The organism is Pseudoalteromonas sp. T1lg24 (assembly GCF_002964745.1).
GTDB classification, from domain to species: Bacteria; Pseudomonadota; Gammaproteobacteria; order Enterobacterales; family Alteromonadaceae; genus Pseudoalteromonas; species Pseudoalteromonas spongiae.
Genome location: NZ_PQCB01000010.1, coordinates 1 through 43,698, shown reverse-complemented (window position 1 = coordinate 43,698; position 43,698 = coordinate 1). Strand labels below are relative to the sequence as shown.

General features: G+C 40.9%; 44 protein-coding genes, 4 tRNA genes and 1 pseudogene. 10 read left to right on the top strand and 39 right to left on the bottom strand.

Annotated features, from left to right (window positions below; genetic code table 11):
- Positions 1–585: 585 nt before the first annotated feature.
- Entirely contained in the window at positions 586–1,074 is a 489-nt protein-coding gene (locus C2M30_RS07310) for a GNAT family N-acetyltransferase (RefSeq protein ID WP_105171182.1), read from the bottom strand.
- Between the two features lie 220 nt (positions 1,075–1,294).
- On the opposite strand from C2M30_RS07310, the gene C2M30_RS07305 reads away from it, so the two are divergent.
- Complete coding sequence (locus C2M30_RS07305) at positions 1,295–1,705, top strand: VOC family protein (protein ID WP_105171181.1); 411 nt, start codon at positions 1,295–1,297, stop codon at positions 1,703–1,705.
- 23 nt (positions 1,706–1,728) lie between these two features.
- Here the strand turns inward: C2M30_RS07305 and C2M30_RS07300 are convergent, their stop codons facing one another.
- The 9 genes from C2M30_RS07300 to murB all read right to left on the bottom strand — a co-directional run bounded on the left by C2M30_RS07300 (position 1,729) and on the right by murB (position 9,450).
- Positions 1,729–4,440, bottom strand: coding sequence for an ATP-binding protein (locus C2M30_RS07300; protein WP_105171180.1), 2,712 nt, complete (start codon positions 4,438–4,440; stop codon positions 1,729–1,731).
- A gap of 468 nt (positions 4,441–4,908) precedes the next feature.
- Positions 4,909–6,093, bottom strand: a complete 1,185-nt coding sequence (gene tuf, locus C2M30_RS07295; protein WP_010562291.1) for an elongation factor Tu — start codon at positions 6,091–6,093, stop codon at positions 4,909–4,911.
- A gap of 138 nt (positions 6,094–6,231) precedes the next feature.
- Positions 6,232–6,307: transfer RNA gene (locus C2M30_RS07290), tRNA-Thr, on the bottom strand.
- A gap of 11 nt (positions 6,308–6,318) precedes the next feature.
- Positions 6,319–6,393 (bottom strand) — tRNA-Gly (locus C2M30_RS07285).
- A 43-nt stretch (positions 6,394–6,436) separates the two neighbouring features.
- Positions 6,437–6,521: transfer RNA gene (locus C2M30_RS07280), tRNA-Tyr, on the bottom strand.
- A 43-nt stretch (positions 6,522–6,564) separates the two neighbouring features.
- A tRNA-Thr gene (locus tag C2M30_RS07275) sits at positions 6,565–6,640 on the bottom strand.
- Between the two features lie 139 nt (positions 6,641–6,779).
- Positions 6,780–7,460 (bottom strand): type III pantothenate kinase, encoded by a 681-nt coding sequence (locus tag C2M30_RS07270; protein ID WP_105171179.1) that lies wholly within the window; start codon positions 7,458–7,460, stop codon positions 6,780–6,782.
- Between the two features lie 2 nt (positions 7,461–7,462).
- Entirely contained in the window at positions 7,463–8,452 is a 990-nt protein-coding gene (birA, locus tag C2M30_RS07265; protein WP_105171178.1) for a bifunctional biotin--[acetyl-CoA-carboxylase] ligase/biotin operon repressor BirA, read from the bottom strand.
- The gene (murB, locus tag C2M30_RS07260) at positions 8,440–9,450 is read right to left on the bottom strand and encodes a UDP-N-acetylmuramate dehydrogenase (protein WP_105171177.1); all 1,011 of its coding nucleotides are present in this window, start codon (positions 9,448–9,450) and stop codon (positions 8,440–8,442) included. Before murB ends, birA begins: the two co-directional genes overlap by 13 nt.
- A 152-nt stretch (positions 9,451–9,602) precedes the next feature.
- Between murB and C2M30_RS07255 the strand changes: the two are divergent.
- Positions 9,603–11,401 (top strand): annotated as a pseudogene (locus C2M30_RS07255) (M1 family metallopeptidase).
- A gap of 25 nt (positions 11,402–11,426) precedes the next feature.
- Here C2M30_RS07255 and C2M30_RS07250 read toward each other — a convergent pair.
- Positions 11,427–12,062 (bottom strand): DUF2057 domain-containing protein, encoded by a 636-nt coding sequence (locus C2M30_RS07250; protein WP_105171176.1) that lies wholly within the window; start codon positions 12,060–12,062, stop codon positions 11,427–11,429.
- An 83-nt stretch (positions 12,063–12,145) separates the two neighbouring features.
- On the opposite strand from C2M30_RS07250, the gene C2M30_RS07245 reads away from it, so the two are divergent.
- Positions 12,146–12,511: a histidine triad nucleotide-binding protein gene (locus C2M30_RS07245; RefSeq protein WP_105171175.1), complete on the top strand. Its 366-nt coding sequence runs from the start codon at positions 12,146–12,148 to the stop codon at positions 12,509–12,511.
- A 102-nt stretch (positions 12,512–12,613) separates the two neighbouring features.
- On the top strand, positions 12,614–13,270 hold the full coding sequence (locus C2M30_RS07240; RefSeq protein ID WP_010562284.1) for a helix-turn-helix transcriptional regulator: 657 nt from the start codon (positions 12,614–12,616) through the stop codon (positions 13,268–13,270).
- Positions 13,271–13,330: 60 nt separating this feature from the next.
- On the opposite strand, the gene C2M30_RS07235 is transcribed toward C2M30_RS07240, so the two are convergent.
- The 20 genes from C2M30_RS07235 to C2M30_RS07140 form a co-directional block, all read right to left on the bottom strand.
- Entirely contained in the window at positions 13,331–13,936 is a 606-nt protein-coding gene (locus C2M30_RS07235) for a hypothetical protein (RefSeq protein WP_105171174.1), read from the bottom strand.
- A gap of 238 nt (positions 13,937–14,174) precedes the next feature.
- A complete protein-coding gene (gene rplQ, locus C2M30_RS07230) occupies positions 14,175–14,573 on the bottom strand; it encodes a 50S ribosomal protein L17 (protein WP_010562282.1) in 399 nt (132 codons plus the stop codon).
- 32 nt (positions 14,574–14,605) lie between these two features.
- The gene (locus tag C2M30_RS07225) at positions 14,606–15,592 is read right to left on the bottom strand and encodes a DNA-directed RNA polymerase subunit alpha (protein ID WP_010562281.1); all 987 of its coding nucleotides are present in this window, start codon (positions 15,590–15,592) and stop codon (positions 14,606–14,608) included.
- 25 nt (positions 15,593–15,617) lie between these two features.
- Positions 15,618–16,238, bottom strand: a complete 621-nt coding sequence (gene rpsD, locus C2M30_RS07220; RefSeq protein ID WP_010562280.1) for a 30S ribosomal protein S4 — start codon at positions 16,236–16,238, stop codon at positions 15,618–15,620.
- 21 nt (positions 16,239–16,259) lie between these two features.
- Positions 16,260–16,646: a 30S ribosomal protein S11 gene (gene rpsK, locus C2M30_RS07215; RefSeq protein ID WP_010562279.1), complete on the bottom strand. Its 387-nt coding sequence runs from the start codon at positions 16,644–16,646 to the stop codon at positions 16,260–16,262.
- A 13-nt stretch (positions 16,647–16,659) separates the two neighbouring features.
- Positions 16,660–17,016, bottom strand: coding sequence for a 30S ribosomal protein S13 (gene rpsM, locus C2M30_RS07210; RefSeq protein WP_054981001.1), 357 nt, complete (start codon positions 17,014–17,016; stop codon positions 16,660–16,662).
- 124 nt (positions 17,017–17,140) lie between these two features.
- Complete coding sequence (gene rpmJ / locus C2M30_RS07205; protein ID WP_010562277.1) at positions 17,141–17,254, bottom strand: 50S ribosomal protein L36; 114 nt, start codon at positions 17,252–17,254, stop codon at positions 17,141–17,143.
- A gap of 23 nt (positions 17,255–17,277) precedes the next feature.
- Positions 17,278–18,606: a preprotein translocase subunit SecY gene (secY, locus tag C2M30_RS07200; RefSeq protein WP_010562276.1), complete on the bottom strand. Its 1,329-nt coding sequence runs from the start codon at positions 18,604–18,606 to the stop codon at positions 17,278–17,280.
- A 12-nt stretch (positions 18,607–18,618) separates the two neighbouring features.
- Positions 18,619–19,053 (bottom strand): 50S ribosomal protein L15, encoded by a 435-nt coding sequence (gene rplO, locus C2M30_RS07195; protein ID WP_010562275.1) that lies wholly within the window; start codon positions 19,051–19,053, stop codon positions 18,619–18,621.
- A 4-nt stretch (positions 19,054–19,057) separates the two neighbouring features.
- Complete coding sequence (gene rpmD / locus C2M30_RS07190; RefSeq protein WP_010562274.1) at positions 19,058–19,237, bottom strand: 50S ribosomal protein L30; 180 nt, start codon at positions 19,235–19,237, stop codon at positions 19,058–19,060.
- Positions 19,238–19,243: 6 nt separating this feature from the next.
- Positions 19,244–19,744 carry a 30S ribosomal protein S5 gene (gene rpsE / locus C2M30_RS07185; protein WP_010562273.1) on the bottom strand — a complete coding sequence of 167 codons (501 nt, stop codon included), beginning with the start codon at positions 19,742–19,744 and terminating at the stop codon, positions 19,244–19,246.
- A gap of 9 nt (positions 19,745–19,753) precedes the next feature.
- On the bottom strand, positions 19,754–20,104 hold the full coding sequence (gene rplR, locus C2M30_RS07180; RefSeq protein ID WP_010562272.1) for a 50S ribosomal protein L18: 351 nt from the start codon (positions 20,102–20,104) through the stop codon (positions 19,754–19,756).
- 9 nt (positions 20,105–20,113) lie between these two features.
- On the bottom strand, positions 20,114–20,647 hold the full coding sequence (gene rplF, locus C2M30_RS07175; protein WP_100912393.1) for a 50S ribosomal protein L6: 534 nt from the start codon (positions 20,645–20,647) through the stop codon (positions 20,114–20,116).
- Positions 20,648–20,660: 13 nt separating this feature from the next.
- Entirely contained in the window at positions 20,661–21,053 is a 393-nt protein-coding gene (gene rpsH, locus C2M30_RS07170) for a 30S ribosomal protein S8 (protein ID WP_100912392.1), read from the bottom strand.
- Positions 21,054–21,074: 21 nt separating this feature from the next.
- On the bottom strand, positions 21,075–21,380 hold the full coding sequence (rpsN, locus tag C2M30_RS07165; RefSeq protein ID WP_010562269.1) for a 30S ribosomal protein S14: 306 nt from the start codon (positions 21,378–21,380) through the stop codon (positions 21,075–21,077).
- 10 nt (positions 21,381–21,390) lie between these two features.
- Positions 21,391–21,930 carry a 50S ribosomal protein L5 gene (gene rplE, locus C2M30_RS07160; protein ID WP_010562268.1) on the bottom strand — a complete coding sequence of 180 codons (540 nt, stop codon included), beginning with the start codon at positions 21,928–21,930 and terminating at the stop codon, positions 21,391–21,393.
- A 15-nt stretch (positions 21,931–21,945) separates the two neighbouring features.
- The gene (gene rplX, locus C2M30_RS07155) at positions 21,946–22,260 is read right to left on the bottom strand and encodes a 50S ribosomal protein L24 (RefSeq protein ID WP_010562267.1); all 315 of its coding nucleotides are present in this window, start codon (positions 22,258–22,260) and stop codon (positions 21,946–21,948) included.
- 10 nt (positions 22,261–22,270) lie between these two features.
- Positions 22,271–22,639, bottom strand: coding sequence for a 50S ribosomal protein L14 (gene rplN, locus C2M30_RS07150; protein WP_010562266.1), 369 nt, complete (start codon positions 22,637–22,639; stop codon positions 22,271–22,273).
- A 385-nt stretch (positions 22,640–23,024) separates the two neighbouring features.
- Positions 23,025–24,968, bottom strand: coding sequence for an AsmA family protein (locus tag C2M30_RS07145; protein ID WP_105171173.1), 1,944 nt, complete (start codon positions 24,966–24,968; stop codon positions 23,025–23,027).
- A gap of 59 nt (positions 24,969–25,027) precedes the next feature.
- Complete coding sequence (locus tag C2M30_RS07140) at positions 25,028–26,449, bottom strand: aminotransferase-like domain-containing protein (RefSeq protein WP_158683343.1); 1,422 nt, start codon at positions 26,447–26,449, stop codon at positions 25,028–25,030.
- Between the two features lie 87 nt (positions 26,450–26,536).
- On the opposite strand from C2M30_RS07140, the gene C2M30_RS07135 reads away from it, so the two are divergent.
- The 3 genes from C2M30_RS07135 to C2M30_RS07125 all read left to right on the top strand — a co-directional run bounded on the left by C2M30_RS07135 (position 26,537) and on the right by C2M30_RS07125 (position 29,712).
- Positions 26,537–27,574 (top strand): GNAT family N-acetyltransferase, encoded by a 1,038-nt coding sequence (locus C2M30_RS07135; RefSeq protein WP_105171171.1) that lies wholly within the window; start codon positions 26,537–26,539, stop codon positions 27,572–27,574.
- Between the two features lie 105 nt (positions 27,575–27,679).
- A complete protein-coding gene (locus tag C2M30_RS07130; protein ID WP_105171170.1) occupies positions 27,680–28,846 on the top strand; it encodes a hypothetical protein in 1,167 nt (388 codons plus the stop codon).
- Positions 28,847–29,037: 191 nt separating this feature from the next.
- Complete coding sequence (locus tag C2M30_RS07125) at positions 29,038–29,712, top strand: TorF family putative porin (protein WP_038638906.1); 675 nt, start codon at positions 29,038–29,040, stop codon at positions 29,710–29,712.
- 102 nt (positions 29,713–29,814) lie between these two features.
- Here the strand turns inward: C2M30_RS07125 and C2M30_RS07120 are convergent, their stop codons facing one another.
- The 3 genes from C2M30_RS07120 to C2M30_RS07110 all read right to left on the bottom strand — a co-directional run bounded on the left by C2M30_RS07120 (position 29,815) and on the right by C2M30_RS07110 (position 32,614).
- Positions 29,815–30,693, bottom strand: coding sequence for an aldo/keto reductase (locus C2M30_RS07120; protein ID WP_105171169.1), 879 nt, complete (start codon positions 30,691–30,693; stop codon positions 29,815–29,817).
- 113 nt (positions 30,694–30,806) lie between these two features.
- Positions 30,807–31,460, bottom strand: a complete 654-nt coding sequence (locus C2M30_RS07115) for a fumarylacetoacetate hydrolase family protein (RefSeq protein ID WP_105171168.1) — start codon at positions 31,458–31,460, stop codon at positions 30,807–30,809.
- Between the two features lie 14 nt (positions 31,461–31,474).
- Complete coding sequence (locus C2M30_RS07110) at positions 31,475–32,614, bottom strand: tetratricopeptide repeat protein (RefSeq protein WP_158683342.1); 1,140 nt, start codon at positions 32,612–32,614, stop codon at positions 31,475–31,477.
- A gap of 255 nt (positions 32,615–32,869) precedes the next feature.
- Between C2M30_RS07110 and C2M30_RS07105 the strand changes: the two genes are divergently transcribed.
- Positions 32,870–35,011: an Ig-like domain-containing protein gene (locus tag C2M30_RS07105; RefSeq protein ID WP_105171166.1), complete on the top strand. Its 2,142-nt coding sequence runs from the start codon at positions 32,870–32,872 to the stop codon at positions 35,009–35,011.
- Between the two features lie 55 nt (positions 35,012–35,066).
- Here C2M30_RS07105 and C2M30_RS07100 read toward each other — a convergent pair whose 3' ends face one another.
- The 5 genes from C2M30_RS07100 to C2M30_RS07080 form a co-directional block, all read right to left on the bottom strand.
- Positions 35,067–38,651, bottom strand: a complete 3,585-nt coding sequence (locus C2M30_RS07100) for an ABC transporter permease/M1 family aminopeptidase (protein WP_105171165.1) — start codon at positions 38,649–38,651, stop codon at positions 35,067–35,069.
- Between the two features lie 9 nt (positions 38,652–38,660).
- On the bottom strand, positions 38,661–39,536 hold the full coding sequence (locus tag C2M30_RS07095; protein WP_038638892.1) for an ABC transporter ATP-binding protein: 876 nt from the start codon (positions 39,534–39,536) through the stop codon (positions 38,661–38,663).
- A 289-nt stretch (positions 39,537–39,825) separates the two neighbouring features.
- Entirely contained in the window at positions 39,826–41,391 is a 1,566-nt protein-coding gene (ahpF, locus tag C2M30_RS07090) for an alkyl hydroperoxide reductase subunit F (protein WP_105171183.1), read from the bottom strand.
- A gap of 85 nt (positions 41,392–41,476) precedes the next feature.
- Complete coding sequence (ahpC, locus tag C2M30_RS07085) at positions 41,477–42,046, bottom strand: alkyl hydroperoxide reductase subunit C (protein WP_038638889.1); 570 nt, start codon at positions 42,044–42,046, stop codon at positions 41,477–41,479.
- 169 nt (positions 42,047–42,215) lie between these two features.
- Complete coding sequence (locus C2M30_RS07080) at positions 42,216–42,524, bottom strand: hypothetical protein (RefSeq protein ID WP_105171164.1); 309 nt, start codon at positions 42,522–42,524, stop codon at positions 42,216–42,218.
- A gap of 178 nt (positions 42,525–42,702) precedes the next feature.
- Here C2M30_RS07080 and C2M30_RS07075 point away from each other — a divergent pair, with 178 nt between their 5' ends.
- Both C2M30_RS07075 and C2M30_RS07070 read left to right on the top strand, forming a co-directional pair.
- Entirely contained in the window at positions 42,703–43,380 is a 678-nt protein-coding gene (locus C2M30_RS07075) for a nitroreductase family protein (RefSeq protein ID WP_105171163.1), read from the top strand.
- Positions 43,380–43,589: a DUF1653 domain-containing protein gene (locus tag C2M30_RS07070; protein WP_010562249.1), complete on the top strand. Its 210-nt coding sequence runs from the start codon at positions 43,380–43,382 to the stop codon at positions 43,587–43,589. The genes C2M30_RS07075 and C2M30_RS07070 overlap by 1 nt, the downstream gene beginning before the upstream one ends.
- The last annotated feature ends 109 nt before the right edge of the window (positions 43,590–43,698 follow it).

The window sequence follows — 43,698 nt, the reverse complement described above, 5'->3', positions numbered from 1 at the left end:
CCGCCAGCGTTCAATCTGAGCCATGATCAAACTCTTCAATTAAAAAGTGTTTGGAACATAAGTTCCGACTCAATGAATTCTGATTTTGATATCCCATCTACAAGAGATGAGAAATCGAATTGACTGTGCTGAAATAAACTATGTTTATTTCCTTTGGTCACTCAGTTCAATTAAGTCTAAATTTTGTTACGCTTTAAAAGCGTATGTTAGAACTTAACCTGTACGAGTGCCCACACAGATGATTGCTTAAATTTTTAAAGAACAGTGCAAACAACTTTGTGTTTGCCGCGACGCTTCGTCGCTGTTAGGGCTGCGTATGTTACGCTTTCCTAATTTTTTGTCAACACTTAATTTTGATTATTTTCTTTTTATTTTGAAAACGTTCAAAACTCAGTTTTACTTGACTCAACCAACTCGTGATTCGCTGCTATGCTGCGTCGTTCCCCGTGTTGGTGGAGGCGCATTATAGAGAGATCCGAATTTGGATCAACCCCTATTTCAAACTTTTTTTAGTTTTTTGGATCGTTTGGGTGAAATACGTACAAAACTGCTCGTTTTTGTACGTTTTCTTCTAAAAAATGCTTTTTAAAACGAGTTTACTTGTGAATTTTGGGCCTCAGTATTAAATGATTGCTGCGTCACCTCACCCCAATATTCATCATTAATCTTTGTTTCAGTGTAGTTTGCATTGAAGCTTGTGATTGCGTTTCGCCAAAATTGCGTTGCCTTACTTGCACCCGCAATCTGTTTAATCTGCCATGCACCACCATAATGCTGCCAAATCCAACTCGCGAATTTACGTCCTAACCCTTGCTCTCTTAAACTTGGAACTATGTAAAACTCACACACCTCAAATTGTTTACTAGCAACTTGTTTGATTGCTGCAAAGCCAATTGGCTTACCTTCTAAATAACAGAGCAAACCAAAAACATTATCAACCAGCTCTGTGTCGAGATCGAACAGCCCCATGTGGTTAGGTAATTTACCTGTGATTTTTGAAAACTCAGCTTCATACCCTTGTAACAAGTTTAAATACACACGCATGTTGGTTTGTTCTACTACAACTACTTCCACTGCTATAACTCATTTGACCAATAATTTGTCAATCATCACACAAAACCGCTTTTAAAAAAAATATAAATAGCGCTTTACCTCAATCTAACTTGAGCTTTTATAGTCATCCTGCTTTCTCAATTTAAGGAATGATTTTATGCACTCATTTACACGCTACCTTTGTACTTTAAACAAATATTCAGTCTTGATATCAACTTCAGCATTAAAATAAGGAACCACAATGTTTTTGGAACACGTTAATTTAGTTGTTACTGATCTAAATAAGTCACTGACTTTTTATCAAGCTGCTTTTCCACACTGGCAAATTCGCTCAAAAGGAAGTGGTGATTGGTACGGTAAGCCGCGGCAATGGCTGCACTTTGGCGACGATTTTAATTATATTGCATTAAGTGACCATGGTGAGGGAGAGATAAGAAAACTCTCTGGCCATCAAACAGGACTCGCGCACTTTGCCTATGTAGTAAGTAATTTAGATGCACTCATAATGCGTATGTGTGACGCAGGCTTTTTTGTCGATAAAAGCAGTGAGCACCCTTTTCGTAAAAATGCCTATTTTATTGACCCTGACGGATTTGAAGTGGAGTTTGTCGAGTATTTAAGTGATCTGCCTTCTGAGCGAAATAGCGACTAGCTTACACTTGCCCTTCTAATATGCTACTCGCTAGCTACAGTTAACTGGACTAAGGTCTCAATTAATTTATTAATATCAATGGGTTTTGCAAGATGAGCGTTAAACCCTTCACTTAAATACCTTGTTACATCACTTTCAAGTACGTTCGCAGTTAACGCAACTATTGGAATGGTGTTATTTAGTTGCCGAATATATTTGCAAGCTTGCTCACCATCCATCTCTGGCATTTGAATATCCATAAAAATGATGGCTGGGTTTTCTTGTTGAAACAAGTCGATTGCTTGTTTTCCATTTTCAGCGATTAATAGTGTTGCTTTCGCTGGCGCCATAATTGCCTTAAACACAGTTTGATTTACTTTATTATCTTCAGCCAACAAAATGGTTGTGCCATTGAGTGACGGCATCGTTAACTGTGCATCATCTCGTGGTTCTAATACTTCACGACTTTCATGTATCAATGGAATTGTGAGTTTAAATTGAGAACCTTTGTTTAGCTCACTCGTCACTTCAATTTTACCTTTCATTAGGTGAACGAGTTGTGCAACGATTGCAAGCCCTAAACCTGTGCCCCCAAATCGACGTGTTGTCGATGTATCGGCCTGTTCAAACCGTTCGAACAAACGTGTTACTTGGGTATCGCTCATACCAATGCCTGAATCTGCTACTTCGACTTTAATACCTCGCTTATACTTTACAACCCTGACGTCAATTTGACCTGAGTCTGTAAACTTAATTGCGTTACTAACTAGGTTGAGTAAGATCTGCTTAATACGCGTCGGGTCACCTTTCCACACACCTGTTACTGAAGACGTTGAATGCAGTTTCACAACTAATTGTTTTTCATCTGCAATACTCTTTTGCTCGGTTACCGTGTCTTTAACCAATTTTTCTAAATCAAATTCAGTAGATTCAATTTCGAGTTTTCCTGCTTCTAACTTAGATATATCAAGAATATCATTAATTATAGTTAGCAGTGTTTTGCCCGAAGAAAGAGCACTGTCAGTTAGCTCTTGCTCTTTTGCCGCTTGTTTGGATTTTCTTAGCAATTGCAATGTGGATAAAACAACATTTAACGGGGTACGAATTTCATGACTCATATTTGCAATAAATTCGTTCTTTACTTGGTCGGCTTTTTTTAGTTGCTCAATTACTGTGGCTAATTGTGCTGTTTTGTCTTTTACCTTACGCTTTAGCTGATCGTTAAAACCCGCAATAATTAAAGTAAACATCACACCAATTGCGGCAATAATAAAACCCACAATGAGTGTAAGCCAACTTAACCAATCCTTTTTGGTATTTTCAAAACTATCGGTACTCTCAAAATGAACTAGCCAATCGCGGCCAAACCACGCTAACTGATAAGATTTAGCGAAGTGTAAGCTATGACTCGTATTGTGTTGCTGTTCTAAACCTGCAACATACGGCGAACTAGGCGATTGTTTATCTGAAATTGAAAAGTGATAATAATCTGAAGATGCATCTTCAAGCATTAGCTTTTCAAGCGACTTATCAACTTCAATCACCACTTCGGCGATACCTAATAGCTTGTCGTCACTATTTCTAAATACCGGAAAGTAAATTACATTGCCTGTTAATTTATCTGATTGTTGCTGTAATCGAACCGGCGGTGTTGCTTTAATTGCCCGTGCATTTATCGCTTCAAATACGGTATCACCTGCAATTGGGTGACTCGCTAAATCGAGACCAATAGCCAAACTATTAGTCGAGTATGGCGCTGTTAGACCGATCGGAAAAATTTGTGAAAACTGCCTGCTTTCATCGATGATTCTAAGTTTTGACCCTTCCAGCCCTCGTTCAGACTGTTTTTCATACCAAGCTTGCGACTCTTCACGCTCTAAACAGTCTAACCAAGCAATTGCACGGTAAGGAATACCGCCATTATTAAGAGACGATGCAATTAACTGGAATTCATCAATATTAGGATCAATACCATTACGAAACAAGGTTGCCAAAGCAAACAGATTAGTTTCGATTTGTCGTTTGAGTATTTGTAATTCGTAAACTTTCTTTTCAGTAATGTCTGCGAAAGTTAGGTTTAAATTTTTACGATACACTTCTTTTGAATAAGAAAATGTAAAGCACACAGATATCAGCAATAAGGTACCTGTAACCAATACAACTTTAACGTTACTCACTGGGCTAAAAAGCTTAGATGGAAGTAACATGCCAAATAATGGGAAGAAAAACAGCACGCCAACACTGTCACCAACCCACCAAGTGAACCAAACAAAATCGACGATGCTAAATGGAATAATGCCCTGTAAGTATAAAGAGCTAGTACCAATTGTTGCAGACACCATACAAGCAAACGGACTGACTAAAACTAGCGCTTTTAATAAAGGTTTTGCTGCATTTAGGCTAAGTGGAAAATCGCACAATTTTTTTAAGAGCAAACAGCTAATGGCAGCCTGCAACAAAGCGCCCGCAGCACGAACACTGTTCCATATTAAATCGGAAGCAGAAACGGAAAAAATATCGTTTCCAGAACTATAAATATTGGCCAGTAAAGCGCCTACAAAAAGTGGTATATATGCCTTACTGCCATAGCGCAGTGCGACAATTGCGGCGTACCCTGCAGCTGGCCATACTGCGCTCGCAAAACCAGGCTCTATACGAAAGAAAGTACCGAATACACCAAAAGAATAATAACCAAGCACGATGAGTACGAAAACAACTACATCGTTGCGAAGTAATCTTGTAAGAGTAAGCGGCATTCAGTAAGCCTTATTTTGTATAATGAACTGTTTAAACATAGCACAAAAGTTAGTTCATAATACGATTAATCAAATGCTTAAATGTGTCACGTGCTTGCTAAGGCATCTATATAAAATTATAGCGGGTAACAGATCGCATTAGGCTTTTGAAGCACTAGAGCAATACATAACTCTTGGGATAGCGAAGCGTTAATTTTGCAACAAACGCGATATGGGGTAATAAGTAACGCTGAATATTAATGAATAGCGAATGACGAAGTTCCATTCATTCAACAGCTCTACAAAGTAACATACTTAAAAGCTAAGTACGCTGTTTCTGAACGACTGTTCAAGGCAAGTTATCGCAAGCGGTCGGTAATATAAAATGATGTGAAACGAGAACGTTAAATAAAATATAGGTATTTTTGACATAAAAAAACCCGAGCCTAAACTCGGGTTTTTCAATGCTTATGCATTAACTATCAAGAATTAGTCTTCGATAGTTGCTACAACACCAGCACCTACTGTACGGCCACCTTCACGGATCGCGAAACGTAGACCTTCGTCCATCGCGATTGGAACGATTAGCTCAACAGTCATCTTGATGTTGTCGCCTGGCATTACCATTTCTACGCCATCTGGTAATTGGATATCACCAGTTACGTCAGTTGTACGGAAGTAGAACTGTGGACGGTAGCCTTTGAAGAATGGCGTGTGACGACCACCTTCATCTTTAGATAGTACGTATACTTCTGAAGTGAACTTAGTGTGAGGCTTGATTGAACCAGGCTTACATAGAACCTGACCACGCTCAACTTCATCACGCTTAGTACCACGTAGAAGTGCACCAATGTTCTCACCAGCACGACCTTCGTCTAGAAGCTTACGGAACATTTCAACACCCGTACAAGTAGTAGTCGTAGTTTCTTTAATACCTACGATTTCTACTTCGTCGTTCACGTTGATGATACCAGCTTCAACACGGCCTGTTACTACTGTACCACGACCCTGGATTGAGAATACGTCTTCGATAGGCATGATGAATGGCTTATCGATGTCACGCTCTGGCTCTGGGATGTAAGTGTCTAGTGCTTCTGCAAGCTCAACAATCTTGTCTTCCCACTCTTTCTCGCCTTCTAGTGCTTTAAGCGCTGAACCTTGGATTAGTGGTAGGTCGTCACCTGGGAAATCGTACTCAGAAAGAAGTTCACGAACTTCCATCTCTACTAGCTCTAGTAGTTCTTCGTCGTCAACCATGTCACATTTGTTCATGAATACGATGATGTAAGGTACACCAACCTGACGTGAAAGAAGGATGTGCTCACGTGTCTGTGGCATTGGGCCATCAGTCGCAGCTACTACTAGGATTGCGCCGTCCATCTGTGCAGCACCTGTGATCATGTTTTTAACATAATCCGCGTGTCCTGGACAGTCTACGTGTGCGTAGTGACGAGTTGGTGTATCGTACTCAACGTGTGAAGTTGAGATTGTGATACCACGCTCACGCTCTTCTGGAGCGTTATCGATTGCTGCGAAGTCTTTCGCTTCACCACCGTATACTTTTGCAAGTACGTTAGTGATTGCTGCTGTTAGAGTTGTTTTACCGTGGTCAACGTGGCCGATTGTACCTACGTTTACGTGCGGTTTCGAACGTTCAAACTTTTCTTTTGCCATGACGGAACCTATAAAGTTATATAACTAAAATTACATGTAAAAGTGTCTACAACAAGCGCAGACGTATTCAAATAATTGAATAAGTTTATGACAAATTAAAGGAAGTGGAAAATATTTAAGAAAGGTTGAACTCGATACTGGTGCTGATAGGCAGATTTGAACTGCCGACCTCACCCTTACCAAGGGTGCGCTCTACCGACTGAGCTATATCAGCACACCAGAAACTGGAGCGGGCAGCGGGAATCGAACCCGCATCATCAGCTTGGAAGGCTGAGGTAATAGCCATTATACGATGCCCGCTTTCGGAACCTGTTCTTAACTACCTCTAACCGTCAAGAGTAAGTGGTGGAGGGGGACGGATTCGAACCATCGAAGGCAATGCCGTCAGATTTACAGTCTGATCCCTTTGGCCGCTCGGGAACCCCTCCACAAATTCTTTTAAAGCTAGACTTTCATATAGTGAAAGTAAAATGGTGCCGACTATCCGAGTCGAACGGATGACCTACTGATTACAAGTCAGTTGCTCTACCAGCTGAGCTAAGTCGGCACGTATACTGCTTAAGTACGGGGCGAGATTCTAAGGCAAGGTTTTACGATATGCAACCATTTATTTTAAAAAAAGTTAAAGATACCGTTTAAACGTTGAAGATTTAGTCAAATCGCTGCAGTTTTATGCGGTTATCCTGCTATTTCGCATAAGCAACCAACCCGCGCAACACCAAATCTTCAATGAATTCGCTATTTTCAAGATGATCTGACAGTAGCTTGCCATAACCACCCGTACACAATACGCGAATATTATCACCAAATAAGTGCCTTGCTTGCGCAACCAAACCTAAACTGGCTGCTAAACAACCATAACTTAATGCTTCTGGCGTATTAATACCGACGGCGTTTTCAAACGACACCTGTTCGCTGGCAAATACTTTTTCCGCGCGCGATGTGATTGACTCCATCATCAAATCTATTCCCGGAATAATCCAGCCGCCTTGATGTGTTTTACCTTCAATTAATACGTCAACTGTCGTTGCTGTACCTGCATCTACAATAATTGCTGATTGACCCGCATAGAGTTGCGCTGCCGCAAGCACCACAAGCCAGCGGTCAATGCCGAGATTATGAAACTGTTGATAAGCACAACTAACTCCATTGTGCTCGGCTGATACTTTTGCAATAATCACTTCAACCCCGAGCTCATTCGCATCGCTAATTAGACTATCAAGTTGCTGATTACTGCGAACACTGGCGATAAGCACTTGGTTAATATCCTGCCAATTAACTTCGTGCTGGCTAATAAACGTAATTTCATCATTTTTGTATAGCGCTAATTTAAGTGCGGTATTACCTACATCAACTAACAGCTTCATTGTTACATAACCTTACGCACAGAAATTTCACCGCCATAGTAGGTTTTTTCATTGCCGTCTTGACGTAAAATTAAACCACCTTGTGGATCAATGCCAACACATATTCCTTGCCAAGTTTTTTGACCCGTGTTTAACGTGACAAGTTGCTCTGCAAACGCATTAACATTATTCCACTCTTGATACATATCACTTAACCCTGATACTTGATACTGGGCTAACCGTTGCTCTAAACAATAAGTAAGCTGAGCGATTAACACATTTTTATTCACTTGCATGCCAAGTCGTTTCAGGTCAATCCAAGCTTGGTCAATATGTTCACTGGCGTTTTCTGGCATCGCGATATTCAATCCAATACCAATAACTAAATGACATGGCCCTTCTGGTTGACCATCTAACTCAACTAATACCCCTGCTAACTTTTGGTTATTCACTAAAATATCATTTGGCCACTTTAAACTAACTTGCAAACCATAAAGGGTATGTAAGCAATCAAATACAGCTAAACCAACCGCAACACTGACACCCATTGCTGCTTGTAAACCATCATCCAGTAGCCAGTAGTAGCTATAATATAGGTTAGCACCAAATGGTGATTGCCAAACACGGCCACGTCTGCCGCGCCCTGCATTTTGCATTTCAGCTACAACCACAGTTCCTGATGTAACCACTTGCTTACTTGCAAGACGTTGCATTAATTCGGTATTCGTAGAGTCGACACTTGCAAATGTTTCGAAGTTACCAACCTGCCCTGATAATTTTTGATATTCGTTTTCAACCACTGCTTTCGCAATTAAACCGATATCTTGTTTAAGACAATACCCTTTGTTATTCACTTTATAGATATCAAGGCCGAGCTCACATAGTGACTTAATATGTTTTGCTACCGCCGCACGGCTTATGCCCAGTTGCTCACCAAGATGTTGACCAGAGATAAACTCGCCACCTTGCAGCGCTTGCAATACCGCAAGCTTAGTGCCTTTTATTTGCGACATGTTGCAACCTCAACTTTGGTTTCACCAGTTTTAGCAACAAGGCGAACTTCATGTTCAAGTACAACACCGAATTGTGAGAACACCTTGTTTTGAATGTGCGCTACCATCGCCAACAGATCATCACTCGTTGCAGTGCCAGTATTAATCAACACTAAAGCCTGCTTATTACTCACCTGCACACCGCCCATCTTAAACCCTTTTAGCCCTGCTTTTTCTATTAACCAACCGGCGGCTAATTTTGTCGTATTTGTGCAAACAGGGTAAGTAGGCATATTTTCATATTGCGTATGTAAGCTTTCGATTAATGTATTTGGCACGATAGGGTTTTTAAAAAAGCTACCACTGTTTGCCTCAACCGCAGGATCAGGTAGTTTGCTTGAACGAATTGCAATAACTGCTTTCATTACTTGTAGCGCATTTGGCGTATTCAGTTCTTGCAACGGTCCATAAGTTAATTGAGGTTGCCACGCTTTTGTCAGCGTAAATTCAACCGATGTAATAACAAACTTGCCTAGCAAGGCATGCTTGAAAATTGAATCACGATACGCAAATTGGCATTCTGCAGCGGTTAATGTTTGATATTCACCCAGCTCAATGTTGTAGCCTGATACACTTGTGATTAAGTCTTTTACTTCTACACCGTACGCACCAATGTTTTGTACGGGTGCAGCACCAACTGTGCCCGGAATAAGCGCCAAATTTTCAAAACCATAAACACCCTGCTCAGTGCAGTCGGTGACTAATTGATGCCAGTTTTCACCAGCGGCAACGTTTAAGATATACGCGTCAGTGCTTTCTGAAATCTCTATTCCTTTATTTGCGATTTGAATTATCACCCCTTGGTAATCATCAACAAATACCGTATTGCTCCCCTCACCGAGTACAATAAATGGCGCTTGCCAGTCTATTGTTTGTAGCTCAGTTGGGTCTTCAATGCGTATTAAGCGCTTTGCATATGCCGGTAACGCGAAAGTATGGAGTTGAGATAATGAAATCAAAAGTAATTCTCAAGGTAATAACAATGAAAGTATGCACATATTAACGCATTCTTTTACTCGACGTATAGAAATGCGTATTATTGACGCCAATTGTATACAACCCGTTTTAGGAAAAGCACATGAAGCTAACCACTATTGCTAGCTTAGTAGCAATGACATTATCTGGCACCTCTCACGCCGCATATGACGAGCATACATTTGGTAATTTAAACGATGTTCTTTCTACGCACATTCATTTAGACCTTGAAATCGACTTTGAAAATAAACAACTACAAGGCTTTGCTGAGCATACGTTAGATTGGCAACAAAAGAATGCAAACCAGTTAGTGTTAGATACGCGCGATTTAGAAATTGATAAAGTGCTATACAAAGACAACGCAGGAAAATGGCGTCAAGCAAGTTGGCAGCTTGCCAAAGATGACGGCGTTAGAGGCTCAAAGCTGACTATTAACTTTGCTAATCAAGCCGAGAAAGTGCGCGTTTACTACAACAGCTTGCCACAAGCGTCTGGCCTACAGTGGTTAACTCCTGAGCAAACCGCAACTAAAACGCAACCATTTATGTATAGCCAATCGCAAGCAATTCACGCACGTAGCTGGATCCCGGTACAAGATACTCCAGCGATGCGTGTAACATATACTGCCCGTATTCAAACACCAAAAGATGTACGTGCGGTAATGAGTGCTGATAACACTGATGCATTTATTAAAGACGGTGATTACCAGTTCACCATGCCACAAGCTATTCCTCCTTACTTAATTGCGATTGGCGCAGGTAATTTAGAATATAAAGAAATGTCGCACCAAACCGCGATTTTTGCAGAGCCAACAATTCTGGATGCATCGGTTGCTGAGTTTAATGATACGCAAACCATGATTGAAAAAACCAATGCGATTTACGGTGAATATGCATGGGGTCGTTACGATTTATTAATGCTGCCACCAAGCTTCCCATTTGGTGGTATGGAAAATCCTCGTCTTTCATTTATTACCCCAACTGTTGTTGCTGGTGATAAGAGCCTTGTAAATCTGATTGCGCATGAGCTTGCTCACTCATGGTCGGGCAACCTTGTTACAAACGCTACTTGGGAAGATCTATGGCTAAATGAAGGTTTCACTTCATACGTAGAAAACCGCATTATGGAAGAAGTGTTTGGTCGTGACCGCGCAGTAATGGAACAGGCACTCGATACCGCAGCGCTAAAAGGCCAAATGCCGAACTTAGACCAAGGCGATACGCGATTAAACCTAAAGTTAAATGGCCGCGATCCGGATGATGCGTTTAGCAAAGTACCTTACATTAAAGGTATGCTATTTTTGATTTACCTAGAAGAAAAATTTGGCCGCGATCGTTTTGATAAGTTTGTACGTTCATACTTTAACGAATATTCTTTTAAATCGCTTACCACAGCTGAATTTGAGAAGTATCTCGCTGAAAATCTACTAAACAAATACCCTGGTATTGTATCGGTAGAGAAAGCAAAAGAATGATCCACCAACCAGGTTTACCTGCTGATGCACCAAATCCAACATCAAATGCCTTTATCAACGTAGATACTGCTGCAAAAGTATGGCTAGAGAATGGTGATGTACAAGCATTGCCGACAAACAACTGGACCGTGCATGAATGGCTTCACTTTATCAATAATCTACCGCGCGATTTATCAATTGATAAAATGACCCAATTAGATAAAGCCTATAACTTAACACATTCAACTAACGACGAATTAAGCTTTGCTTGGTATATGCTTGCTGTTGGTAATGGTTACCAGCCAATCTATGGCCCACTGGAAGAGCACCTTGTTGGTATTGGGCGTCGTAAGTTAATTGTCCCGCTATATAAAGCGCTTATTGCCAATGGCAAAAAAGAGTGGGCACTTGCGGTTTACCAAAAAGCAAAGCCCGGTTATCACCCGCTTGCTCAGGGTACTGTAGAAAACTTATTTAAATAAGTTTTCTGGTTTTAAAAGGCAGCGCTTAGCTGCCTTTTTTATTTGCTAAAAATGCTGCTTTTTCTTGCTCACTGGCTTGTGACCACCAAAACTCAAGCATACTTAGCGCACTAGGTTGTTGACTAACTGGTGCGTTAGGTGATTTTTCAGCAACCACTTGAATTTTAGATGACGACTTTGGCGCAACGCTATTAGATGGCGCGCTTGCAGTTGTAGCAGGCAAATGTGTCTTATTTTTCTGTTCCGTAGAGAGTACTACTTGCGCTTTTACAGGTTCTAAACGCAATGCTTGGCTGTTAGCTCCTAGCTCTTTGAAGGTTACAAACGGGTTTTTAATATACTGCTTTGCACCATCAATATCATCAGCACGTGGCATTGAAAGCTGATAAGTTGCCTCGCTATTTTCAATATTGATCACAAGCCAAAATGGCTCTGACTCAATGACTTCATGTTCATCATAATCAATTTCGTAAAGGTCTTTATACTTGACTTTGATTTTATGCTGGCCTTGTGACACTGTCACTTCATCAACACTTGAAAAGAGTGAATGCTCTACTTTACTCTCATTCACTTGTAGCGGGATTAACTCTTCTGAAAACTTTACCGTTGCGGCATACGCTAAACTTGGTAATAACAAACTGAGTGCTAATAGATTTTTCATACTCGTTTCAATAAACCCTTGCAGATATATTCCATCAATCTAAACTGGCATAATTCGAACAGAATTACTACTAGGATGTTGGTATGAGTCAAGAAACCCTTTTCACCAAAATTATTAATCGCGAAATTCCAGCCGATATTGTCTATGAAGATGAGCTAAGTCTTGCATTTAAGGACATAAACCCACAAGCACCTTTCCATGTACTTATTATTCCGAAAAAGCCAATCGCTACAATTAACGACATTGCATTAGACGATCGAGAGCTTATAGGCCACTTGTATTACGTTGCTAAACAGCTAGCAACAGAGCATGGCTTTAGTGATGAAGGCTACCGTGTGGTTATGAACTGTAACGAAAATGCAGGGCAAACAGTTTTTCATATTCACCTGCACATGCTAGCAGGCAAAATGCTAGGTTGGCCACCGTATACAGATAATGCAAAGACCTAGATAAAAGTATTAATTAGTTTAAAAAAACAATACAAAAGTCTAAATATTATGTTAAGCTTCTGCTATTAATTTAAGTAGAAGCTTTATTTTTTGAGTTAAACAATGAATAACACAGCGTTTATCATTTTGAACACTAATCCTACTAATAATTCAGGATTAGAAGTTTTAAAACCATTACTAACCACCCAAGGTCTAAACGTTTTACACGGGTTTGATGGTAAAGATGTACCAAGCAACACGCGCTTATTATTTATCGAATCTAACGGTGATAATGTTTGGCAACGTTTACAAACACATATTTCTGAACTAAACACTGACTGTGACATTATTTTGTTTAACATCAGCGATAATACTGAACTCGCTAATCGCGCTCTTTTATCAGGTATTCGTGGTGTATTCTATGAAACAGATAATGCTGATGTATTAATGAAAGGCATTCGCTTACTGCTTGATAATCAATTATGGTTCCGCCGTGATGTAATGTGTAGCGCATTGAACCGCTTATTACAGTTCAATAAAGAAGCCATTAATCAGATCACAGACGCTGAATTAGAGCCAGTGAAATTAACAAAGCGCGAGCGCGCAATTATTAGCCTAATGAGTAAAGGCGCAAAGAATAAAGAAATAGCCGACGAGCTTAATATCAGCCCGCACACGGTAAAAACACACTTATATAGTGCGTTTAGAAAAACTAACTGTCGTAACCGCATCGAGCTACTTTCATGGGCGCAATATAATATGCCTAATGAGTTGCGATAATACTCTTTGAAGATTACATAAAAACGCCAAGCAAATGCTTGGCGTTTTTTTATGTTTTCACTAAAACATGTAGTGATAGTAAACACCTAGGTGTTTAGCATCTACTGTGTAATCTTGCATAACGTTAAAGCTGCCTACTTTTTCAAGCGTGTATTCTTGCGATACAAAGCGGAACTCGAATTCACTGTTTGTATTTGCTAATGCATACTTACCCGATAACACCACACCCGTTGCAGACTCAAAAGTCGCATCTTCAGTAAAGTCACTATCAAACTCAACATTTGAATGTAACGTAAGGCCCAAACCAAGCGATACCGATTCATTTAAACGGTAGTAAGGAATTGCTTCAAATACAACGCGTGAGAATGTCATATCGCCGTTAGAAGCGCTTGCTGAATCAGCATGATAGCCAAGGTTTACCTGCACATCGACTTGCTGCCAAACATTAGCTGATAATGAAGCACCAACAGTGTACAAACCACCTGCTTTAACACGTTCTGTCGAATCATCTTCGTAGTAAAGCTTACCTACTTCATCACCACCATAGGTAAGACCTGCGTACAAGCCAAACTTAATTGGACTTGGTGATGGCTGCTCAGCTTCTTCCGCTGCATAAGTAAACTGAGATAATCCGGCTAAGGTAAGGAATAGAATAGTTTTTTTCATCATAATCCATTGAAACATTGAGAAGAGGCGCGGATTATACGGATGCGGAATTAATTTCTCAACCTCTAAACAACTAAATTGGAGCAGCAAGCTATGCTTGCCTGATTGGGTAAATGAGCTAACAACAGTATATAGCGGCAAAGCAGCCAGATGCCATGTAAAGCAATAGAAAGTTGAATTGTTAAATTTTAGACGTAAAAAAGCCGAGCATTTGCTCGGCTTTTTAATTCTTTAAATCTTACTCTGCAGACTGCGCGTCTTCTTGAACTTCTTCAGTCGCTGGGCGATCTAGTAGTTCAATGTAAGCCATTGGCGCGTTGTCACCTGCACGGAAGCCACACTTAAGAATACGAGTGTAACCACCTGGACGATCCGCGAAACGAGGACCAATCTCAGTGAACAATTTACCAACTACTTCTTTATCACGCGTGCGAGCAAACGCTAAACGACGGTTTGCAACGCTATCAGTCTTAGCCAGTGTGATTAAAGGTTCAATTACACGACGTAACTCTTTCGCTTTTGGCACAGTAGTTTTGATGATTTCGTGCTTCACCAAAGAACTTGCCATGTTGCTGAACATCGCTTTACGATGACTGCTGTTACGGTTTAATTGACGACCACTCTTACGATGGCGCATGACCCTATCCTTCTAACTAAACTTATCGTTGATTATTCAGCTAAGCTTGCTGGCGGCCAGTTTTCTAGGCGCATACCTAGAGATAGACCACGTGATGCAAGCACGTCTTTAATTTCTGTAAGTGACTTCTTACCAAGGTTTGGTGTTTTAAGAAGCTCAACTTCAGTACGCTGAACAAGATCACCGATATATTGAATTTGCTCGGCTTTCAGACAGTTCGCAGAACGTACAGTAAGCTCTAAATCATCAACTGGACGAAGTAGAATCGGATCAAACTCCGGCTTCTCTTCCTTCTCTTCTGGCTCAGCCACATCACGTAAATCTACGAATGCGTCTAATTGCTCAGCTAGAATAGTAGATGCACGACGGATTGCCTCTTCAGGATCAATCGTACCATTTGTTTCCATATCGATAATAAGCTTATCTAAGTCTGTACGTTGCTCAACACGTGCTGATTCAACCGAGTACGCAATACGCTCAACCGGGCTAAATGATGCATCTAGCAACAAACGACCGATTGGGCGCTCATCGTCTTCAGAGGAAATACGGCTCGACGCTGGAACGTAGCCACGGCCACGTTGAACGCGAATACGCATGCTGATTTCACTGCTATCAGTCGTCAGGTGACAAATCACGTGATCTGGGTTAGCAATTTCAACACTATCATCGTGTTGAATATCAGCAGCGGTTACAGGGCCAACGCCTGATTTAGTCAGCGTTAGAAATACTTCATCTTTCTCGTGTAAAGAAACTGCTAAACCTTTAAGGTTTAGTAGAATTTCGATGATGTCTTCTTGAACACCTTCCTTCGCACTGTATTCGTGTAGTACGCCGTCGATTTCAACTTCAGTCACTGCACAACCTGGCATTGATGAAAGTAAAATACGACGAAGTGCATTACCTAAAGTGTGACCAAAGCCACGCTCTAGCGGCTCTAAAATCACTTTAGAACGCGATGTACTTACAGCGTCGATATCGACTAATTTTGGCTTTAGGAATTCGGTAACAGAACCCTGCATGTGTATCCTCTCTTATCTTTTAACTTTACTTCGAGTAAAGTTCGACGATTAGCTGTTCATTAATTTCTGCAGACAGATCAGAACGCTCAGGTAAACGCTTAAATGTACCTTCTAGCTTCTTAGTGTCTACTTCAACCCAAGTTGGCTTCTCGCGTTGCTCAGCTAGTTCTACAGCTGCAGTAATACGAGCTTGCTTCTTAGCCTTCTCACGGATTTCAACTACATCTTCAGCTGAAACTGTGAATGAAGGAATGTTTACAACTTGACCATTAACAACGATTGCTTTGTGGCTTACTAACTGACGAGCTTCAGCACGTGTGCTAGCGAAACCCATGCGGTAAACTACGTTGTCTAAACGTTGTTCTAGAAGCTGAAGTAGGTTTTCACCTGTGTTGCCTTTAAGACGAGCAGCTTCTTTATAGTAGTTACGGAATTGCTTTTCTAGTACACCGTAGATACGACGAACTTTTTGCTTTTCACGTAATTGTAAACCGTAGTCAGATAGGCGACCTTTACGAGCGCCGTGTTGACCTGGTGCTGTTTCAAGCTTACATTTAGAGTCGATTGCTCTAACGCCGCTCTTAAGGAACAGGTCAGTACCTTCACGACGACTTAGCTTGAGCTTAGGGCCCAAATATCTTGCCATGTTATTTCTCCTAACCTATTGTTATACGCGACGTTTCTTCGGTGGACGACAACCATTGTGTGGAATTGGCGTCACGTCAGTAATGTTTGTAATACGGTAACCTAGTGCATTTAATGCACGAACTGAAGATTCACGACCTGGACCTGGGCCCTTGATGAATACTTCTAGGTTCTTTAAACCATATTCCTGAGCAGCAGTACCTGCACGCTCAGCAGCAACCTGTGCAGCGAATGGCGTAGATTTACGTGAACCACGGAAACCAGAACCACCTGCAGTTGCCCAAGATAACGCATTACCTTGACGGTCTGTAATAGTAACAATAGTGTTGTTGAAAGAAGCATGAACATGAGCCATACCATCAGCAACTTGCTTTTTAACCTTCTTACGACGGATTGGTGCTTTAGCCATAACTTACCCCACCTTATTTCTTGATAGGCTTGCGAGGACCCTTACGAGTACGCGCGTTAGTCTTAGTACGCTGACCACGTAGTGGAAGCGAACGACGGTGACGTAGGCCACGGAAACAACCAAGGTCCATAAGACGCTTGATATTTAGAGTAACTTCACGACGAAGATCACCTTCAACAGTGTACTTACCAACTTCTTCACGTAATTGGTCAAGAACTTCATCATTTAGTTCACCGATTTTTGTGGTCTCGGCGATACCAGTCGCTGCTAAGATAGCCTTAGAGCGAGTCTTACCTACACCATAGATGCTTGTTAAAGCGATAACAGCATGCTTATGGTCAGGAACGTTAATGCCTGCGATACGGGCCACTAACATATCTCCTATAAATGAATCTGATTATCATCCTGTTGGAAAGCCCGTATAGGATACCCAACCGATATCAGATTTCTACCAATGAAACAGGCCGAGCTTACGCTCAGCCTGCATGACTTAATTAGCCTTGCCTTTGCTTATGCTTAGGGTCGCTGCAAATTACACGTACAACACCTGCACGCTTAATAACTTTACAGCTACGGCAAATTTTCTTAACGGAAGCACGTACTTTCATAACTTAACTCCGTAGTCAAAGCCTTATCGGCCATAGCCTTTAAGGTTTGCTTTTTTCAGCACAGACTCATACTGATGAGACATCAGATGCGTTTGTACTTGTGCCATAAAGTCCATGATAACAACAACGATAATCAAAATTGATGTACCGCCGAAATAGAATGGCGTTTGCCATGCCATTGTCATGAACTCGGGCACTAGACAAATAAAGGTAATGTACAATGCGCCAGCTAAAGTTAGGCGTGTCATTACTTTATCAATGTATTTAGATGTCTGCTCACCTGGGCGAATGCCTGGGATAAATGCCCCTGATTTTTTCAGGTTGTCTGCTGTTTCACGCGGGTTAAATACCAACGCAGTGTAAAAGAAGCAGAAAAAGATGATTGCAGCTGCTAAAACCATCGCATATAGCGGCTGTCCAGGAGACAATGCTAAAGAGATAGTTTGTAATGTATCAGCAACCGGGCCTTCACCTTGACCGAACCAGCTCGCAATTGTACCAGGGAACAGAATAATACTACTAGCAAAGATTGGTGGAATAACCCCTGCCATATTAACTTTCAATGGTAAGTGTGAACTTTGCGCTGCAAATACCTGACGGCCTTGCTGACGTTTAGCGTAGTTAACAACGATGCGACGTTGTCCACGCTCAAAGAACACTACCAAATAAGTTACAGCAAAAACAATTACCGCAATCAATAGTAGTACTAACGGTTGTAAATCACCTTGGCGCGCCATTTCGGCAGTCGAACCAATAGCAGACGGCAAGTTAGCTACAATACCAACAAAAATTAGAACTGAGATACCGTTACCGATACCACGCTCTGTAATTTGCTCACCCAACCACATTAGGAACATTGTACCAGTTACCAAGCTCACTACAGCAGTGAAATAGAATGCAAGACCAGGATTAACCACTAGGCCTGACATCATATTTGGTAAACTAGTTGCAATACCAATAGATTGGAATGTAGCTAGCACGAGCGTTGCATAACGAGTGTGTTGGCTGATCTTCTTACGACCTTGCTCACCTTCTTTCTTCAATTCCATGTAAGTTGGATGCATATGTGTCATCAACTGCATGATAATTGAAGCGGTGATGTAAGGCATAATACCTAACGCCAACACCGATGCACGCTCAAGTGCACCACCACTGAACATGTTGAACATCTCAACAATGGTGCCCTTTTGTTGCTCGAAGAACTGGGCCAATACTGCGGCGTCAATACCAGGGATCGGCACGAACGAGCCTAAACGGTAAATAATGATAGCACCCAATACAAATAGTAATCGGCGCTTCAGCTCCGCTAAGCCGCTTTGTGCACTTTGCATATCTAGACCTGGTTTAGCCATAGTACTTCCTTATTATTCTTCTATCTTGCCTCCGGCAGCTTCAATCGCTTCACGAGCACCTTTAGTCACTTTAAGACCTTTAACGGTAACCGCGCGAGAAACTTCGCCAGATTTAACTACTTTAACGAACTGAATGTTCTTTTTAACAATACCAGCTGCTTGTAGTGTGCTTAGTTCTACCACATCGCCTTCAACTTTAGCGATTTCGAACAGATTTACTTCTGCAGATACTAGTGATTTGCGTGAAGTGAAACCGAACTTAGGTAGACGACGTTGCATAGGCATTTGACCGCCTTCAAAACCAACGCGTACTTTACCGCCTGAGCGAGATTTTTGACCTTTGTGACCACGACCACCAGTCTTACCAAGACCAGAACCGATACCACGACCAACACGCTTACCAGGCTTCTTTGCACCTACTGCTGGAGAAAGTGTATTCAATTGCATCGAATTAACCCTCAACCTTAACCATGTAAGACACTTGGTTGATCATACCACGTACACAAGGAGTATCTTCTAACTCCACTGTGTGGTTGATACGACGTAAACCAAGACCACGTAAAGTTGCTTTATGCTTCGGTAAACGACCGATAGAGCTCTTTACTTGAGTTACTTTTACTGTATTTGCCATCGTGTCTTACCCCAGGATGTTATCAACGCTTAAACCACGTTTAGCAGCAACTGACTCAGGCGACTTCATGTTGTCTAGAGCTTTAATTGTTGCGCGTACAACGTTGATTGGGTTAGTAGAACCATATGCTTTAGAAAGTACGTTATGTACACCTACAACTTCTAGTACTGCACGCATCGCACCACCGGCGATGATACCTGTACCTTCAGCAGCTGGCTGCATATATACTTTAGAACCAGCGTGACGACCCTTGATTGGGTGCTGTAACGTGTTTCCGTTTAATTCTACGTTTACCATGTTACGACGTGCTTTTTCCATTGCTTTTTGAATAGCAGCAGGAACTTCACGTGCTTTACCGTAACCAAAACCTACTTTACCTGCGCCGTCACCAACAACTGTTAGTGCAGTGAAGCTAAAGATACGACCACCTTTAACTACTTTTGACACGCGGTTTACTGCAACTAGCTTTTCAGCTAATTCAGGTTGCTTTACTTCTACGTTAGCCATTCTCTGCTCCTAGAATTGTAAACCGGCTTCACGCGCTGCATCAGCAAGCGCCTTAACACGGCCGTGATATTTAAAACCACTGCGATCAAAAGATAATTTAGCGATACCTTTCTCAACTGCACGTTCAGCAACTGCTTTACCAACTGCTTGCGCAGCTGCAACATTGCTAGTGCCTTCGATTGAACCACTAATCGCTTTTTCTACAGTAGAAGCAGCAGCTACCACAACACCCTCAGGATTTACAACTTGCGCGTAAATATGACGTGGAGTGCGGTGGATAACTAGGCGAGTTGCGCCTTGTTCAATAAAGTTTCTACGAGTGCGTTTTGCACGACGTAGACGAGCTGTTTTCTTATCCATCGTTCTACCTTACTTCTTCTTGGCTTCTTTGCGACGCACGTGTTCATCAGCATAACGTACACCTTTACCTTTATAAGGCTCTGGCTCACGGTATGCGCGAATGTTAGCAGCAACTTGGCCAACTAACTGCTTATCTGCGCCTTTAACCACAATTTCAGTTTGGCTAGGTGTTTCAACAGTGATACCTTCTGGAACTTCAAAGTTCACAGGGTGTGAGAAACCAAGAGTTAGGTCTAATACTTTACCCTTAGCCGCTGCACGGTAACCAACACCAACTAGCTGAAGTTTTTTCTCGTAACCTTCGCCTGCACCAACAACCATGTTGTTGATTAGTGCACGAGCAGTACCTGCTTGTGCCCAGCCGTCAACAAAACCTTCGCGAGGAAGAGTTTTGATTACGTTTTCTTCAAGCGTTACTTCAACAGCATCGTTGATAGTGCGAGTTAACTCACCGCTCTTACCTTTAACTTTGATGTCCTGACCAGCTAGTGTAACTTCTACACCGGCAGGAACATTGATAGGTGCCTTTGCTACGCGAGACATAGTTCCCCTCCGATTAAGCTACAAAGCCGATGATTTCACCACCGATACCAGCACCACGTGCAGCACGGTCAGTCATCAAGCCTTTAGAAGTTGAAACGATAGCAATACCTAAACCGCCCATTACCTTTGGTAACTCGTCACGTTTCTTATAGATACGTAGACCAGGACGGCTAACGCGCTGTAGAGACTCGATTACAGCTTTGCCTTCGAAATATTTTAATTCTACAGAAAGCTCAGGTTTAACGTCACCAGCTACTGCGTAGTCTGTGATATAACCTTCTTCTTTAAGTAGTTTTGCAACGGCGATTTTTAGCTTTGAAGAAGGCATAGATACTGAAACCTTCTTAGCCTGTTGGCCGTTACGAACACGTGTAAACATATCCGCGATTGGATCTTGCAAGCTCATTGTCTTACTCCCGTGATTCTATTACCAAGAAGCCTTTTTAAGGCCAGGAACTTCACCGCGCATAGCAGCTTCGCGTAATTTGATACGGCTTAAGCCGAACTTACGAAGGTAACCATGTGGGCGGCCCGTGATGTTACAACGATTACGTTGACGTGCAGGGCTTGAATCACGCGGAAGGCTTTGAAGCTTTAATACCGCGTCCCAACGATCATCTTCAGACGCATTTACGTCAGAGATGATTGCTTTTAGTGCTGCGCGCTTTTCAGCGTACTGAGCAACTAGTTTAGTGCGCTTTGCTTCGCGCGCTTTCATTGAATTCTTTGCCATAACCCTACCCTTATTTCTTGAATGGGAAGTTAAACGCTGTTAACAACGCACGGCCTTCCTCATCACTTTTCGCAGAAGTAGTGATTGTGATATCCATACCGCGAACGCGGTCTACTTTATCATAATCGATTTCTGGGAAGATGATTTGCTCACGTACGCCCATAGAATAGTTACCGCGACCGTCGAAAGACTTTGCGCTAACACCGCGGAAGTCACGAATACGTGGCATCGCAATAGAGACTAAACGCTCTAGGAAATCCCACATACGCTCACCGCGTAGGGTTACTTTACAACCGATCGGATAGCCTTCACGAATCTTAAAGCCAGCAACTGATTTGCGCGCTTTAGTGATAAGTGGCTTCTGACCAGAGATAGCTTCTAGGTCGCTTACTGCGTTCTCTAGAATCTTTTTGTCCGCTAGGGCTTCGCCCACACCCATATTAAGGGTGATTTTCTCAATTCGAGGGACTTGCATGACAGAGCTGTAGTTGAACTCTTTAACTAGTTCAGCTACTACTTTGTCTTTATATACTTCATGCAGTTTCGCCATCGTATACTCCGACTATTAGATAGTTTTACCGGTAGATTTGAAGATACGTACTTTCTTACCATCTTCAATCTTGAAACCTACACGATCCGCTTTACCAGTTTCCTGGTTAAAGATCGCTACGTTTGATACGTCTACTGACGCTTCTTTCTCAACAATACCGCCTGGCTGGTTCAACTGAGGAACTGGCTTCTGGTGCTTCTTGATTAAGTTAACGCCTTCAACAAATACTCGACTAGATTCAGTTACAACTGAAAGCACTTTGCCGCGCTTACCTTTGTCTTTACCTGCAAGTACGATTACTTCGTCATCACGACGGATTTTTGCTGCCATGATCGACTCCTTATAGTACTTCTGGGGCTAGTGAAACGATCTTCATGAACTTATCGTTACGAAGTTCACGAGTCACAGGGCCAAAGATACGAGTACCAATTGGCTGTAAGCTATCATTTAAGATTACTGCCGCATTGCTATCGAAACGGATTAAAGAGCCGTCTGGACGACGAACGCCTTTTTTAGTACGCACAACTACTGCGTTTTTAACATCACCTTTCTTCACTTTACCGCGAGGAATAGCTTCTTTAACAGAAACTTTGATGATATCGCCAATCGCTGCGTAGCGACGGTGCGAACCGCCAAGGACTTTAATACACTGCACTTTGCGAGCGCCGCTGTTATCAGCAACGTCCAGCTGAGTTTGCATTTGGATCATTTTATATGCTCCGGTGTAGTTAAAAATTGCCGTAAATTCATACGAAATCACGACCTAAACGTTTATTTGTTCACCATTAAGCGTGTCATCGACAGCTCAAGGGCGGGCAATTGTACCAGCAAACACTGATAAGTGGTAGGTTATTTTTTAATTAATTTAGTCGTTAAACTAATGATAAAAAAAGCCTTGCAATAACAAAGAGTTCAAAAAACGTACAGCGCTGTTTATATTTACTGAGAAAGATTAATGGGGGTATGTGAAGGCGATTTCAAGCGCTAGCGGGAATGCATAATAAACATTTTACAAACCCGCTAATCAAAGCATGCGAGAGACAACCTGTCTTTATTAATATTTTCAGTGAACCGAGTGATTAAACAAAGGACGGCTACTCCTTGTTAAATAAATCTTTTAGCTTATCTTTGATCTTATCTTTCGCTTTGTCTTTTGCCGCTTCGCCAATATCAGGCTTTACTTGCACATCATGCAATGGGCCTTTTAAACGAATTGGAATTTTAAAGCCGGTACTTTTATCTTGCGTGCCTTGCCCTTCAATTGAGTCAACTATGCCGGTTACCAGACGATAGTTAATTTTTGTCGCCGGTAGATCAATATCACCATTGCCAGTAACGCGAATCAATGGGCTTTTTAAGGTCAATTCGTTCTGTTTGCTCACGCCTTCGCTAAACTGAAAGTTACCCGCAAGTTCTGAGAAATCCGTTTTTTCAGCGTTATCAAAGCCCTTTTCAAGCCCTTTTGCATCAAGACCACCGCCTTTAATAAGTTGCTCTGCGCTGCGCACCATAGCGGCAATATTAGCGCCTTTAACGGCACCATCGTTAAAACCAAAACCAACGCTGCCATGCAGTGATTCAATAAACTGCTTCTGTGATTGCCCTTGGCTATTAAGCGCAATGGTTAATAATCCTTTGCCCATTAATTTATCAAAACCAACCGCATCGGTTAATAAAGGTTCTGCTTGAATGCCATCAAATGAAAACGATGTATTGAGTTTATATGGTGCACGCTTGGCCATTAATACTACTTGTCCCGTACCGTCGCCTTCGTACGCTTTAAACTTGTCTAAACCGATTTGTGCCGTACCATTATTAAGCTTGAGCGATAACTTAGTTTCACCCAGTTTGATTTCTTTAAACTGAAAGCCCGTCGCTGCGATTTTGATATCAGCATTTACACTATTAAGCGCCGATAAATCGATTTCACTGTCATCCCACACAATAGGTTGTGGCTTGCTTGGTGTATCGGTGCTTTGTTCCGTCGACTCGTCTGGCACATCAATTTTTTCAGGTAAGTAAGGGTTCACATTCAACATACCTAAATCAACATTAGCAGTAATCTTTGGCACCTTGGTTAACGCAACCTTTGCCGAACCTTTAATTGCTAGGTCATCTAAGCTGGCGTCAAGTTTAGATAGATTAAACTCTTGTCCGGCAAAACGCATTTCTGACGCAATTGAAAATTTATTAAATGCATTTTCTTTCGCTGTAAGCGCTTGGCTTTGCCACTTAGCAAGCGCTTTAACCGAGTCGCCCGTCACATCTAACTTACCACTAAAATCAGTCATCTGTTTTGCAACTAGTCCATCAAAGGTAAGTGCAACCAAGCGAGAATCTAATGCGGTTTTTAACGTAAAATCTTGGCCTAACAATAGTTTTTCTGGAGTGTTAAGTGTTACATCTAATTCGAATTTCTCGGCCATGTAAGTAACTGCACCTTTTACTTTCAGGTCCTTTTTAAGCGAAGGTAATTGAATTGCTAAATCTAAGTCTGTTACTTTTTGCGATGTATTATTTTGATGATCAATAAATGTGAAGCTACCGCCATAAATCGCGACTTCGCCTAATTGAATATCAACGCCTTCGGGTAAACTTTTTGCTTTACCTTGCTGTTCTGGCGCCTTGTTTTGTTCTGTCGCACCCGACGCATTAACTAGCTGCCAGTTAACTTCACCATTAGGCATTTTCTCAAGCAGTATTTCTGGATTTTTAATGACAAACTTTTCAAGTTTAATATCACCAGATAAAACCGACAGGTAAGGAATGTGAATCGCAAGCTGCTCCATAGCTGCCATATTCGGCTTTGAACCCTGCTCAAAGTTAGCAAATGTCACATCATTTAGTTCCAGTTTTAGCGCAGGGAATACCGATAGGCTTTTGTCGCCTTTAATCTCGAGCGTGCGCCCTGTTGTTTGCTCAACCGATTGCGTAACTTGTTTAAAAATAAAATCGACCGGAATAATAAATGGCAAAGCCACAATTAACGCGATTAAACCAAGTAGTAGAAATCCAATAACTTTTGCGAGAGTTTTCATTGTGTGTCCCTTAAATCACATCTAACGCTACTATAGCTAACGCGCGTTAAAGTTAAAACCTAACTCTCTAAAAATCGCAAGGTTTCTTGAACCAATGTATTAAGCCCTTGAACCATTCTTGGCTGCCATGGCAAGGCAAAGGTAATGCGAAAATAATTATCAAATTCAGCACTTGTTAAAAACATTTTGCCGGGCGCAATCGCCACATTATATTTTATTAATCGTTTAAAGAGGATTTCTGAACTTTTGCTATGAGGTAACTTTAACCATAAACAAGGTCCCCCCGAAATTGTTGGTATATCTATGTAACCCACAAGTGGCCGCAAAATAAATAAGGTTTCAGTGTACTGCTGCCACATTGCTTTTCTTAATCGCGTGAGTAATTTTCGATATTCTAATGACCTAATCATCTCGTTTAGCATCATTTGGCTTGCCATATCAGGCTTTTCTACCGTGATATGTTTTGTAAAAAGACATAATTCAATACATTGATGGCAAACCATATAACCAAGCGAGAAACTAAAGCTTATCGTATCTGAGAAATCGCCAATGCTAATTGCTGGTGTTTTATCTCGCGGTGTTAAAAAATGCATGATCGATTTAGGCCGCATTCCTGAAAAGTAAAGCTCCCCTCGATCATATTCAATTAACACAACATCACGTGCTTGCGCCCATGCGACCAATGCCTTTTTGTCTTGGTCATGCAGCAAGCGCCCAGTTGGGTCATTAAAATTTGGATTAAACACATATGCACTGAAAGGCTCGGCTTGATACACCTTATCGAGCAAAGCTATTTCATCGACGTAATTAGCTTGCATTGGAATAGCGACAGTGTCGATTTGCAATTGCGCCATATTAGCGTTTATGAAAAATGAGCATGGTGCTTCAATAGCAACCCGCTTTTGCAATAACCATAAAGAGATCATAGCCAGGCTCAGCGCATCGCTACGCCCGTGTGTGATTAGGATATTTTCACTGGCATACGAAAAGTCATTGCAACTTAGATGTTGCGCAAGCGTACTTCGCAAATTAGGCAAACCCGCTTCAAAATTATCCTGCTTTAAACGATAAGGTCGTTGGGTTAATACTTTACGATGCAACTTATTGAGCAATGCTTCATTATCTAGCACGGTCGAAGGGCCAGTACAGGACAGTGGCAAAATAGATTCATCATTAAACGAATACTGTACCGATTGCGCTAGTGGTAAAGCATGTAAGTCACACTTATAAATTACATCACTGCCATAGCTATGCGCTTTAAATTTACTCTCGCCATTTACAAAATAGCCCGATTTAGGCTTTGCATGTATAAGTGTCACCTTTTCAAGCTCAGACAAAACCTTAGTAGCCGTGCTAATAGAAACGTCGTGACGCTTGCCCAATGCCCTAACCGAGGGCAATTTATCGCCGGGTAGCAATTCGCCATTACTAATGAGCTGTTGATAGTAAGAAAATAACTGACGGTATTTGAACTCAGCCATCTGTACCCTAAAAATATTCTGCAACTGTATCTGTATTGCATTTTTGATCGGCATTAAAGTTTTTACCAGTACAGATAAGGAGAAAATATGAATACACTTATTGAAACACCGCGTTTATTAATGCGCGAATTTACGCTTGAAGATGCTGAGCACGTATTCAAATTTAGCAGTAATGAAGATGTTACCCGTTATACCGGAGACGCTGGCTGGGTAAACACCACAAACGATGCCGAAAATATTATTCGCAATATTTGGTTAAAAGAATATAACGAGGTTGGCTATGCGCGCTTTGCCTTGGTCCTTAAAGAGAACAACCAAGTTATTGGGTTTTGTGGCTTAAAATATGAACCCGAGTTAAATGCACCTGATATCGGCTACCGCATGCTGCCAGAATATTGGGGCAAAGGCTTGGGCATGGAAGCAAGTCGCGCCGCACTTGAATATGCATTTAACCAGCTTGGCCTGTCTTATATTGTTGGCGAAGTAGATGTTGCTAATACTGCTTCACATAAAATACTGACAAACCTTGGTCTTGTAGAGCAGAAACGTTATGAAAAGTGGGGACATCATTTAATTCACTTGAGTATTGATAACTTCCCTGAAATCACAACCGACAAGTTCACCTTAGTTCAACAAACACAGGCAAAAGCCGAAGTCGTTTTCCGTCTTTTTTCTAACTCAAAGGTGTGTGAGTTCTACGATTTACCAGTTATGAGCGACTTAGCAGAAGCCAAAAAACTTATTGAGAAAGATGAGCTAATACGCAGACAAGGTAAAGGGCATCGCTGGTTAATACAGTGCAACACACGCCAGCAAATTGTTGGCAGCTGCGGTTACAAATATGATTTTTGCACACGTACAGCGAAAATTAGCATCGAGATCTATCCTGATTTCTGGCAACAGGGTTTCGCATCAAATGCAATTAACACGATGACAAAATGGATGTTTACTCATATCGCCTCATTAAACCGAATTGAAGCAGAAGTACTTCCAGAAAACACAGCGTCAACTAAACTGTTTACTAAGCTTGGTTTTCATTTGGATGGTGTGATGCGCGAAAAAGGTGTTTGGAAAAATAAAACCCATGACCTTCAAGTTTTTAGTTTACTCAGGCGTGAAATTTAAGAAGTCAATATTGCATCAAAATTAGATCTCAGTATGATCCACAGCCCGCTTAGCGTAACACTTTGCAGGACATTGTTAATATTATATTGGGGTCACTTACTAATTATGAAAAAATTGCTTACGTCGCCATCGAAAATGCCACTTTCTGAAGTGGAAGCAAACATCTACCAAAATATTTTAAAACTCATTCCAGATGTTAGCCTTAACTTAATGGCCGTAAAAGTAAGTAACCATCCAGAAGATTTTGCAGGCTGGTGTTATGAGTTAATTGATGTTGTAAGCAAACGCATTAATTTTGACCTACTTGAACCAAATCAACTACCTATTTTAAAGAAAATTCAGCAACAGCTAGAGGCGGGTATTGGCATTAGCCAAATTAAAACGCTACGTATTGCGCCTTGGCCAGTTGTATTTGATTCAATTCAGCAAAATAAAGAGCGCATTGTGCTAGATGAGCAACTTGCACTGCTTAAACATATTGAGAGTATTCGTGAAACCTCTCTGGTTGATATGATTGAAGAAGACAAGCTAGCGTTTGCCGGTAAACATACGGCAAAACATGATCCCAGCATCTATCAATTTGATGTTGAATGGTTTGCGTCAACCAAAACAGCCAAAGCGCTACATAATGTGATAGCCACAAGCTGTACTGACTTAAATGATGCGCTTAGTCATATTCCGCTAGAAGGTGACATCACCTTTGAAAACTACATGGATTTTGTGCGTGGTTACATCACAGCATTTGCAGCAGTTGATAATGAAAAAGCCACACTTGCGCCAGCAACCCGTTTGCTAGCCATGCGCCGCCCTGATTTTTTCACCCCAGTAACAGCAGCAAGCCTTGATATTTTATGCCAAGCGTTTGGCCTTGTGAGATTAAACAACCAAGACTTTGACCGCTACTGGCATGACATAGTTATGGCAATTCACAAACAACCTTGGTTTATTGCAACAACACCTGAAGTCGAAGAAGAACGAGCTCTTTGGCACTACAAAGCATTAGTACCATGTTGGTTTGCTTATTACAGTGACGATGCGAAAGAAAATTCTAACTACTACAAAGCACTTCATAAACCGAAACGCGCAAGCTCAGAAAAATCGAGTGGCCGTAAACGCGGGAAAGAATCAGCTGAAGCATTGGTTGATCGTGCGTTGGCAGCAGAAGATATGCCACAACATATTAAGAATATGCGCGATTCTATTGTGAAAGAAGTTGCTGCTGGTCGAAGCGTTGATGAAACCATCACTCTGATGCGTACTATTTTCGGCTAATCACAAAACAAGGTGCGCAGTTTTTGTGCACCTTGTGATTTTCACGCACCGAGTTAGTGCATTATTTTCATATACTCATCTTGCCAAATTCATAATTCCCTACTAGTACTTTGATATTCTTGAACTTTTCAGTTTAGGCATAAACTTTGTTAATGGATAGTTAACTCAGCGCTACAATTTTAGGAATTATTATGAAAAAACAATTACTCACAACTCTCACTGCTACGAGTATCGCCTTTTTCTCAGCAGCAAGTTATGCAGAAGTAACCGCCAATGCTGCAGCTTCATCAAACTACTTATGGCGTGGTGTAACGCAAACCAGCGACAACGCTCAAGTATCTGGTGGTATCGATTACAGCCATGAATCAGGGTTTTATGCGGGCACATGGGCATCAAATGTGGACTTTGGTGGTGATAAGCCAGGTTATGAACTTGATTTATACGCAGGCTTTGCTGGCGAAATGGGTGAGTTTGGTTACGACGTGGGTTATGTGTATTACGCATACCCTGATGCGGTTGACTCAATTGACTTTGGTGAACTTTATGGTGCGTTAAGCTGGAACTGGCTCGAAGGTAAAGTAAGTTATCTTAGCAATGCGCAGTCAGGTGCAACTTCAGAAGAAGATATGATTTACCTAGAGCTAAACGCAACTTTTGAAGTCTTAAATGAAACCGAACTGACATTCCACATTGGTAATTCGATGGGTGATACCGTTGCAGAGTGGTATGGCGAAGACGACAGCTATATTGACTACGGTGTGAGCATTGCAAAAGGCGGCTTCACTTTCGGTGTTGCGCAAACAGATTTAGATGCAGATGACGACTTAAAAGTTTATGTGGGCTTTGCCATGGACTTTGAACTCTAGCAATCAGTATTAATGCTTTAAACTAAAATTACTCCAACTTGCTACAACTAAGGGTGCCTTTCGGCACCTTTATTTCGTTTAGTAAATATCCAAGGCTAAGTGTTATGGCACACTGTGACCTGTTGATGCTTGCCAAACGCGATACCATTGCTCACGACTCAAACGCACTTTACTTGCTGCAACTGCTGATTGAATACGCGCTAACTTTCCAGTTCCTAAGATTACACTCGGTTGACATGGTAACGTTAACAACCACGCGTAAGCAGCTTGATCGATACTATCTAACCCAGTTTCTTCAGCAACACTTTGCAGTGCAGGTCTAACTCGCTGTGCTTGTTCTGTTTCAGCAAATAAACCGCCACCAGCAAGAGGCGACCATAGCATAGGTGATATTTCATGCTGTTGGCATAAGTTAAGCGTACCATCTTCAAGTGCCCCCATTTGTAACGGTGACATTTCAATTTGATTGGTTACTAACTTAAAGTCCAAGCGCGACTGCAATAACTCAAACTGCGAAGCCGTAAAATTTGAAACACCAAAGTTAAGCACTTTGCCTTGTGCTTTTAGCTCACAAAAGGCGTCTGCAACTTCATCCGCATGCATTAAGTAATCCGGACGGTGAATTAATAACACATCAAGGCAGTCAGTTTTGAAATTACGCAGTGATTGTTCTGCCGAGGCAATAATATTTGCTTTACTTGAGTCATAGTGTGCAGTTTTACCTGCAAAGCCATTTTCAGGCCACGCAGGTTTAATACCACACTTAGTAATGATCTTAAGTTGATCTCTTAAATGAGGTGTTAATGCCTCACCAAAGAGTTTCTCACACTGGTATTGACCATAGATATCCGCATGGTCAACCGTATCTATACCAAGCGCTAGCAGTTGCTCAATGAATTGCGCTAAAGAAGACCCGCGCTGTTGCCACTCATCTAAACGCCAAAAGCCAGCCACAAACGACGGTAATTTAAATTCTTGCATATAATTCCCCTGATTTAGATAAGCTTATTGTAAAGTGTGGCCAAACTTAGCGCATTGCTTCGCATACGTTTTCAGGAAAAAATAATGTTTTTGCATGAAATAAAAACCGCTTTCTAAGCGATTGTGCAATTTGCTAACGTTTCGCCATTAAGAGATACACTCAACTTGTCTTGAATATTAAGCTTACCTACCCCTTCTGGCGTGCCCGTTAAAACAATGTCACCCGGCTGTAATGAGAAATACCTAACAATTTCAGACAGCAGCTGTTCAATTTTAAATATCATCAAATTAGTGTCACCAGATTGGCGAAGCTCATTATTAATCGAAAGTGAAAATTCACTGTGCGTTAAATCATTTTCTGCTAGCGGTACAAAGCGCGACACTAAACAGCTTTTGTCGTAGGCTTTTGCGCGCTCCCACGGATGCCCTTTCGCTTTCAGTTTTGCTTGCTCATCGCGTAACGTAAGATCAAGCCCTACACCTAAACCAGCAATACAAGACTTATAATCTGCAATATTGTCCTTATTGAGCGGCTTACCAATTAACAACATTAGCTCCGCTTCATAATGGTGCTCACCTAAGCTATAGTCTAACGCCACTTCCCCTGCCGCATTTACAATACTGATTGCTGGTTTTAAAAAGAGTAACGGCTCAGTAGGTACTTCATTACCGAGTTCTGCTGCATGGGCAACATAATTGCGCCCCACACAAACTGCTTTGCCTATAGGAAGTTCAATAACCTCACCGTTATTCCATAAATACATCATGTAAAATTACCTTTTTATAGTGCTTGCGCCTGTGACTTAAGTTCAGCTAAATAGCTTGCTTGTCGCTTTTTATGCCAAGTGCGCATATTAGCCGCTAGGCTCACTGCCTTTTCTTGCAACTCAATGGCTTTGTCAAATTCTTTACTTTTCGCATAAGCCTTGGCTAAGTGGTGATAAGCATATGCATCTTGCGGATAAAGCGCTAATGCTTGGTTAAACACCTTTTTAGCCAATTCAGGCGATGTTTCTAACAAGTGAAATCCTAAAGCATTAATTGAAGATTTAGGTGAGACTTCAAAGTCAAACTTTTCAGTTGATAGACGCTTATAATGCGCAACAATAGCATCCACACCTTGCTTAGCTATTTTTGATTCAGGTGCCAAGCCGTTATGAATCTCATCAAAGATCTGCTCTATGCCATACGCAGTAGATAACACCGGTAAAGACATAAAGTAATGCTCTTTATAATTTTGATATTGCCATTGTAATGATGCGGGTGCGTTTGCACTAATTTCTTCTTTTAATTGTGAATATCTATGCTGTTGATGATCTTCTTTTATGGTTTCGCCATGGGTAAACAGTAAATAACGTGGTTTATCATTTAGCTTGGCTAATTTCTTACCATAGCCCTTTAAAATATTGACTTGCTCTGGCGTGAGCTCTGGGCTAATCACAATATGTGCATTAAACAAGTTTGGTTTATTCACTAAGCTTGAAAGCACCACCGAACCATTCACCCTAAAGCCACTAAAAATGCGAAAGCCGCTAGTACGGTATTGTTTATCAATTTCTGGCACTAATTGGGCTTCAAAAAAATCGAGTAAAGGCGTTGTTTTGCCTGTAGCATCAAATAACCGCCCTACCGGATTACCATATGCAGGCGTCACAATAATGGTTTCTAACCAAGGCCATTCACCATTATGACTCATCCAATCATGCATACCCGCTAAGTAACTTTTAGCATTAGGGTGAAAGTCAAACATTAGCACGTAGTGTTTATTTGGCTTTTGCGAATAGCTTTTTGGCAACTGCACATTAAATTCTAATGGTTGTTTAAACCCGTGGTCTGCAACTGTGAGAACAACTTGCTCTGCTTTAACTAACGTACTTAGCAATGCCAGACCAAGCATCAGATAACATATTAAAAAGCGCATAAAGTCCATATGGAATTGATTTGGGTATAGCCAAACTACTGAACAAGTTTACCTAAGTAAATTGATTTTGAATTTGTAAAACACTTAATAACTTCGAACAATAAGAACTTGCTTGAGTTAGAATTAATTAGAACAACAATAATACTTAAATCTTAATTTTATCTATGAAAAACAATTACCTGATTACAAATTATTAGTATCTATTTTTAATTAAAGATGATTTAATGACCAAGTATTCATTCAAAGGATTTGATCATGATGAACCGCATGTTTATGCTGTCTCTTACTACTCTACTCTTAGCTGCATGTGGCAGCTCAGAGCCAAAAAAAACAGAATCTGTAAATCAAGCCCCTACTGTAAGTATTCCTAACGTTGGAGAGGTGATTAACTTACAAACCGTTGAATTCTCAGCTTCCGCCAATGATGCTGATAATAACCTCGCATCCACTGAGTTTTCTCTTTCCAGTAACGGCGAGGTTTTAGTTACTAGCGATACCACAAACTTTACTTACCAATTCCCATATTCAGAGGTCGATGTTGGTTATCAACTGAGCATTACCGCTACAGATAGTGACGGTCTCTCTGCTAATTCTGTGCAAGAGTTTACAGTTCCGGCTAGTAACATAAGCATTAAAGCTTATGAACCCCTTGTGAGTTTACAAGAAGCAAATTTTGAAATTGAATTGAGCAATATTGATACAAGTCAATTAGAAACATCTCTGACACTACAATATCTAAACGACAATATAGCCAGTCATAACTCTAACTTAGTCTACAAATTTCCAATACATACGGAAAAAACACCATATAAACTAAAACTAGAGGTGTACAATACTGGTAAAAAGATTATTGAAAATATTAGCTCATTCGAGATAGATCCAATCTCGGTATCATTTGAACTACCGTTTAATAGCATTTCAATGCGTTATATTGATGTCATTGCTAAGGTAGAAAATATCGCTGAAAACAATCTGTCATCAAATCTCAAACTATCAAACCCTGAATATCAAATTGAAACATTAGCTTCAAATCACATACGTTTTTTTGCCCATAAAAAATACACAGCTGATAATGGAAAAGAGAACAAGCCGCAAGGTGATGGATATTCTGAAGAAATTTCAGCTATTTTTACGTTTAACAACGAAGAATACACTTTGGATTTCTCTATTCAGCCTTTCCAGAGCGCACCTATTTGGCCAGTAAGACAATCTGCCACTAATTTACAGCACTTAAATACAAACAAGTCTTCAATTGACGTAGACAAATGTCTAAACGGCGATGAACACAATATTAAGTTATTCAAACACGACTTTAATGATGATGGTATGGATGATTTTTACTGTGTGGATGAATCTGGCTCTGACTACGTTCTTTATTTTTATTTATCACAGGGGGCAGATTCTTATCTTGAGCAAATAGTTTCGACAGACCTTTATCAAAACTATGCAAACTATCTATTAGCTAATCACAATGATAAGCCATATTTTCTTGCTGTTGACAGTCAACGCAACATCATGCTTTTTGAATATAATGCTACAAACCAAAACGTTGAGCTAAAGAACACGTTTCCCACTGAAAGTGAACTTGGCTATAGCAAAGGTTTCTATTTTTCTGCTTCAAATAGCGGCTTTTTATTAGGTTTGACTTACCCTGAAAATGACTATGATGATGTATACGGTTACGCAGATTACACAATCTCAATATCTGATTTCACATATTATGAAAACGACCTTATAGAAAATAAAAATATCATTCTTGAAAAAGTCGATTTTTCAAACTTTATTGAGCTCGCATACGATGACGTTAACGAGGATGGAATAAGCGAATTAGTATTTCACTTTTCAGATAAAGAGCTTGATGTAAAACCGAGTGAACGCCTAATATTAATTAATAATGATTTCTCAAAAAGTATCGACTTTGGTGAATTCCACACCATTTCGAGACAGAATATCGACGAAGATCCCTACCAAGAAATTATTGCTGAAGGGTTTGTTATTGTTGGTAGCAAACCGCTTGATACATACAAACATTGGAAATTAACTGGCAAAAGTCATTTAACATTAAATGAACTTGGCGAAAAACAAGTGAACAAACTTGAGGACTTCTTAAATAATGACCTCTTCTTTTATTTCTACAGTATTGACTACCCAATAGATCCAAACAGCGACCTTGCATTGTTAATCTATCAACCTTACAGCAACGAAACAAACTCTCCACCTTACACAACGTTAAATAAGCATGTACTTATTAGAAACGAACAAATACCTGTTGATTTAAAAGATAGGGATGCTGATGGTGACTTAGATTTAGTCATTGATAATAGTATATGGATTGAGAACCCTAATGGTTACCCTATACAAGCCATTATTGATAACTATCAACAATCACAAAAATAAAAAAGAAAGCCGCTAAGTGATATTCACAAAGCGGCTTTTTTATTCGTGTTTTCAATTACAACTTCTTAATATTATCCCCGCTATCGCGGTCGATTAGCTTCACAAATGGGTCAACACCGGCGAACTTAGGTAATTCTTTTACTTTCAGTTCGATAATGTTTTCACCCGATTTGATATTATGCTTTTGTAGGTAAAGTACGGTGTTCTCCGCTGATAAATCCTCAGGGTCAGCGCTAAATAAACCAATATCTACTTTATCGCTAAACTCTACTTCGGTTTCTTTACCTTTGCTGTCAGCGCGGTTTAGCTTGGCATCAATGGTGAGTGTTACTGTGTATAAGCCATTTTCATCTTGTTGGTCAGCAACCGCAACTTCCGTAGTTTTTAAATCATATAAGCTAATGTGTTCAAACAAGTTACTTACGAATTGCTTTTCACTGTCATTTGCGTCTTGTGAAATGTATGACATTAAATCAAGCGTTGTTGGGTAAGGCGTGCTCTGATACTTAAATTCCGCTAAGAAATCTTTCAAAGCTTTGTTTAAACGCTCTTCGCCTAGACGGTCTTTTAACGACATCATTACCACAGAGCCTTTACGATAGTGAATGTACTGCTGGTTTTCACTGCGCATAAATGGCATTTCTTCCAGTGCTTCGGTAGTACGGCCACGTAAGTATCGGTCTAGCTCGTATTTTAAGAACTTACGGATTTTCTCAGGACCATATTTCTTTTCCATTACCATTAACGCGCTGTATTGCGATAAGGCTTCAGAAATAATTGCGCTGCCTTGTACATTTGCCGCGCCTACTTGGTGCCCCCACCATTGGTGAGCCACTTCGTGTGCTGTAACATAGTAAACAGGGTCAATGTTTTCAGGGTCGCGTAAGTCAGTAATAAAACCAATTTCTTCTGAATACGGCACCGTATTAGCAAAGCTTTGTGCAAATGAGCGGTAACCTGGGAACTCAATAATGCGCATTTGCTTATGCTGGTAAGGGCCAAATGCTTCGGTGAAGTAGTCAATCGAGTCTTTCACCGATTCAATCATACGATCCACATTCATATCATGGGTTTTGTGATAGTAGATCTCGATATCAATCCCGTTATAATTTTCCTTTTTCGCTTCTAAGCGCGCAGACATAATTGAGTAGAAGTTAACCATTGGCGCATCCATTTGGTAATGGAAAATACGGCGGCCGTTCTCTACTCGTTCTTCGGTTAAATAACCCGGCGCAATCGCAAACTGATCTTCTGACGTTGAAATAGTCGCCTCGAAGTCGATAAAGCCTGTACCTTTACCAAAGAAGCTTTCATTGTAGTAACGGTCGTCTTCTAATTTATTGGCACGCTCTAATGGCTCTAAACCATGTTTGCGACGCTTATGGCGGTCAACAATTTGGTAACCTTCGTAGTAGCCGAAGTGAGGTAATAAATCACCGTTGTTAATAAAGGTACCATTATTCAGTAACGTAAAGTCCTCATTACCCGCTCTAAAGCCTTTATGTTCACGCACTACGCTTAACTTACCGATGCGCGTTTCACCTGGCTGAAGTGGCTTATCAAAAGTAAACCATGCAAGGCTGTAGGTTTTATCTAATTCACCTAACGCGCCACCGGCTAATTCTACTGAGTACTGTTCGGTATAACGCGGCTTATGCACCATAAACTTCTCAATCGCCGTATCGCCCACATTGGTAAATTCAATATTGGCGGTTGCTTCGATTTTACGTGCTTCAGGGAAAATATCCGCGTTGATATCTACCTTAGTAATTACCGGAATATTATCTTCTTTGTGCTGAACATACGCTTTTTCATAACTAGCTTGTTCAAGCTCAAAATCATCCTGCTCTTGATACACATGCAATACGCGAGTGTTTTGGTAAATGTAACTACCACTGGCAATAAAGATAATTAAACCTGCTGCAACGGTCGCTTTACCATAAGCACCTAAATAATATGGTACTAGCTTGATACGTGCTTTAAGTGGTTGCTCAGGGCCGCGATGCCAAAGTGCATAGCTCAATGCACCTAAAACTAAACTTGCACCTAACCAATACAACATAAACCAGTTATGCGCTGTTAAGAAGTGACCATATTGGTTAATGTCTGAATATGGCACACTTGGCGCATCGGCAAATTGCCACATTGGATGACTAAAGCCAAAATTAGAAAGTACCAATGTTCCAATGATGTACACCATAAACAAAAGCATACCGACATATTTGTTCGGGCTAATTACTTGAAGGAAGAATGCCATCACCACTGTCATCATCAATGGCACAAGGTTGATATAACCTAATCGGAAAGCATACTGAGATAGCTCAAAGTTGGTGTAACCTTTAAGTGCTTGGTTAGCGACTGTAACAAACGTACCAAAGCTATAAAGCAGTACAAAAACAAGTGCTATTGCAATGAATTTAGATAACCAAAAGGTAATATTGTTTACAGGCATACTATCAATGATATCGCCCATACCTGAGTTACGCTCACGCCAAACAACTTCCGCACTGTAATAAGCTAATATCACCAGCATTAATAAACCGGTAGAGCCAGCGACTAATTGCACCATGGTTTGAGTAAGTGGCCAATTAGGCGTGCCAAACATGCCCTGCGGGTCGAATAGAGGCGCCATTAACATAAAGCAGGTAATTAGACCTAAAATCAAAAATGGCGCGCTGAAAATCACTTGTTTCACTTCAAAAAGCGTACGTGTTTTAAGGTGTGCAAGGGTATTAATACGCGGGCTATTTTTAATGTTAATACGGTTTGCAAGTGCTGCTGTGTAACTGTCATTTACAGCTGATTTTTCCGTTTTTTTTGCTTTTACTTTAGTCAGAGTTAAACCACGTTTAAAGCCGCCAAACAATGCCAAAATAGCAATCGCTGCCACCAGCCAAATTGCGCGGTTTTGCAGTAGTACACCGCTTAACTCGATTGCAGAGTTATTCTTCTCGTGCATTGTCCAGTAACGGGTTACTTCAGCAAACGCACTGTAACCAAATGGGTCAATTAATGCGGCTAATTCGCGATACGCAGGTTCACCGGCAAATTGCACTGCCACGTTATAACCAATAAAGAGTGCTACAGCACTTAAATACACACCCATCATTGAGCGGAAGCGAATCGCAATCGCGTAAAAGATACACGCAAGCACTAATAATGTAGGTACAGATAAATAGAAGAAGGCTGTAAAATAATGGCTTAATACCGTTGGCCCTAGTCGCTCAACATCAACCCATCCTGCAGCGGCACCCAGTGTGGTACCTAGAAAGATACCCAGCGGTACAAACGCAAATACCGTTAATACCACAGCAAACGAGCCAAAAAAGCGCCCTAGCTGATAACTAACAGGGTTTATTGGCTTGGAATATAAAATCTCCGCCATTTTAGAGCTTTCATTACGGATTGCCGTGCTTGCAACAAAATTCACCACCAAAAAGATGGCGAAAAAGCCCAATATTAGTAGTGTTTGCGCGATAGAGAATGGGCCGTTATAAACCACATTACCACCACCGCCAATTTGCACATTTTCAGATACCGTCGCAAAAAACGTCAGCAGAAAGAAAATACTGCTCGTAACAATAAACGAAGGTTGTCGAGTAAAGTAGCGCCACTCGAAGGCGAGCATTTTTAAAAACATATCGCCTCCTTACGCTGCATTTCGGTGTTGCAATAGCGTTGAAAAATAAACATCTTCTAAGTTAGCTGGTGCTGCATCAAACCCTTCTGGTTGGTTTTCGGCCATTACGTGCACAATGGTTTTACCTGCAAATAATCGCTTAGAAATAAGTGGCATAGACGATTCAATTTCTTGTGCTTCATCAAGCGATACCGATTTTTTCCAAATCTGACCATTTAGCTGATCGGTGAGCGCTATTGGGTTCCCTTCTAGTAAAATTTGACCCGATGCTAACACAGCCATATTCGGGCAAAGCTCAGATACATCCTCAACTATGTGAGTTGATAAAATAATGGCTTTTTCTTCACCTAGGCTTACTAATAAGTTGTGAAAACGGTTTCGCTCTTCAGGGTCAAGACCCGCTGTTGGCTCATCCACAATAATTAAATCAGGATCGCCTAACAATGCTTGTGCAATACCAAAGCGCTGGCGCATACCACCAGAAAAACCGCTTACCGCTTTTTTGCGATGCTGAAATAAATTAGTGTGTGCCAGTAAACCCTCAACAGCTTCCTTACGCTCACCTTTACTTTCTAGACCTTTTAAAATCGCCATATGGTCAAGTAATTCATACGCGCTAATACGCGGATACACACCAAAATCTTGTGGTAAATAACCTAGGCGTTTACGTAAGCTTTGCGGATCATTGAATACATCAATACCATCAAAGGTAATTTGACCGGCATCTGCTGTTTGAAGTGTAGCGATGGTGCGCATAAGTGATGATTTACCTGCACCATTTGGCCCTAATAAACCAAACATGCCTTTTGGCACTTCGAGATTTACATTATTCAGTGCTTTTACACCGTTGTCGTACGTTTTTGATAACCCTGTTATTGATAACATTTGCGTTCTCTTTTTTATTTATTGCCAATATTTCATCGGTCAGTCTAAGTAAAGTGAACGCAATATAACCATGTAAAAATGATTAAAGGTTAAATTCGGTGATTAACGGTTTATTAACAAAACACCGCCATTCAAACTAATTAGCGGCGGTACACTTAATAACGGTCTTATTGTGTAAAGGGAAAATACAGTGCAGCCCATAGCGATAATGGTTAACAAAAAAGCCGCCAATCAAAATGATCAGCGGCTTTGCACATAATAGTGGGCGTATTATGTATAAGGGATAAATTTATGCTACTTGCTGCGTGCCATCAGCATGGCGAATTAAATAATCAAATGCGCCTAAACTTGCTGTTGCTCCACTGCCCATAGCAATAATAATTTGTTTAAATGGTGTGGTTGTCGCATCACCTGCAGCATATACACCTGGCATTGATGTAGCGCCCTTATCATCAATAACAATCTCACCAAATGGAGTTAATTCGATACTGCCTTTTAAGAATTCAGTGTTTGGAATTAAACCAATTTGTACAAAAATACCCGCAAGTGAAAGATTATGTTCGTCGCCAGAGACACGATCCGTATAATTTAGGCCAGTTACTCGTGTGCCGTCACCGATCACTTCTGTGGTTTGTGCATTTTTAATAATCTCAATATTACCTAGGCTGTTGGCCTTTTTGATCAGCACTTCATCGGCACGTAACGTGTCAGCAAACTCCACTACGGTAACATGCTCAACAATATTAGCTAAATCGATAGCTGCCTCGATACCTGAGTTACCACCACCAATCACTGCCACTTTTTTGCCTTTAAATAACGGACCATCACAGTGCGGGCAGTAAGCAACACCTTTACCACGATATTCTTGTTCGCCCGGTACATTCATTTCACGCCAGCGTGCTCCTGTTGCCAAAATCACACTTTTACTGGACAGTGTTGCACCGCTTTCCAGTGCGACTTCTACGTTGCCAGACTTACCTAAGGTAACGGCTTTTTGTTGGGTAATAATATCAACATCATAGTCTTTAACATGCTCTTCAAGCTGTGCCACCAGCTTAGGCCCTTCTGTTTTTTGCACCGAAATAAAGTTTTCAATGCCAACAGTATCTGCCACTTGGCCACCAAAGCGCTCAGCCACAATACCCGTTTTTAAACCTTTACGCGCCGCGTAAATTGCTGCTGAAGCACCTGCAGGCCCGCCACCCACTACAAGTACATCAAATTCATCTTTTTGTGACAGTAGCTCAGCTGTTTTTTCTGCTGCGCCATCATCTAGCTTATTGATAATGTCACTGAATGTAAGTGCACCTTGGCTAAATAGCTCACCATTTAAATACACGCTGGGTACTGCCAAAATGTTGCGCTCTGACACTTCACCTTGGAACAGTGCACCATCGATCATTGTAACCGTAACATTCGAATTTAAAGCCGCAATTGTATTAAGTGCTTGTACTACTCCTGGGCATGTTTGGCAACTCAGTGAAATATACACTTCAAAGTTAAGTGTACTTTGCAAACCCTTAATTTGTTCAACTTCCAGCTCACTTGCTTTGGTAGCAACGCCCCCTGTATGCAACAGTGCCAAAATTAAGCTTGTAAATTCGTGGCCCATTGGCACACCCGCAAAATTAATTTCGGTGCCTCTTTTCGGTGAACGAATTGAAAGCATTGGTTTGCGTGCAATTGAATCGTCTTCACGAATTAAAAAGTGCTCACTTAGTGCTAATAGATCATGTGCTAAGGCTTTTACTTCCTGTGATTTATCACTGTCATCTAAGGCAATGACCAGCTCTACAGGGTCGACAATACTGCTAAAATGGCTCTGTAATTGTGTTTTGATATTGTTATCTAAAATACTGTTCATGATGATCATTCCTTAAATGACATTAATCGGTAAACCAAATTGCTGCCTGCTCTAACAGGCAGCAAGGTAAGAGGTGTTAGATTTTGCCAACTAGGTCTAATGAAGGAGCAAGTGTTTCATCACCTGGCTGCCATTTAGCAGGACAAACTTCACCGTCATGTGATGCAACATACTGTGCAGCTTGGATTTTACGAACCAGTTCGCCTGCATCACGGCCAATACCTAAATCGTGAGTTTCGATAACTTTAATCTCACCTTCAGGGTTAATTACAAATGTGCCGCGTAGTGCTAAGCCGTCTTCTTCAATCATTACACCGAAGTTGCGTGTAATACGGCCAGTAGGGTCGCCGATCATTGGGAATTGAATTTTCTTAATTGTGTCTGACGTATCGTGCCACGCTTTGTGTGTAAAGTGTGTGTCGGTTGATACTGAGTACACTTCAACTCCCATTTCTTGTAACTTGCTGTAGTGATCCGCTAGGTCGCCAAGTTCGGTTGGGCAAACAAAGGTAAAGTCGGCTGGGTAGAAGAATACAACTGCCCATTTACCTAAAACGTCTTTTTCAGAAACTTCAACAAACTCACCATTGTGGTATGCCATTGCGTTGAAAGGTTGGATAGTTGTATTGATTAACGATGTGCTCATAATATTTCTCTCTCTATAATGTAATTAGTCATCGAAAAAATTAATTAATGCTTTCCGATTGGCTTGATATATAGATTAAGAAATTCAGTTAAAAAGATAAAACAGATTAATTTGATTACTGTAATCGATTTTTAAGAACATCATAAAGTGATCGATTTTAATCTGCTAATTAATGACTTTCATTAGCACTATCATCACACTTAATTTTTTGCTCGCCATAAAAGTAGATATTATTTACTAAGGTATAAGAACCCGATAACAGACCAGATACCGGAATGATTATGGGAGACAGTACAAACCCAGACACGCTATAAAAAGTATTAGTTGCTTTCGCAACATCAACCACTTTTAGTGTTTTCTTGTCACTAGAAAGCTCACAGCGCAATTTTGCAACACGGGTTGCTTCTTTATCTGTAACAGGAAACACTACACAAGCAGAAAGCAACGAAAGTAATATTAAAAGTAGTATCGTTCTCATAGTCGACACCATGATTTATAAGATTTTTTACTATAGCGAATGTAACCTAATGTGACTGTAAGTATCTGTAATAAAAAATTGATGGTTAACTATTTTTCACATTGACCACCAATAACACTTAAAAATATTTGCACCTAAGTGATACCAAGGATATAACAAAAATAAAAAGGGAAAAATTATGCAAGATCATCAATCAGTACCACTCACAGACTTTATAGAATACCCTCAGGAAGAGATGTTACATCGGGCACAAACCTTTTTAGATACCAGTAAACGTCGCCATTCTATTCGTTCGTTTTCAAATAAGCCTGTACCAAAAGAAATAATTGAAACCTGTATAAAAGTTGCCGCAACCGCACCAAGTGGTGCAAATCATCAACCATGGCATTTTGTGGCAATCAACAGCATGGATGTTAAAAAGAAAATAAGAGAAGCTGCCGAAGATTTAGAACGCTCTTTTTATCAAGGGCGTGCGGGTGAAGAATGGCTCGATGCACTAAAACCTCTTGGTACCGATGATCAAAAACCTTATTTAGAACATGCCCCTTGGCTAATTGCCATATTTAGCCAGAAGAAAGGCGGTATTCATGCTGAAGACAAGAACACCAATTACTATGTGCATGAAAGTGTGGGTATTGCCACTGGGTTTCTAATTCAGGCTTTGCACCATAGCGGTTTAGTTACACTCACCCATACCCCAAAACCCATGAGTTTTTTAACTGATATTTGTAGCAGAAACAAAGATAATGAGCGACCCTATATGCTAATTATTGCAGGATACCCAGCCGAAAACGCTACGGTTCCTGAGCATGCGCTAGTGAAAAAAGACATTACTGAGGTTTCAAGCTTTTTATAATGAAAATACAACCAGGAAAATACCAGCACTTTAAAGGTAACTTTTACCAAGTCATTGACACTGTTACTCATAGCGAAACACAAGAAACGCTTGTATTGTATAAACCACTCTATGGCGAGCAGGCGCTGTGGGTAAGACCAATTGAAATGTTTGTAGAAGAAATAGAGCGCGACGGCAAAGTGTTTAAACGTTTTACCTTGGTAGAATAAGAGCCCTAGTGGCATAAAGTGTGGGTCTCGAAACCTCGGCTGACAAACCATAACTAGGCTCTCATCTTCGAAACTAGAATCTCATAAGGCGTTTTTCCTTTCAAGCCAC

Coding starts and splice junctions, on each gene's coding strand:
- C2M30_RS07225 (WP_010562281.1), bottom strand. CDS start 15,592: ATGCAGGGTTCTGTTACCGAATTCCTAAAGCCAAAATTAGTCGATATC.
- C2M30_RS07235 (WP_105171174.1), bottom strand. CDS start 13,936: ATGAAAAAAACTATTCTATTCCTTACCTTAGCCGGATTATCTCAGTTT.
- C2M30_RS07105 (WP_105171166.1), top strand. CDS start 32,870: ATGATGAACCGCATGTTTATGCTGTCTCTTACTACTCTACTCTTAGCT.
- C2M30_RS07075 (WP_105171163.1), top strand. CDS start 42,703: ATGCAAGATCATCAATCAGTACCACTCACAGACTTTATAGAATACCCT.
- ahpC (WP_038638889.1), bottom strand. CDS start 42,046: ATGAGCACATCGTTAATCAATACAACTATCCAACCTTTCAACGCAATG.
- rplE (WP_010562268.1), bottom strand. CDS start 21,930: ATGGCGAAACTGCATGAAGTATATAAAGACAAAGTAGTAGCTGAACTA.
- C2M30_RS07240 (WP_010562284.1), top strand. CDS start 12,614: ATGAATAACACAGCGTTTATCATTTTGAACACTAATCCTACTAATAAT.
- rpsD (WP_010562280.1), bottom strand. CDS start 16,238: ATGGCAAGATATTTGGGCCCTAAGCTCAAGCTAAGTCGTCGTGAAGGT.
- rpsN (WP_010562269.1), bottom strand. CDS start 21,380: ATGGCAAAGAATTCAATGAAAGCGCGCGAAGCAAAGCGCACTAAACTA.
- C2M30_RS07300 (WP_105171180.1), bottom strand. CDS start 4,440: ATGCCGCTTACTCTTACAAGATTACTTCGCAACGATGTAGTTGTTTTC.
- C2M30_RS07120 (WP_105171169.1), bottom strand. CDS start 30,693: ATGCAAGAATTTAAATTACCGTCGTTTGTGGCTGGCTTTTGGCGTTTA.
- rpsE (WP_010562273.1), bottom strand. CDS start 19,744: ATGGCTAACGTAGAAGTAAAGCAACCTGAATTAGCTGAAAAGCTAGTT.
- tuf (WP_010562291.1), bottom strand. CDS start 6,093: ATGGCAAAAGAAAAGTTTGAACGTTCGAAACCGCACGTAAACGTAGGT.
- C2M30_RS07135 (WP_105171171.1), top strand. CDS start 26,537: ATGAATACACTTATTGAAACACCGCGTTTATTAATGCGCGAATTTACG.
- C2M30_RS07100 (WP_105171165.1), bottom strand. CDS start 38,651: ATGTTTTTAAAAATGCTCGCCTTCGAGTGGCGCTACTTTACTCGACAA.
- rpsK (WP_010562279.1), bottom strand. CDS start 16,646: ATGGCTAAAGCACCAATCCGTCGTAAGAAGGTTAAAAAGCAAGTTGCT.
- rpsH (WP_100912392.1), bottom strand. CDS start 21,053: ATGAGCTTGCAAGATCCAATCGCGGATATGTTTACACGTGTTCGTAAC.
- rplN (WP_010562266.1), bottom strand. CDS start 22,639: ATGATCCAAATGCAAACTCAGCTGGACGTTGCTGATAACAGCGGCGCT.
- rplX (WP_010562267.1), bottom strand. CDS start 22,260: ATGGCAGCAAAAATCCGTCGTGATGACGAAGTAATCGTACTTGCAGGT.
- C2M30_RS07130 (WP_105171170.1), top strand. CDS start 27,680: ATGAAAAAATTGCTTACGTCGCCATCGAAAATGCCACTTTCTGAAGTG.
- rplQ (WP_010562282.1), bottom strand. CDS start 14,573: ATGCGCCATCGTAAGAGTGGTCGTCAATTAAACCGTAACAGCAGTCAT.
- secY (WP_010562276.1), bottom strand. CDS start 18,606: ATGGCTAAACCAGGTCTAGATATGCAAAGTGCACAAAGCGGCTTAGCG.
- C2M30_RS07245 (WP_105171175.1), top strand. CDS start 12,146: ATGAGTCAAGAAACCCTTTTCACCAAAATTATTAATCGCGAAATTCCA.
- birA (WP_105171178.1), bottom strand. CDS start 8,452: ATGTCGCAAATAAAAGGCACTAAGCTTGCGGTATTGCAAGCGCTGCAA.
- rpmJ (WP_010562277.1), bottom strand. CDS start 17,254: ATGAAAGTACGTGCTTCCGTTAAGAAAATTTGCCGTAGCTGTAAAGTT.
- rplO (WP_010562275.1), bottom strand. CDS start 19,053: ATGCAATTGAATACACTTTCTCCAGCAGTAGGTGCAAAGAAGCCTGGT.
- C2M30_RS07250 (WP_105171176.1), bottom strand. CDS start 12,062: ATGAAAAATCTATTAGCACTCAGTTTGTTATTACCAAGTTTAGCGTAT.
- rpmD (WP_010562274.1), bottom strand. CDS start 19,237: ATGGCAAATACAGTAAAAGTAACTCAAGTAAAGAGCTCTATCGGTCGT.
- C2M30_RS07140 (WP_158683343.1), bottom strand. CDS start 26,449: ATGGCTGAGTTCAAATACCGTCAGTTATTTTCTTACTATCAACAGCTC.
- C2M30_RS07305 (WP_105171181.1), top strand. CDS start 1,295: ATGTTTTTGGAACACGTTAATTTAGTTGTTACTGATCTAAATAAGTCA.
- C2M30_RS07115 (WP_105171168.1), bottom strand. CDS start 31,460: ATGATGTATTTATGGAATAACGGTGAGGTTATTGAACTTCCTATAGGC.
- C2M30_RS07095 (WP_038638892.1), bottom strand. CDS start 39,536: ATGTTATCAATAACAGGGTTATCAAAAACGTACGACAACGGTGTAAAA.
- rplR (WP_010562272.1), bottom strand. CDS start 20,104: ATGGATAAGAAAACAGCTCGTCTACGTCGTGCAAAACGCACTCGTAGA.
- C2M30_RS07110 (WP_158683342.1), bottom strand. CDS start 32,614: ATGCGCTTTTTAATATGTTATCTGATGCTTGGTCTGGCATTGCTAAGT.
- C2M30_RS07145 (WP_105171173.1), bottom strand. CDS start 24,968: ATGAAAACTCTCGCAAAAGTTATTGGATTTCTACTACTTGGTTTAATC.
- C2M30_RS07070 (WP_010562249.1), top strand. CDS start 43,380: ATGAAAATACAACCAGGAAAATACCAGCACTTTAAAGGTAACTTTTAC.
- rplF (WP_100912393.1), bottom strand. CDS start 20,647: ATGTCTCGCGTAGCAAAGGCACCTATCAATGTTCCTGCCGGTGTAGAA.
- C2M30_RS07080 (WP_105171164.1), bottom strand. CDS start 42,524: ATGAGAACGATACTACTTTTAATATTACTTTCGTTGCTTTCTGCTTGT.
- C2M30_RS07270 (WP_105171179.1), bottom strand. CDS start 7,460: ATGAAGCTGTTAGTTGATGTAGGTAATACCGCACTTAAATTAGCGCTA.
- C2M30_RS07125 (WP_038638906.1), top strand. CDS start 29,038: ATGAAAAAACAATTACTCACAACTCTCACTGCTACGAGTATCGCCTTT.